Annotated in this window: 62 protein-coding genes, 1 tRNA gene and 1 other RNA gene (1 of these 64 running past the window's edge); 23 read left to right on the top strand and 41 right to left on the bottom strand. The window is 32.8% G+C overall.

All coding sequences use genetic code 11. The features are described 5' to 3' along the window. Positions 1 to 45 precede the first annotated feature (45 nt). Both LSO06_RS00005 and LSO06_RS00010 read left to right on the top strand, forming a co-directional pair. Complete coding sequence (locus LSO06_RS00005) at positions 46 to 675, top strand: hypothetical protein (protein ID WP_231760058.1); 630 nt, start codon at positions 46 to 48, stop codon at positions 673 to 675. 975 nt (positions 676 to 1,650) lie between these two features. Then, on the top strand, positions 1,651 to 2,121 hold the full coding sequence (locus LSO06_RS00010; RefSeq protein WP_231760059.1) for a hypothetical protein: 471 nt from the start codon (positions 1,651 to 1,653) through the stop codon (positions 2,119 to 2,121). Positions 2,122 to 2,323: 202 nt separating this feature from the next. On the opposite strand, the gene LSO06_RS00015 is transcribed toward LSO06_RS00010, so the two are convergent. From LSO06_RS00015 to LSO06_RS00025, 3 genes are all read right to left on the bottom strand, one after another. Then, entirely contained in the window at positions 2,324 to 2,935 is a 612-nt protein-coding gene (locus LSO06_RS00015) for a hypothetical protein (protein WP_231760060.1), read from the bottom strand. A gap of 249 nt (positions 2,936 to 3,184) precedes the next feature. Beyond that, positions 3,185 to 4,219, bottom strand: a complete 1,035-nt coding sequence (locus LSO06_RS00020) for a glycoside hydrolase family 3 N-terminal domain-containing protein (protein WP_231760061.1) — start codon at positions 4,217 to 4,219, stop codon at positions 3,185 to 3,187. After that, a complete protein-coding gene (locus LSO06_RS00025; protein ID WP_231760062.1) occupies positions 4,200 to 5,651 on the bottom strand; it encodes a UTP--glucose-1-phosphate uridylyltransferase in 1,452 nt (483 codons plus the stop codon). Before LSO06_RS00025 ends, LSO06_RS00020 begins: the two co-directional genes overlap by 20 nt. A gap of 141 nt (positions 5,652 to 5,792) precedes the next feature. Between LSO06_RS00025 and LSO06_RS00030 the strand changes: the two genes are divergently transcribed. Further along, positions 5,793 to 7,586, top strand: a complete 1,794-nt coding sequence (locus LSO06_RS00030) for a phosphoglucomutase (RefSeq protein WP_231760063.1) — start codon at positions 5,793 to 5,795, stop codon at positions 7,584 to 7,586. Between the two features lie 41 nt (positions 7,587 to 7,627). Here LSO06_RS00030 and trpS read toward each other — a convergent pair whose 3' ends face one another. From trpS to LSO06_RS00045, 3 genes are read right to left on the bottom strand one after another with little or no spacing between them, the layout of a single operon-like run. Continuing rightward, the gene (gene trpS / locus LSO06_RS00035; RefSeq protein ID WP_231760064.1) at positions 7,628 to 8,671 is read right to left on the bottom strand and encodes a tryptophan--tRNA ligase; all 1,044 of its coding nucleotides are present in this window, start codon (positions 8,669 to 8,671) and stop codon (positions 7,628 to 7,630) included. 2 nt (positions 8,672 to 8,673) lie between these two features. Further along, positions 8,674 to 9,762 (bottom strand): AI-2E family transporter, encoded by a 1,089-nt coding sequence (locus tag LSO06_RS00040; protein WP_231760065.1) that lies wholly within the window; start codon positions 9,760 to 9,762, stop codon positions 8,674 to 8,676. Between the two features lie 53 nt (positions 9,763 to 9,815). Then, positions 9,816 to 10,673 (bottom strand): HAD family hydrolase, encoded by an 858-nt coding sequence (locus LSO06_RS00045; RefSeq protein WP_231760066.1) that lies wholly within the window; start codon positions 10,671 to 10,673, stop codon positions 9,816 to 9,818. A 98-nt stretch (positions 10,674 to 10,771) separates the two neighbouring features. Here LSO06_RS00045 and cdaA point away from each other — a divergent pair, with 98 nt between their 5' ends. The 7 genes from cdaA to priA are packed head-to-tail and all read left to right on the top strand — an operon-like array spanning position 10,772 to position 17,046. Next, positions 10,772 to 11,548 (top strand): diadenylate cyclase CdaA, encoded by a 777-nt coding sequence (gene cdaA / locus LSO06_RS00050; RefSeq protein WP_370639776.1) that lies wholly within the window; start codon positions 10,772 to 10,774, stop codon positions 11,546 to 11,548. Further along, positions 11,545 to 12,540: a CdaR family protein gene (locus LSO06_RS00055; RefSeq protein WP_231760068.1), complete on the top strand. Its 996-nt coding sequence runs from the start codon at positions 11,545 to 11,547 to the stop codon at positions 12,538 to 12,540. The genes cdaA and LSO06_RS00055 overlap by 4 nt, the downstream gene beginning before the upstream one ends. A gap of 4 nt (positions 12,541 to 12,544) precedes the next feature. Continuing rightward, complete coding sequence (acpS, locus tag LSO06_RS00060) at positions 12,545 to 12,919, top strand: holo-ACP synthase (protein WP_231760069.1); 375 nt, start codon at positions 12,545 to 12,547, stop codon at positions 12,917 to 12,919. A 3-nt stretch (positions 12,920 to 12,922) separates the two neighbouring features. Then, positions 12,923 to 13,771 carry a DUF2225 domain-containing protein gene (locus LSO06_RS00065; protein WP_231760070.1) on the top strand — a complete coding sequence of 283 codons (849 nt, stop codon included), beginning with the start codon at positions 12,923 to 12,925 and terminating at the stop codon, positions 13,769 to 13,771. Beyond that, positions 13,772 to 14,521: a tRNA pseudouridine(38-40) synthase TruA gene (gene truA, locus LSO06_RS00070; RefSeq protein ID WP_231760071.1), complete on the top strand. Its 750-nt coding sequence runs from the start codon at positions 13,772 to 13,774 to the stop codon at positions 14,519 to 14,521. Continuing rightward, the gene (locus tag LSO06_RS00075) at positions 14,502 to 15,077 is read left to right on the top strand and encodes a uracil-DNA glycosylase family protein (RefSeq protein WP_231760072.1); all 576 of its coding nucleotides are present in this window, start codon (positions 14,502 to 14,504) and stop codon (positions 15,075 to 15,077) included. Before truA ends, LSO06_RS00075 begins: the two co-directional genes overlap by 20 nt. Next, positions 15,070 to 17,046, top strand: coding sequence for a replication restart helicase PriA (priA, locus tag LSO06_RS00080; protein ID WP_231760073.1), 1,977 nt, complete (start codon positions 15,070 to 15,072; stop codon positions 17,044 to 17,046). Before LSO06_RS00075 ends, priA begins: the two co-directional genes overlap by 8 nt. On the opposite strand, the gene udk is transcribed toward priA, so the two are convergent. Further along, entirely contained in the window at positions 17,043 to 17,663 is a 621-nt protein-coding gene (udk, locus tag LSO06_RS00085) for a uridine kinase (protein ID WP_231760074.1), read from the bottom strand. The genes priA and udk overlap by 4 nt on opposite strands. Next, positions 17,656 to 18,036 (bottom strand): rhodanese-like domain-containing protein, encoded by a 381-nt coding sequence (locus tag LSO06_RS00090; protein ID WP_370639777.1) that lies wholly within the window; start codon positions 18,034 to 18,036, stop codon positions 17,656 to 17,658. The genes udk and LSO06_RS00090 overlap by 8 nt, the downstream gene beginning before the upstream one ends. A gap of 150 nt (positions 18,037 to 18,186) precedes the next feature. Here LSO06_RS00090 and LSO06_RS00095 point away from each other — a divergent pair, with 150 nt between their 5' ends. Further along, positions 18,187 to 19,152 (top strand): YitT family protein, encoded by a 966-nt coding sequence (locus tag LSO06_RS00095; RefSeq protein ID WP_231760836.1) that lies wholly within the window; start codon positions 18,187 to 18,189, stop codon positions 19,150 to 19,152. Here LSO06_RS00095 and LSO06_RS00100 read toward each other — a convergent pair. The 6 genes from LSO06_RS00100 to ruvA form a co-directional block, all read right to left on the bottom strand. Further along, entirely contained in the window at positions 19,149 to 20,129 is a 981-nt protein-coding gene (locus tag LSO06_RS00100; RefSeq protein WP_231760076.1) for an RluA family pseudouridine synthase, read from the bottom strand. The two genes, LSO06_RS00095 and LSO06_RS00100, sit on opposite strands and share 4 nt — an antisense overlap. Beyond that, a complete protein-coding gene (locus LSO06_RS00105) occupies positions 20,130 to 20,633 on the bottom strand; it encodes a hypothetical protein (protein WP_231760077.1) in 504 nt (167 codons plus the stop codon). It lies immediately after the preceding gene. Between the two features lie 8 nt (positions 20,634 to 20,641). Then, positions 20,642 to 22,306: a diphosphate--fructose-6-phosphate 1-phosphotransferase gene (locus LSO06_RS00110; RefSeq protein WP_231760078.1), complete on the bottom strand. Its 1,665-nt coding sequence runs from the start codon at positions 22,304 to 22,306 to the stop codon at positions 20,642 to 20,644. Between the two features lie 63 nt (positions 22,307 to 22,369). Beyond that, positions 22,370 to 23,407, bottom strand: coding sequence for a tRNA preQ1(34) S-adenosylmethionine ribosyltransferase-isomerase QueA (gene queA / locus LSO06_RS00115; protein ID WP_231760079.1), 1,038 nt, complete (start codon positions 23,405 to 23,407; stop codon positions 22,370 to 22,372). 33 nt (positions 23,408 to 23,440) lie between these two features. Next, positions 23,441 to 24,466 (bottom strand): Holliday junction branch migration DNA helicase RuvB, encoded by a 1,026-nt coding sequence (gene ruvB, locus LSO06_RS00120; protein ID WP_231760080.1) that lies wholly within the window; start codon positions 24,464 to 24,466, stop codon positions 23,441 to 23,443. A gap of 41 nt (positions 24,467 to 24,507) precedes the next feature. Further along, positions 24,508 to 25,098, bottom strand: coding sequence for a Holliday junction branch migration protein RuvA (ruvA, locus tag LSO06_RS00125; protein WP_231760081.1), 591 nt, complete (start codon positions 25,096 to 25,098; stop codon positions 24,508 to 24,510). 84 nt (positions 25,099 to 25,182) lie between these two features. Here ruvA and LSO06_RS00130 point away from each other — a divergent pair, with 84 nt between their 5' ends. Continuing rightward, on the top strand, positions 25,183 to 26,310 hold the full coding sequence (locus LSO06_RS00130; RefSeq protein WP_231760082.1) for a PQQ-dependent sugar dehydrogenase: 1,128 nt from the start codon (positions 25,183 to 25,185) through the stop codon (positions 26,308 to 26,310). On the opposite strand, the gene ruvC is transcribed toward LSO06_RS00130, so the two are convergent. The 3 genes from ruvC to LSO06_RS00145 are packed head-to-tail and all read right to left on the bottom strand — an operon-like array spanning position 26,307 to position 28,445. Beyond that, positions 26,307 to 26,780, bottom strand: coding sequence for a crossover junction endodeoxyribonuclease RuvC (gene ruvC / locus LSO06_RS00135; RefSeq protein WP_231760083.1), 474 nt, complete (start codon positions 26,778 to 26,780; stop codon positions 26,307 to 26,309). The genes LSO06_RS00130 and ruvC overlap by 4 nt on opposite strands. Before the next feature lie 24 nt (positions 26,781 to 26,804). Next, positions 26,805 to 27,536 carry a YebC/PmpR family DNA-binding transcriptional regulator gene (locus tag LSO06_RS00140; protein WP_231760084.1) on the bottom strand — a complete coding sequence of 244 codons (732 nt, stop codon included), beginning with the start codon at positions 27,534 to 27,536 and terminating at the stop codon, positions 26,805 to 26,807. After that, positions 27,537 to 28,445: a bifunctional 5,10-methylenetetrahydrofolate dehydrogenase/5,10-methenyltetrahydrofolate cyclohydrolase gene (locus tag LSO06_RS00145; RefSeq protein ID WP_231760085.1), complete on the bottom strand. Its 909-nt coding sequence runs from the start codon at positions 28,443 to 28,445 to the stop codon at positions 27,537 to 27,539. 186 nt (positions 28,446 to 28,631) lie between these two features. On the opposite strand from LSO06_RS00145, the gene LSO06_RS00150 reads away from it, so the two are divergent. Both LSO06_RS00150 and LSO06_RS00155 read left to right on the top strand, forming a co-directional pair. Further along, positions 28,632 to 29,264, top strand: a complete 633-nt coding sequence (locus LSO06_RS00150; RefSeq protein ID WP_231760086.1) for a BB0027 family outer member beta-barrel protein — start codon at positions 28,632 to 28,634, stop codon at positions 29,262 to 29,264. A gap of 8 nt (positions 29,265 to 29,272) precedes the next feature. Further along, positions 29,273 to 30,301 carry a hypothetical protein gene (locus LSO06_RS00155; protein ID WP_231760087.1) on the top strand — a complete coding sequence of 343 codons (1,029 nt, stop codon included), beginning with the start codon at positions 29,273 to 29,275 and terminating at the stop codon, positions 30,299 to 30,301. On the opposite strand, the gene LSO06_RS00160 is transcribed toward LSO06_RS00155, so the two are convergent. Genes LSO06_RS00160 through LSO06_RS00170 form a run of 3 tightly spaced genes read right to left on the bottom strand, consistent with a single transcriptional unit; the run spans position 30,287 to position 32,329 of the window. Continuing rightward, complete coding sequence (locus tag LSO06_RS00160) at positions 30,287 to 30,721, bottom strand: DUF188 domain-containing protein (RefSeq protein WP_231760088.1); 435 nt, start codon at positions 30,719 to 30,721, stop codon at positions 30,287 to 30,289. The two genes, LSO06_RS00155 and LSO06_RS00160, sit on opposite strands and share 15 nt — an antisense overlap. Continuing rightward, on the bottom strand, positions 30,711 to 31,346 hold the full coding sequence (gene lepB / locus LSO06_RS00165) for a signal peptidase I (RefSeq protein WP_231760089.1): 636 nt from the start codon (positions 31,344 to 31,346) through the stop codon (positions 30,711 to 30,713). Before lepB ends, LSO06_RS00160 begins: the two co-directional genes overlap by 11 nt. 2 nt (positions 31,347 to 31,348) lie before the next feature. Next, positions 31,349 to 32,329, bottom strand: coding sequence for a S26 family signal peptidase (locus tag LSO06_RS00170; RefSeq protein ID WP_231760090.1), 981 nt, complete (start codon positions 32,327 to 32,329; stop codon positions 31,349 to 31,351). A 124-nt stretch (positions 32,330 to 32,453) separates the two neighbouring features. On the opposite strand from LSO06_RS00170, the gene LSO06_RS00175 reads away from it, so the two are divergent. Together LSO06_RS00175 and smpB are read left to right on the top strand one after the other, a co-directional pair. Further along, positions 32,454 to 33,917, top strand: a complete 1,464-nt coding sequence (locus tag LSO06_RS00175) for an SUMF1/EgtB/PvdO family nonheme iron enzyme (RefSeq protein WP_231760091.1) — start codon at positions 32,454 to 32,456, stop codon at positions 33,915 to 33,917. A gap of 2 nt (positions 33,918 to 33,919) precedes the next feature. Then, the gene (gene smpB / locus LSO06_RS00180; RefSeq protein WP_231760092.1) at positions 33,920 to 34,369 is read left to right on the top strand and encodes an SsrA-binding protein SmpB; all 450 of its coding nucleotides are present in this window, start codon (positions 33,920 to 33,922) and stop codon (positions 34,367 to 34,369) included. Between the two features lie 72 nt (positions 34,370 to 34,441). Here smpB and LSO06_RS00185 read toward each other — a convergent pair whose 3' ends face one another. From LSO06_RS00185 to LSO06_RS00210, 6 genes are all read right to left on the bottom strand, one after another. Next, positions 34,442 to 34,972, bottom strand: a complete 531-nt coding sequence (locus LSO06_RS00185; RefSeq protein WP_231760093.1) for a P13 family porin — start codon at positions 34,970 to 34,972, stop codon at positions 34,442 to 34,444. A 110-nt stretch (positions 34,973 to 35,082) separates the two neighbouring features. After that, positions 35,083 to 36,966, bottom strand: a complete 1,884-nt coding sequence (locus LSO06_RS00190) for a DNA topoisomerase IV subunit A (protein ID WP_231760094.1) — start codon at positions 36,964 to 36,966, stop codon at positions 35,083 to 35,085. Next, on the bottom strand, positions 36,966 to 38,762 hold the full coding sequence (locus tag LSO06_RS00195; protein WP_231760095.1) for a DNA topoisomerase IV subunit B: 1,797 nt from the start codon (positions 38,760 to 38,762) through the stop codon (positions 36,966 to 36,968). Before LSO06_RS00195 ends, LSO06_RS00190 begins: the two co-directional genes overlap by 1 nt. Then, positions 38,749 to 39,528: a lysophospholipid acyltransferase family protein gene (locus LSO06_RS00200; protein ID WP_231760837.1), complete on the bottom strand. Its 780-nt coding sequence runs from the start codon at positions 39,526 to 39,528 to the stop codon at positions 38,749 to 38,751. Before LSO06_RS00200 ends, LSO06_RS00195 begins: the two co-directional genes overlap by 14 nt. Positions 39,529 to 39,533: 5 nt before the next feature. After that, entirely contained in the window at positions 39,534 to 40,988 is a 1,455-nt protein-coding gene (locus LSO06_RS00205; protein ID WP_231760096.1) for a pallilysin-related adhesin, read from the bottom strand. A 44-nt stretch (positions 40,989 to 41,032) separates the two neighbouring features. Next, entirely contained in the window at positions 41,033 to 42,541 is a 1,509-nt protein-coding gene (locus LSO06_RS00210) for a peptidylprolyl isomerase (protein WP_231760097.1), read from the bottom strand. A 168-nt stretch (positions 42,542 to 42,709) separates the two neighbouring features. Between LSO06_RS00210 and LSO06_RS00215 the strand changes: the two genes are divergently transcribed. Continuing rightward, positions 42,710 to 43,552 carry a CheR family methyltransferase gene (locus tag LSO06_RS00215; protein WP_231760098.1) on the top strand — a complete coding sequence of 281 codons (843 nt, stop codon included), beginning with the start codon at positions 42,710 to 42,712 and terminating at the stop codon, positions 43,550 to 43,552. 12 nt (positions 43,553 to 43,564) lie between these two features. On the opposite strand, the gene LSO06_RS00220 is transcribed toward LSO06_RS00215, so the two are convergent. Genes LSO06_RS00220 through LSO06_RS00235 form a run of 4 tightly spaced genes read right to left on the bottom strand, consistent with a single transcriptional unit; the run spans position 43,565 to position 45,971 of the window. After that, positions 43,565 to 43,897, bottom strand: coding sequence for a PTS lactose/cellobiose transporter subunit IIA (locus tag LSO06_RS00220; RefSeq protein WP_231760099.1), 333 nt, complete (start codon positions 43,895 to 43,897; stop codon positions 43,565 to 43,567). Positions 43,898 to 43,906: 9 nt separating this feature from the next. Beyond that, the gene (phoU, locus tag LSO06_RS00225) at positions 43,907 to 44,578 is read right to left on the bottom strand and encodes a phosphate signaling complex protein PhoU (protein ID WP_231760100.1); all 672 of its coding nucleotides are present in this window, start codon (positions 44,576 to 44,578) and stop codon (positions 43,907 to 43,909) included. An 11-nt stretch (positions 44,579 to 44,589) separates the two neighbouring features. Further along, positions 44,590 to 45,549, bottom strand: a complete 960-nt coding sequence (locus LSO06_RS00230; protein WP_231760101.1) for a hypothetical protein — start codon at positions 45,547 to 45,549, stop codon at positions 44,590 to 44,592. 35 nt (positions 45,550 to 45,584) lie between these two features. Next, positions 45,585 to 45,971 (bottom strand): hypothetical protein, encoded by a 387-nt coding sequence (locus tag LSO06_RS00235; protein ID WP_231760102.1) that lies wholly within the window; start codon positions 45,969 to 45,971, stop codon positions 45,585 to 45,587. A gap of 75 nt (positions 45,972 to 46,046) precedes the next feature. Between LSO06_RS00235 and LSO06_RS00240 the strand changes: the two genes are divergently transcribed. Further along, entirely contained in the window at positions 46,047 to 46,592 is a 546-nt protein-coding gene (locus tag LSO06_RS00240) for a ribonuclease HII (protein WP_231760103.1), read from the top strand. 8 nt (positions 46,593 to 46,600) lie between these two features. Here LSO06_RS00240 and LSO06_RS00245 read toward each other — a convergent pair whose 3' ends face one another. Next, positions 46,601 to 46,957 (bottom strand): DUF3276 family protein, encoded by a 357-nt coding sequence (locus LSO06_RS00245; RefSeq protein ID WP_231760104.1) that lies wholly within the window; start codon positions 46,955 to 46,957, stop codon positions 46,601 to 46,603. Between the two features lie 180 nt (positions 46,958 to 47,137). Between LSO06_RS00245 and LSO06_RS00250 the strand changes: the two genes are divergently transcribed. Next, positions 47,138 to 47,209: transfer RNA gene (locus tag LSO06_RS00250), tRNA-Gly, on the top strand. 17 nt (positions 47,210 to 47,226) lie between these two features. Here LSO06_RS00250 and ssrA read toward each other — a convergent pair. After that, positions 47,227 to 47,589: a transfer-messenger RNA gene (gene ssrA / locus LSO06_RS00255) on the bottom strand. A 177-nt stretch (positions 47,590 to 47,766) separates the two neighbouring features. On the opposite strand from ssrA, the gene LSO06_RS00260 reads away from it, so the two are divergent. After that, positions 47,767 to 48,435, top strand: a complete 669-nt coding sequence (locus tag LSO06_RS00260; RefSeq protein WP_231760838.1) for a queuosine precursor transporter — start codon at positions 47,767 to 47,769, stop codon at positions 48,433 to 48,435. Positions 48,436 to 48,540: 105 nt separating this feature from the next. Here LSO06_RS00260 and LSO06_RS05785 read toward each other — a convergent pair whose 3' ends face one another. Further along, a complete protein-coding gene (locus tag LSO06_RS05785) occupies positions 48,541 to 48,672 on the bottom strand; it encodes a hypothetical protein (protein WP_255673283.1) in 132 nt (43 codons plus the stop codon). Positions 48,673 to 48,691: 19 nt separating this feature from the next. On the opposite strand from LSO06_RS05785, the gene LSO06_RS00265 reads away from it, so the two are divergent. Both LSO06_RS00265 and ung read left to right on the top strand, forming a co-directional pair. Beyond that, a complete protein-coding gene (locus LSO06_RS00265) occupies positions 48,692 to 49,162 on the top strand; it encodes a VUT family protein (RefSeq protein ID WP_231760839.1) in 471 nt (156 codons plus the stop codon). A 124-nt stretch (positions 49,163 to 49,286) separates the two neighbouring features. Next, entirely contained in the window at positions 49,287 to 49,958 is a 672-nt protein-coding gene (gene ung / locus LSO06_RS00270) for a uracil-DNA glycosylase (protein ID WP_231760105.1), read from the top strand. A gap of 66 nt (positions 49,959 to 50,024) precedes the next feature. On the opposite strand, the gene secG is transcribed toward ung, so the two are convergent. The 8 genes from secG to trxA form a co-directional block, all read right to left on the bottom strand. Continuing rightward, positions 50,025 to 50,381: a preprotein translocase subunit SecG gene (gene secG / locus LSO06_RS00275; protein WP_231760106.1), complete on the bottom strand. Its 357-nt coding sequence runs from the start codon at positions 50,379 to 50,381 to the stop codon at positions 50,025 to 50,027. Between the two features lie 10 nt (positions 50,382 to 50,391). Further along, positions 50,392 to 51,156, bottom strand: a complete 765-nt coding sequence (tpiA, locus tag LSO06_RS00280) for a triose-phosphate isomerase (RefSeq protein WP_231760107.1) — start codon at positions 51,154 to 51,156, stop codon at positions 50,392 to 50,394. A 2-nt stretch (positions 51,157 to 51,158) separates the two neighbouring features. Next, positions 51,159 to 52,337, bottom strand: coding sequence for a phosphoglycerate kinase (locus LSO06_RS00285; RefSeq protein ID WP_231760108.1), 1,179 nt, complete (start codon positions 52,335 to 52,337; stop codon positions 51,159 to 51,161). 24 nt (positions 52,338 to 52,361) lie between these two features. After that, positions 52,362 to 53,369 (bottom strand): type I glyceraldehyde-3-phosphate dehydrogenase, encoded by a 1,008-nt coding sequence (gene gap, locus LSO06_RS00290; protein WP_231760109.1) that lies wholly within the window; start codon positions 53,367 to 53,369, stop codon positions 52,362 to 52,364. A gap of 48 nt (positions 53,370 to 53,417) precedes the next feature. After that, positions 53,418 to 55,418 (bottom strand): tetratricopeptide repeat protein, encoded by a 2,001-nt coding sequence (locus tag LSO06_RS00295; protein WP_231760110.1) that lies wholly within the window; start codon positions 55,416 to 55,418, stop codon positions 53,418 to 53,420. After that, the gene (locus LSO06_RS00300) at positions 55,415 to 56,191 is read right to left on the bottom strand and encodes a hemolysin family protein (RefSeq protein WP_231760840.1); all 777 of its coding nucleotides are present in this window, start codon (positions 56,189 to 56,191) and stop codon (positions 55,415 to 55,417) included. Before LSO06_RS00300 ends, LSO06_RS00295 begins: the two co-directional genes overlap by 4 nt. Further along, positions 56,191 to 56,637, bottom strand: a complete 447-nt coding sequence (gene ybeY, locus LSO06_RS00305; RefSeq protein ID WP_231760841.1) for an rRNA maturation RNase YbeY — start codon at positions 56,635 to 56,637, stop codon at positions 56,191 to 56,193. Before ybeY ends, LSO06_RS00300 begins: the two co-directional genes overlap by 1 nt. An 87-nt stretch (positions 56,638 to 56,724) precedes the next feature. Continuing rightward, positions 56,725 to 57,078 carry a thioredoxin gene (gene trxA, locus LSO06_RS00310; protein ID WP_231760111.1) on the bottom strand — a complete coding sequence of 118 codons (354 nt, stop codon included), beginning with the start codon at positions 57,076 to 57,078 and terminating at the stop codon, positions 56,725 to 56,727. Positions 57,079 to 57,150: 72 nt separating this feature from the next. On the opposite strand from trxA, the gene LSO06_RS00315 reads away from it, so the two are divergent. Next, a protein-coding gene (locus tag LSO06_RS00315; RefSeq protein WP_231760112.1) for a 16S rRNA (uracil(1498)-N(3))-methyltransferase crosses the window boundary here: on the top strand, positions 57,151 to 57,671 show its 5' portion. The gene runs 202 nt beyond the window's last position; 521 of the gene's 723 nt are visible here — the first part of the coding sequence; the start codon lies at positions 57,151 to 57,153; the stop codon falls past the right edge of the window.

Below are 57,671 nucleotides of genomic sequence, written 5' to 3' on the forward strand. Positions count from 1 at the left end.
TAGTAGCTTTTTTATTGTATAATGATACGGTGAGGGATGTTGGGTATGAACGGGATTTGTGGTTTTGGGTCGGAATGCAAGATTATCTTGAATAAAATCAGAAATATCAGTAGTGTTTTCCCGCTTCTTGTTCTTATTTTTGGGTCTTGCAGGACTTATCAAATAGAATATGATAGATTTGCTCAAGTGTTGTACTCTAAGTATTACCTAGAGACAAAATATTCCACAAGTGGAGTGATTAAATCTTTGATCTCAATAAGATACAACAAACCTAAAAAGGAAAAAGAATACTCAATTTTAGTTAAATCTCAAGCCAGGAGCCCAAGAAAAGCTCAAGTAGACAAGGTAATCACAGATACGCACTTTGAAGCTGTGGGAAAATTAATATCTGAAGATACGAAAAATATCACGAAATATGATGAATCTTACAATCCTTATTTTCCATATGAGTCAACTACCGTTATAGAAAGAAGGGATATTGTGACAGCAATTTCCAAGTTTGTAATTCCAGAAGAAGAGTTTATGAAATTTATTAAAATGAAAAATCAATACGATGAAATGGCCGAGTTTAAAGTGTATACAGCCAGCAGCTATGCGATTGTGAAATTCAGCAAAAGTGAAATTCAAAAATTTTGGAGTGAATTTAATTTAAAGGTAAAAATGATTGCTAACTAAGGATGCAACAAAAATACAAACAAAAGCAAGGATTCCCGTTTCATACTTTTAGTTTATATATCCTCGTTCGGTAATGCCAAACCTTGATATCATTTAAAGCTGTTTAGCCATGTAATTTCCGAGCCAAAAAGCCCAAATTCTTCACAGAAAAGTGGAGGCACTACTTCATTCTTTACACAAAAAAACCCAAATTACAAGCAAAAGAAGCTATTTTTTGTTACACGTTGTTCTAACATAAAATAGAATTCCGCCGTGTGAAAATACTTTTTTAATCCATTATAGGGAGGATATTTTAAATTAAATACTAACCAGATAAAAACTCTCCAAACACAAAAGAGCCCCTGCATTAAACACTAGGTTAAACCTAAAATTCACCTAACAGATAGCATCATATTGCAATAAGTTTTTTTCAATTAACTAAATTAATCTCATGCTTTTAACCAATCTTCTTTAAAGTCAAACCCAACGCCACTTACTTTAAAACTATATGCATACACACCTTCAAAAAAGAAACCCCTTGGGGAAGGGGATTATTTAAAAGAATGTATGGTATGAAGTAAATATTGATAATAAATTCTTTTAATTTTAAAAAAGGAGAATATTTAATATCTAAATTATTAGTTCAATAATTCAATTATTTCCAGTTTTTCTAAATTATTTTACTGTTCTGTTCTTTCTATTCTTAGATGATATGTAAACAATTCTACATTATTTCTATCTAGCATAGGTTATGTAAACAGAAATAGTTAAATATGTTACAATAAAATCGCAGGCTATGAGAGAGCCTATAAATATTTATATCTTTAGGAGCACTTAGTGAGTCATTTTCGTCCTTTGCTTGTGGTTTTATGCGTTCTTTTCTTTCTGATTTTCTTCAATTCTTGTTACGTACCAGGAAAAGTTACAAGGTACTCTACGCCCAATTTCAATGATATAAGTCTAACTGAAATCATAACATTGGGAAAGGGAACGGTTATGCTTAAGGAGTTCAATTTCAACAATAGGTTTCCCTTTTATAAAAGACACGGAATTCCCTATACTCTTCAATTTGTAGCTCCTAGAAATTTCACTCACCTAGTAAGTTCCAAAGATGGCATTAAGAAGATCCATTTAAGAGGCGACACAAGGCTTTTATTTTTACTAGACTCAGGACATACTTTTTCTCTTCCAGCGTCTTCTATTACATCTCTACGCTCCACTATTTCTGAAATTGAATTTATATTTGGAATCAAAAAGTTAGTTACTCAAGTCCAACTAACTACACCTACAGGCATCATATCATATGCTAACCTTTATTACTTTGGTGGTGTTTTATACCTAGATTCTAACGTCTATGATTTTCCTAGCATTTACTTCAGTAAGTACGAAGTAGACAGGTTATCCAGCATACTTAACAAAAGTCGTTATTCTAATCTTTGGTACGATCTTGCGAGGGACTTACATTAAGCCAAGGTTATTGTATTATTCTTTATTTGATATACCTTCTTAAATAGAGGTTATAAAAAAAAGTCCCTACCCCTATATCTTGTTTTGGAGAGGATTAATAGGAGTGTTGGGGACTCTCGATAGAATGATTTCTATCCTACCTATAATGTTATTTTATTTTTTTAATTTTGTAAATATTTTTAAAGATTTTATTTTATAAACTTTAATTACCCGCTTTCTCTATTGCTCTTAAGAGATTCAATTCAGCTTTACTCATTCCAGATTTCCTCAACTTACCCTTTGCTCCTATGCTCATTTCCGGATCAAGTTTCCTATTTGATTCCTGCATTTCTTTAATCTCTATATCGCTAGGCTCATAATCAATCCACTTCCTCTCTATCCAACCTTTCTCCCATTCATAATATCCCTCATTATGGTTATTTCCGCTAATCTCGTCAAAGTGTCTTGAAAGTGCTGATACTACCTTTGCACCATAATAAAGCATCTTCTCAGTTTCTGTATCTGTTATAAATTTATCATAATCATAATTATTACCTGTTTGCATATTTACAATGTCTACTATGAGCTTAAAAGTATTTATGCAATTCATTGCTATATTTCCAAACGGGAGTTCTGGATCGCTTAAAGACTTAATATTAACTTCATATTTATTCTTTAAGCTTCTAGGTATCCTAAAGAAGTCAATAACGTACCCATTAACCCTAGCTTTATAATTTGCTTCATATTCTGCATCTCCAAAAAAAATACCCCCCTTTTTTACGTAATTATCACAAACCAATGCCATAGGGAAGGTTCTCTTATCTACTCGTTTCATCTTTTATCACCTCAAACCTAAATTATTTTCCTCTCTTTATTTCGTGTACATTATTATAATATATATCAAATAAGAATTAATACAATTATCTCCCTTTTATGCTTCCCTTTTGTATACTTTTCAAAAATTCTAGATATGTTTATTGTTTTTTTTATACTTTGTGGTAAACTGTAATCTATCTTTAACCTTTAACCATTTACAAAAAGTCTTGGGAAATGTTGTTTCACATGACTTTTTGTTTATTTTCTCTCACTCGTATCCCTCCGGGACTAGCACGATATCGACACCTGAGTCCAAAGATTTTCTAATTGCATCCTCTGTTTTGAAATTATTCACAATTGCTCCCATATCATACGCATCAGTTATTATGGTGCTACCAATGTTTAAATTGTACCTTATAATATCCACAATATCCCTTGACATGCTAGTTACATCTTTAGAAATTTTGGGGATGAACACATGACCAACCATAATAAACTTTGCTTCCTTGCCAAAAATAAATGGAACAAAATTATTTTTCATTAAAAAATTTTTGCTATACGGTAGCAAGGCTATCTCTTTATGAGTATCCACCCTGGTACCTCCAAGACCAGGGAAATGCTTAACAACTGCGGCAACTCCTTGTTTCTGCAGTGCTTCCACAAATGACTCCACCATAAGGCCAATATTGTAAGTTAAATGTCCAAAGGCCCTGTTAACTAAAGGAGTATCAGAAGCTGTTTTTGAATCGGCTACTGGTGCCATATTTACATTAATACCAAGTCGTCTAAGTTGTTTTCCAAGAATTTCTCCAACTTTATATGCAAGATGCACATCATTTGTCCTACCAACAGATTCCATAGAAGGAAAACTATATACACCTAGGCTTTTCTTCTCACTAACTCTATTAACCAACCCTCCTTCTTCATCCACAGCAATAAAAATATCAGAATCAATATGTTGCTTTAACGATTCAATTAACTCTTTGGTCTGCCTAGCATCTTTAAAATTTTCCCTGAATAAAATAATTCCTATTGGATTGATTTTTTTTATTTTTTTAAGTACACCTGTGTCAAGTTTTTGTACAACGCTGGGGTTTGAAACGTTCCTAATGCCAATGAATAGGTGACGCTTGCCTAACACGTTTTTAGAATCAGATTTTCCCAAAAATCTATCGATACTTACAAGATCAGATTTATCCTGCTCGAAATAATCATAATCTATCTCGGGAATAGCTCCCAAGAAATAAAAATTTAAAAAAACCGAGATTTTTATCAATAAAAACTTAAATATTCCATTTCTCATCTTTGAACACCAAACCATAATCATTTTTCAATAAATTATTAAGAGAACTATTTAAGCAAGCGGCAACATAAAAAATATTAAACGGTAACCTATCCTTCAAATAACCACTATTAACAAGCATATCACTAAATAACTTTGCAGGAAGAAATCTATCTCGCCTATTTACCTCAAAAATTAAGGGATTATCTACTAACTTTATTACTTCCCAAGTTATTTGCTCAATGGAAAAGTATTTACCTATCTCTTTATTTTGCTCAAGAACTCTACTGGGCATCTCTTCTATAATTCTATCAATATTTTTGACCAAGTATTCTAAATTAAAAAGACCCGTCGCACAATTGAACAAAATCTTATCCCCTCTATATTCAAATTTCTGAACGCATTCTTTAGAAATAGCTCCACCAATATCAACACATGTCAAATTATCATCTTTATCTACAATCAAAACCCCTCCTTTTGTATCTAGTGCTGTTTTAACGCTAAATTCAAACCCAGAAGAACTGTTTGTGATGGCCATTATCGCCAGAGCCTTTAAGTTAACAGTAAAACCAATATTATCAATATTCCCAATATATACAAATCTCTTCCCAAGTTCATAAAGCTTCAAATAAATATCTCTTAAAACTCTAAAATTTTGTCCATGCCCAGCAGGTAAAGCTAGTATAGTTTTTTCCCCTTTATTATCATAATCAAAATACACATATTGACCGTTATTCAATTTTTTATAACAATGAACCAACGGTTGAATAGCCGTAAGGATATCTTCTCTTCTAAAAGAGCAACAATTTAGGCTCTTAATCAACTCTTCATCAAAGATATTGTCTAAAAATTTAGAAATAAATGGATCTGTCTTAAAGCTGGTCATCTGAAAAATTGAAGGCTTAACGCTTACACTATAAGAATCCATATACCTCTTAGAAAGCATCAAAAGATGTCGAATTTTTAATGCTAGAAATGAAAATCCATAACTACCATCCTTATTAATATACGCAGGAGTTATTCCCTTGGGTAAATCTTTAAATTTTTTTTTAGCTTCAAGTATTTTATTTTCATACAAAAGATACAATTCTTTATTAAAATCACTATTTTTCAAAATATCAACATAACTAGTTGCAGATCCTCCATTCAAAAGGCCACATGAGAGGTAAGGATATAAGGCTAATCCTAACTTTTCTAATTCATCACCATTGAAAATATAAAAATCCTCCTCTGCCCTTAAAAATTCTGGAGGGTTATTAATATATTTTCTCAAATTATCCTCAACAAACCTCTTTTTAAACTTCAATTTAAAAATATTATCCGCAAGATTAAAAATACTTGCATGATTTTTATCCGGAAAACTCTTAAAAGACACATTTAAAGGCCCAAGCCTATGCATATTAAGGTCATCAAGCACTCTTTTGGAAAAATCTTTGTCTATCATCTCACACAAACTTAAAAATCCTTCTCTAATCCAAAATAAAAAATAATCACATGTTAGTGTATAATATAAGTATAATATATAATATTTCTATTTTATTATAGCTGCTGTGATCAAATTAGGTGTTACAGTGCATCGACTTAGGGGATTGGCATGTTGAGGGGGTATGAGCTAAACACGACGAATCTAAAACACTCCATCTCGGAAATGATACTCTCGCCCTCAGGATTTAGAAAGATATTTGCAAAATCAAAAGACGAAGATTCAACGGACTGTGAGATCGATGATGGCGACAAGGTACTAGTTTCAATAATAGCTTTCACTATATCAGATTATTTTAAAAAGAAAGCAAAAAAATACATTAATATAGGGCTAGACTCAAGAACAACTGGAAATATAATCTCTGAAGTAATAATAAAAACTCTAATACTGAGTGGAAATGATATTAAATTTTTCGGTATACTTCCAATACCAGAGATTTTGGCTTATACAAAGAATAGCAAAAACTCAAAAGGATTTATATACATTTCTGCTAGTCATAATCCTAGAGGATATAATGGACTTAAAATTGGTTTAGACGACGGAGGTGTGTTAAATTCAAAGGAAATAAATAAAATAATACACAAAATTAAATCAAATATTGAAAACGAAATTTTGATAGAAAAAATAATAAAACCCTTAAAAAATTTCAACACAAATGAAGCTAATTTAAAACAATACGAAAGAATTATCCAAGACAGGACTCAAAATAAAGCAAAATCTTACTGTGAATATAAGTCATTAATGTATGAAATAATATATTCAAATAAAAACGATAAAAAGAATATTGAAAATTTGAAAGAAAATATTAAAAAAAATCCTATAGGAATAATAGGGGAAATGAACGGTAGCTCTCGAGTCAACTCGATAGATGGAGACATCATTAGATCTTTTGGAGTAAAGTTGGAATTTTACAACACTCAAATGGGAGTTTTTAAACATGGAATGATTCCTGAAGGCAAGTCTTTACATATGTGTAGGCAAATATTAGAAAAGAAATTTAAAGAAGACGACTCTTTCCAGTTAGGGTATGTTCCTGATTGCGACGGAGACAGAGGAAATTTAGTATTCATTGATAAGATAAGCGAAAAATCAAAAATCATTGAAGCACAAAAAATATTTGCCTTATCAGTACTCTCAGAACTTAGCTATCTTTATCACATTGGAATTAAAAGCAACTTAGCGGTTGTAGTTAATGATGCAACTTCATTAAACATTGAAAAAATAGCAACTTTATTTAATGCAAAAGTTTACAGGGTTGAAGTTGGTGAATCCAATTTGACGGAAATGGCAGATATTTTACGAAGAAAAGGATTGACAGTTAAGATCTTAGGGGAAGGATCAAATGGTGGGAATATTACATATCCCTCAAAAGTACGGGATCCTCTAGCCACAGTTTTTAGCATAATCAAACTACTAAGAATAAAAGAACTTCACAAAGTATGGTGCAGCTTATCTAATAATAAATACGGGGAAAATTATAATCTAAATGACATATTAAAGACAATAAATTTTTATAGTAATGTAGAAACATCATCTCAAGATGCTATACTGAAGCTTAGAGTAAATAATCAAGAGACACTAAAAGCAAATTATGAAAAGCTATTAGAAAAAGAAATGAAAAACAGTAAACTTATTTCAGAATTATTAATAGATAATTTTACAGTGATCAATTACGAAGGCATTAAACAAAGTAAAACCCGTACGGGCGATTCTTCAGGAGGACTTAAAGTTTTACTTAACTCCTCTGCAAAAAAAGAGATAATCGCAAGTCTATGGATGAGGGGTTCAAAAACAGAACCGATATTTAGAGTGCTCAGCGAGATTAAATCTGAAAACCAAGACAGACTGATGGACCTTCTAAAGTTTAATAAAGATCTGATTCAGAACGCGTATTCAGCACTATAAACCATTACCAAAAGTTATGTGTCCAGGGGCCTGCATTTAGATCACTCCTTAGCTTTTTCTGCATTTCGCCTCACAATGTTCCAAGTTTTCGAAAGCCCCATTAATTTTTTAGCACCATTTATAACCTCCATTGCAACTTTTCTAGTCTTACTTGTACCCTCAAAAATCACCTCATCAACATATTTTTTTTTATCTTTAAAAAAAGCTCTTCTCTCCCTAATTGGCATTAAAAATTTATTTAAAGCCTCAAAAAGCCTTTCCTTAACTTCAACATCACCAATCTTGCCCCTTTTATATCTAGCTTTAAGTTCACAAAGCTCATCAACATTATTATTAAAAAAGTCATGATAAATAAAAACAGGATTATTTTCAACTTCCCCCGGTACATCTGCCCTTACTCTTTTTGGATCTGTGAACATAGACATAACTTTTTTACGTAACAAATTCTCATCATCGCTTAAAAATATTGCATTACCAAGACTCTTACTCATCTTATGCTTACCGTAAATTCCTACAAGAGATTGAGAGTCTGTAAAAATAGCTTCAGGAATTGGAAAAAAATTCTCCCCATAAAGAGAATTAAATCTTCTTGCAAGTTCTCTTGCAAGCTCAATGTGAGCCTCATTATCACGTCCGACTGGAACTAAATTGGCCTTAGCCATTAAAATATCGGCACTCATGAGTACCGGGTAACCTAAAAGTCCATAGGGAACCTCCGTAAACCCAGCAGCTAGACTCATATCCTTTATGCTAGGAATCCTCTGCAAACGATTTACCATAACAATCATTGAAAGTATTAAGTTAAGCTCTAGTAATTCTGGTATAGCCGATTGTAAATATATATGAGCTTTTTCTGGATTAATTCCACAAGCAAGATAATCCAAAACCATCTCCCTAACGTTAGAAGATATTTCATTAATACTATTTAAATCTGGTCTTGTTGTAAGAGTATGCAAATCGGCTATAATAACATAAGTCTCATATTCCTCTTGGTATTTTAATCTATTAACAATAGAACCGACATAATGCCCCAAATGGAGCATACCGGTAGGCCTATCCCCTGTAAGCATAACTTTCTTATGCAAACTTAACTCTCCTTACTACTGCTCAATTCATCATTAATGTCGCCCAGTATCTTTGAACCACTTAAAAACACAGAGAAAGGTTTTAAATAATCTATATTATCAACTATCACTTTTATAATCACGGTAAAAGGATAAGCTATTAAAAGCCCTACGATGCCCCAAAGCCAACCCCAAAAGAAAAGAAAACAAAGCAGCAAAAAAGGAGAAATATCAAGCCTATGCCCCTGCATTTTTGGCTCTAGAATATTTCCAATCAATACTTGAACGGAGGTATTGTATACGAATATATAAAGCACCAAATTTAAATTTGGATAGAACTGCACTAAAGCAGCTACCACAATAAAAAACACAGCCAAAATTGATCCTATGCTTGGAATAAAATTAAAAACAAATGTAAGCACTGCCCAAACTAGAGGGAAATCCTGTCCAAAAGAAGTCAATCCTATAAATACTAGAAAACCTGTTAAACAGCTAACAAAAACCTTTATTACTAAATATTTACTAATCTGATTATTTATTGTATCCAAAGCTTCAACAAACCTCTCCGAAGCGGAATACCCAAAAGCCTTTCTAACCTTTATGCCAAAAATATGTATTTCTGACAGTAGAAAATACAACAATAAAAACAATACTACCAAACTACTTGCAAACCCAATAATTTCATTAGATATTCGAGTTAAAAAAGGATAAACGTACCCAGAAAAATCTACAGAACCAATAATAGCACTATCTACTCTATACTTATCAAGGATATCCCTTATGATAAAGATCAACTGCTTTTGATAATAAGGCAATTGCTTGATCAAAACAGTAATACTGTAATAAACAAAATTAAAAACTAAATAAGAAAATAAAAAGAGAAAAAAGAAAATTACAAGAACTACTAAAACCCTCGGAATTAGCAATCTTTTAAGAAAAGTATAAATGGGATACACTAAAAACCCAAGAACTACAGCAATAGCTAAAGGCTTAAACACCGTCTGTGCTATTTTTAATACACTAATCAAAATCACAATCAGTACCACAGAATAAAAAACGGACTGGATTTTAAAAAATTTTAACCTATCCGCAGTATCTAAATTTAAAGCCAACTCACTTCTCCTTTAACTGTCTCCACAATATCCATTAAAAATTTCAAACTAATCTATATATTTAAATGAATTTTTTCCATTATCCAATTATATAATTTAGTTCCTTTACTATAATTAGCTTCAGCCACATCCCCCACCCTCTTTTCTCTGAGCAATCTCTTAGCCTTCTCATCATTCTCATAGTAAACTGTTAATGTATTCTCATAATGGTCCAAATTATTATTCAGTATTTCAAAAGCCGGAACGTCACTAAACCCATCCGCAATATAAAACATATTCTTAAAAGGAATCTCCCTCCTGCCTTTAGGAATCCTCTTATTGATCTTATCATAAGATCCCTTATTCAACTCAAAAATTACCCTTGTTTTTATTGTATGATCTACAAAATAGCATACACTACTTAAAATACTGTTTTCAGAAAATTTATTATCCAAATTCTCATAAAAAGGCATAAGGTATGTATCTATAAATTCGCAAGCCCAAACTTTAGTAATATAAGGAGCTACTCTACTCCCCAAAATCATCTGCCTAAATCCGCTTGAAACAATGTAAATATTTATCACAATACCAGATCCTTTCAAACTTTTATTGATTGTATCTATCTCTTCGAATAATTCAACTACACCTTCAAAAAACTTCAATTTTAAGCCCAATTTAAACAATACCTTATTATTTAAACCTTTAAAAATGCCTTCTCTGACATACGTTAAAAAATGAGACAAATATATCATCTCATTAGCGATAATGTTGTAGTTATTTTTATTATAAACAACAGATAAATTCTCAACTTCATTCCAAAACGAGCGCTCATCAACATCGTACTCATCAAAAAGTACCCGCTGCATATTACCATAAATCAAAGTATCATCAAAATCAAATATTAAGGCTACTGTTTTTCCTTTCTTATTCATAAAACAAAAATAAATTTAAATTCAAACTGACTTGTATTAAAATATATATGTAACTGTGAATATATTCAATATATAAACGAAAAACAAATTAAATAGAAATGTTTATGATAGATATGATTAATATGATTCAAGTAAAAGATATTCTCTTTAGAATATTAGACCTAGGTCTGATCAGTATTTTAATTTATTATGTTTATAAAAATGTGGTTAATTCTTATTCCATCCACTTACTTAAAGGAATGATCATAATTGCATCTGTTGGGATTATTTCTTATTATCTTAATTTACACACTATAAACTGGCTATTAAGCTATATAGCAAGTATCTTGCCTATTGCAATGCTTATTCTGTTTAACAAAGAAATAAAAAAGATTATAATGCAAATTGGGAATTTTAACCTATCTTTTAAGCTTGCAAACCGAAAAGAAGAAACTACTAAAATTGTTTCCGAGATAATAAAAGCAATCAAGCATTTATCGGAACAAAAGTCTGGTAGCCTAATCTGCGTTGAAAAAAAGATACAGCTAGAACAACTAATAAATAAAGGGGTAAAATTAGACTCCATCGTCTCTAACGAAATATTAATATCAATTTTTGGCTATGAAACACCTCTGCACGATGGAGCTGTCATTATTAGCAATAACAAAATCGTTTATGCTGGCTCCTTTCTGCCCCTTTCTAATATTGAATCTATTAGCAAAACTTTTGGAACAAGACACAGAGCGGGTCTTGGAATTTCCGAAAACTCAGATGCAATAACAATAATTACTTCTGAAGAAACTGGATCCATTTCGCTCACAAGTAACGGAAAACTAGAGTATAATTTAAGCTTAAACGAAGTTAGGAAGAAATTAAATCTTGCATTAATAGAATGAACATAGGCAAAAAAATTAGAAACATAACGAAGTTTTTGTTTGAAGACTGGCAAAATAAATCTATTTCTATTTTAATAGCTATTGTTATGTTTACAGCGTTTTACTTGAACAACATAGAATCAATCACAATAGAAAAAGAGATCAAGATTTTACTAAAAGATGAAATTACACTTGGAAAGGTTCCTGATTACACTAAAATACTACTTACGGCAAAAGTTAACAAAGAGAATTTAAAATACCTGGACCTTGACCGCATAATCTTATTAGTTGAGGCTACCAATATAAAAGAGGCAGGAGAATATGAACTTCCAATTAAGGTCAAAAATCTTAATGCTATTCCCGTTGCTGAGTACAAACTTTCAAGGAACACAATTTCACTAAATCTAGATAAAAAAATCTCAAAATTAGTAAAAATTGAACCTAAATTTACACTACTTGAAAAGGAAAGCAAAGGAGAATATTTTATTGCCAAGTATAATATCTCACCTGAAAGATTAAGAATATATGGACCTGAAAAGGCGATAGAAACAATTAATACAATTAAAACTGAAATAAAAGAATTTGACACGAGAACCATATTTATCTCGGAGCATCTTGAAGTATTATCTCCAAATCCACTCATCACACTCGAGAAAAGTCATGTAATGGTTACTATTACACTAAGCAAAAAATACACACATACAACAATAAAAAATCCTGATTTGATTTTCAATAATGTCAAAAGTGGATTAGAAATAAAAAATAAGGATAAAATTCTAAATCCAGAGAACGAAATGTTTATTAAAATAAGAAGTAGGCTATCTGAAAAAATAATTAAGATGCACATAGATAATAAAAACATTAGTTTTAATCTGGATTTAGGCCATATTCAAACTCCAGGAATTTACAACATTAATACAGACATAATATTTAAAAATAATGCACATGGTATAGAGGTATATGAACAAGAACCTAAAACGATAAGGCTAGAGGTAATTCCAAGCGAACAATAAAATTATGAAATCAATAGGATGTGATATAATACAAGTTAAAAGGCTTAACAGTCTATTGGAAAATAAAAGGAAATTAGAGAGGTTCTTTACGAAAGGGGAGATTGAAAGTTTAGAAATGAAAGGGAAAGGGATTTTAGAAAGTCTAGCTGGTAAGTTTGCAGCAAAAGAAGCTTTAATTAAATCTTTAAGTCCTCTGATAAAGAATAAAATAAGGTACTCTCTTAAAGATATGGAGGTCGTTAAGTTGCCGGCTGGGAATGTCGCATTCCAGTTGCATAATGATATTGCAAGCTTGATAAACAAAATGAGCCTAAAATTATATTTAACCATATCACATGAAAGGGAGTATGCTATTGCTTTTGTAATGGTAGAAGATTGATTTATGAACAAAATATCATATTTTACAAAATGCGAAACCGAATGCCCTTTGTGTAACTGTAAGTTTAGAAGAGAAGATCTCCTGACAGGAAGCGGCCGTTTGATATCTGGGGAGTTGAAGGTTGACTTAAAAAGAGAATATGTAAAGAATGAAAAATATGGAGACGTTTTCCCTAGGATATATTCAATAACGGTGTGCCCTGGTTGTTATCTGGCTGCTTTCCCAACTGAATTTAACACAATAGCAACCTTTGGTCCTCAAATAAGGCAACGGTTGATAAGCTGTGAACAAAAACGAAAAGGAATAAAGTCACTCTTTGATGACAATCTAAACTTTGGCCAGCCAAGAGGACTTAGAGAAGGTGCTGCTAGTTATATACTTGCTATGATGTGCTATGAGCATATCGATAAGAGTCATAATCCAACTCTAAATCAGGCAAAGTGTGCAATAAGAGCAGCTTGGGTCTTTGAGGACCTTCACAAGGAAAATTCAAATCAAAATTATAACTATTTGCAAAAAATATTTTATTACAAGGCGGCTTATCTTTACAAATTAACAATTGAAAAAGAACAAGATAACTCAGAACCGATTTCTACTGAGGCCGTATTCGGTCCTGACACCGATAAAAATTATGGATATGACAGTGCTTTGTACTTATCGGGTTTGCTGGAATACTTTTATGGCAATAAAGACAATAAGGAATACAGATACAATCAATTAGTTGAAATTAAGACTGTGCTCTCTAAAATAGCTGGAATGGGGAAATCATCGAAAGAAAAACCCTCAATACTCTTAGACAAAATAAAAGAGGTTTATTTTAAAATTTCAAAAGAAATAAAAACTTTAAAATAAATGAAGAAGATATTTGCCGAAATAGCATATGATGGATCTTTGTATCACGGATTTCAAATTCAACCTAAAAGCCCTACAATACAGGGCGAGCTTGAAAAAGCTTTAGAGAAAATAAGTAAGACAAAGATCAGGATTCACTCATCAGGCAGAACTGACAAAGGGGTTCACGCAAGAGGCCAAGTAATATCCTTTTATATAAACATAAATATTGCCCCAAAAAATTTAAAGATGGCTCTAAACTCTCTTTTAAGAAATGATATTAGGATCATAAAATTAAAATATACAAAGGATGAATTTCAACCCAGGTTTAATGCCAAGAAGAGAAAATACAGCTATTACATTCTCAATGACGAGAATCATTACCCCTGGGAAGCATATCAAGCTTATTATGTAAAGAAAAAATTAAATATCAATAGATTAAATGAAATGTCTGAAATGTTGATTGGAACACATGACTTTACTACATTTTCATGCATAAGAGATCAAACAAATTCAAAACTGAAAAAAATTTATTTTGCTAGGTTTAAGAAAAAAAATAAGTTTGTTATATTTGAGATAATAGGCTCTTCTTTTTTATGGAAAATGGTAAGATCAATAACAGGAACAATACTTGATATAGAAATAAAAAACGAACCTGTTTGTACCTTTATGCAAATTCTAAACTCAAAAAATAGAAAATTTGCGAGAAAAACAGCACCTGCAAAGGCGTTATTTCTGGATAAGGTTTATTATGAAAAACAAATTAATTAAAAAATTAATACTTTTAAGGATGCTTGAGAATAACATATCGGGTAATTTCTATGGGCATAAAGAAAACGAGCTTAAGAAGATCAAAAGCAAGATAGCAAAATGCAGAAACATAAAAATATTAAACCAGACAGAACAAGTAGATATAAAAGAAAAGCCAAAATTGGCAAAATCAATAGAACACAATCAAAACAAAAATGACAAAAAAGATCTACTAATAATATATATAGACAAAAAATATTTAAACAAAGGTACAAGTGAAATGGTCAAAAAATGGTGTGATAGTATTAGAATATTGAACTATAAAATAATAGATAATGTTAACACTCTAAACAGTGAGCTTAATAGACAACCTAAAGCAATCCTCTCTTGCGAAGAAGTGGAATTTTTTTTAAATCAAAACTTAAGAATTCAAATTGTAAGGGGCTTTGAGCTCAGATTTAAAGAAATTCCACTTGTATTCACATATCTCCCTATTAATCAAATCAAAAACCCAAAACTGAAGAAAGAAATCTGGCAAGACTTAAAAATAATAAAAGGCATAATAAAATATGGATGATAGTCTAGAGAATAACTTTTATTATGAAGTCGCTTTTAACATCCCAATCAATAGACTTTTTCTTTACAAGCATAATTTCAAATTAGAAATAGGAACAAGAATAATAACAAACTTTAATAGAAGAGAAACACTTGGAATCATAATCAAAAGATATTCTAAAGATGAGCTTAATACAAATTTTACATTTGAAATAAAAGACATAATAAAAGTCATTGATGAAAATCCACCAATAACAGAACACAACATCAACCTCGCTAACTGGATTAGTAGAAAAACATTTTCTGGGTTTGGAGAAGCTTTGTTTTGTGGACTCCCTAAAAGCCCAAACTCAAATAAAGTAATAAAAAATAATGACAATAAAAACTCTAGTTCAACGATATCCATTCAATTAAATGAAGAACAAAATAGCATTTATCAAGAAATTATCGAATCAAAAACACAAAATACATTTTACTTATTCGGAGTGCCTGGATCTGGGAAAACAGAAATATTTATCAAATTGTGCGAACACTATTTGGAACAAGAAAAACAAATAATTTTTTTAATACCCGAAATCTCTTTGGGTTATCAAATAATTCAAAGAATAAAATCCAATTTAGGTACAAATAAGATTTACGAATATAATTCAAAAGTATCAAATTCAAAAAAAGTTTCAACATGGAATAAAGTCAAAAATGGAGAAAGTTTGATTATAATCGGAGTTAAAAGCGCATTAATGCTACCTTTTAAAAACTTGGGTTTAATAATAATGGATGAGGAACATGAACACACATATAAATCTGAAAATACTCCAAGATTTCATTCAAGGCACATAGGTTTTTTCTTACAAGGTGTCTTTGATTCCAAATTTGTAATGGGAAGCGCTACTCCCTCGCTTGAAGCATACATGGCCATGGAAAATAATCAAATAAAAAAAATGATGCTAGAAAACAAATTTTTTGATAAAACAGCTGAAGAACTTACTATAGTAGACATGAAAAAAGAGCGTCAGATTATATCTTCAGAATTACTTTACAGCATACAAAAAAGCTTAATCAACAAAAGGCAAATTTTAATATTTTTCAATAAAAGAGGATACTCAAAAACACTTGAATGCAACATTTGCGGGCACATAATTTGTTGTCCAAACTGTTCTTTTAACCTAACATATCATAAAAATGAAAACAAACTCATCTGCCACTATTGCAAACATAAGACAAAGATAGTAAAAAATTGTCCTGGTTGCAATGCAGAAAACATCACATATAAAACATATGGAATTCAATTTGTCGAAAGGGAATTAAAAAATTTTTTACCAAACGCACGAATAGCAAGAACAGACTCTGATCTTAATAAAAAAGACATTATCAATGCAATCACTGATTTTGAAAATGGAAGATTAGATATTTTAATTGGAACACAGATTATTGCAAAAGGATTTAATTTTAAACAAATACAAACACTGGGCATTATTAACGCCGATGTTGGTATGGGGCTTCCTGACTTTAGAAGTGGTGAGAGAATGTTTGCAATAATTTCACAAGTACTAGGAAGAGCTGCAAGATTTCAAAGCGACAATACAATTATTATTCAAACAAAAAATCCCGACTATTACGCTATAAAATATGCCTATGAGGGTAGGTATGAAGCTTTTTATAAAGAAGAGATAAAAATACGCAAAGAACTTAATTATCCCCCCTTTAAAAAAATAGTCAGAATAATCACTAGAAGCCATAAAAAAGAAGCTGCGAAACATAAATGCCTAGAATTCTTTGAAATATCTAAAGAATTTCTAAATGAAGAAATTGAATACCTTGGCCCATCAAAAGCCCCTATGTCAAAAATATCAAAATACTACAGGTATAATATATTGTACCTATCAAAATCCTTTAATCTACTGGAGAAATTAATACGAAACACAAAAGAAAAAACAAAATCGACAAAAGACACTTATATCGAAATAGATTACTATCCAATCTCCCTAATTTAAAAAAAATCTGAGTTATCCTTTCCAAGAGCTCTTAAGAATGATGAGAGCACATAAAGCGCCCTATCATTATGCCCTCCTTCAGGAATAATAAGATCAGCATACTCCTTAGTAGGCTCAATAAACCTATAATACCCTGCTCTGGTAGTATTTAAATACTGTTCAATAACCGATTCAAGTGTACGACCTCTCCTAGACATATCCCTCTCCAGCCTTCTGATAAACCTAATATCATTAGGTGTATCAATGTATATTTTTAAATCTATCAGACTTCGCACTCTCTCTTCAACAAAAATCATAATGCCCTCAACAATAACAACAGGAGTCGGAAATATCTCCACGGACTCCGGTTTTCGCCTATGATTGATAAAATCGTAAAGAGGCATATTAATCGGTTCATTATGTTTTAACTTCCTCAACTGTTCATAAAACAAATTATTGTCGAACGCATCCGGATGGTCAAAATTAACATCCAAAAACTCATATTCATAATCACCAACACTCTTATAATAATTATCTTGAGATATCAAAACAAATTCGGGAATAACTTCGCTAATTTTATTAACGACCGTAGTCTTACCACTACCAGACCCACCAGTTATTCCAATAATCTTAACCATTGACCTCTTCTTGCAATTTAGGCATATTCTTCAAAGTTCCTGCAACAAATATATTTTTAAATCCTACACTTCTTAAAATCTTTTCAGCCTCAAAACACTTATTAAAACTTCTACCATAAATCACTATCTGATCATCAACACTACCCAATTTATCTTTCCTAGCAAATAAATTGTTAAAAGGAATATTAACCGCCCTTGCATAATGATATCTGTTATATTCCTTAGCAGATCTAATATCTAATATCGTAGCTCCCTCTCTAACCCTCTCTAACAAAGCCAAACCAGACCTCTTCATTTTCAAGACAATAAAAACCCAAATGTAGAAAACAAGAAAAACCATTAAGAGTGCAAACTTCACATAATTCACTGGCATACTGCTTATGAAACAATAATATCAAAAAAAAAGAAACAATTTCAATAAAATAAAATTGTTTTTTTAATAAAATTAATATAAAGTTCAAATGAATTAATCATTTTTGTATCGAAAGAGTAACTCGTGAGTCGGAATGAAGAGAGAAAGAGCATGAAGAAAAGAAGAAAGAGATGGAAGAGAATAAAACAAAAGACAAGATTTATTGTGCGCAGAGTATTTAGGAGACAACTTAAAAATATTTTAAAAGATCCTGAGCTAATACTGATTAGTACATTACAAATAACAATTGGTTCTCTCTTAATGGCAATATCTACAAATATTTTATACATACCCCATGGGCTCTTGAGCGGAGGCATTGCTGGGGTTGCTCTGATGCTTCATTATATCCTAGATTTCAACTTAGGATTTACGATATTTATCCTAAATATTCCATTATTCATTCTCGGGATCAAATTTTTAAACGTAACCTTTGTGATTCAAAGCTGGATTGCAATGGCTTTGTATTCTGTTATGGTAAACTACTCACAATTTTTACAAGGTAAGATGCATCTTGATGACATGATGCTTGTATCAATTTTAGCAGGTCTCATATCAGGTCTTGGACTTGGTTTAATCTTCAGAGCAAAGGGGTCATCAGGTGGTTCAGACATAATCTCTATGATCATTAAAGAAAAATATTCAATTAGTATTGGAACTACAAACTTTCTTGTTAACCTTGCTGTATTGGTGGTTGCGGCTTTATTTTTTAATGTCGAGATTGCTCTTTACACCTTAATCGCTTCTTTTGTAACATCTGTCATGACAGACAAGGCAAGCATAGGCTTTGGCAATCAAAAAGCGATATTTATTATCTCAGATAAGGGAAAAGAAATATCTTATCTGATTACTAATAAATTAAAAGTAGCAGCTACATTAATTGAAGGACAAGGTGCTTGGGCGGGAAACGATAAGACTATAGTTTTCATAGTGGTTCCCACAATACGCATGGCAAGAATTAAATATATTTCTCAGAAAGTCGATCCCAATTGCTTCATCACGGTACTTAATACAAACGAAATAACGGGTGGCAAAAAAATTATTGAATCAAGTTCAACCAAACAAGATGTTGGAACCTAAAATCTCTCTAAAAATTCAACAAAATTAGCAATAAGCGCATCCAGCTCTTCTTCTGTATAAAAATTTGATAAGAAATCAATAAACCTCTGAGGAAACTCTGAGATAAATTTTTTTAAAAAACCCTCTTTAAGATTAATCTCAAGCTTGAAAGAATGAAGCATTAAAGATAAATATCTAAAATCCCTATCTACCTTACCATAAGCACTATCCCCCAGTATTGGATGATTTAAATACTTCATATGGACCCTTATTTGATGCGTGCGTCCTGTCTTGGGTCTTAAAGCTAATAAAGAATAATTACCCATGTTAGTCAATACCTTATATTCCGTCAATGCCCTTTTGCCTGAATTGCTATGTACGCTAAACTTTTTCCTATCATTTTTATCTCTATCTATAAAAGTCTCAATAATACCGAAAGAATTTTTAGGAGCTCCCTTTACAATTGCAATGTAGACTTTCTTAACAACTCTTTCCTTAAACTGTGTAGACAAAAAATTTAAAGTTGCCAAATTTTTAGCACAAATTAATACTCCAGACGTGTCTTTATCTAACCTATGTACAATTCCAGGCCTAACTTTATCCTCTTTAAAACTATCCCCTAAACCTGAAACATGATACAAAAGAAAATTTACAACAGTATTTTCCAACCCAGTTATGCAAGGATGACTTAAAATACCTTGGGGTTTATTCACAACAATAACATTTTCATCTTCATAAATAATGCCAATAGGCAATTTCAAAGGTCTTACATATTTTCTTAAATCAACTTCTTCATTAAATTCTATTAATATTCTATCCCCCACAAAAACAGGTTTTGATAACTTTATCGCAACAAAAACACCACATCTGTTTCTAAAGGCAACTACCTCTCTTTTTTTAATTTGACTTCTAGTAAAAATACAAAATCTTTCAGATAAATAAATATCAAGTCTCTGACAATCCTCCCCTACAACAAACTCCTCCTGAAGCTTTTCCATTCAATAAATCAACCAATCAACCAAAGCGATTATTAAAGCCACCGACAGACCAGCTGAAGCTGAGATCATATACTTTTTAAAGGTCTCGTCTTTTGAAAGTTTAAAACCACCGGAGAAAGGGTATGGAAGATATTTTGACTCCATATCACTATTAAAATAGTAAGACAAGTCAAAAAAAAACAAACTTACTAGTAAGGATATAGGAAAAGTGCCAACACTTATCGCTGAAAATCTAAAAACCTTCTTACCCCAATTAGACTCAATAGACTTTTCTACATTTAAAGCCTCATTTTCTTGAATATCTTTGTAAAGAAAATCATCCTCTCCTTTATCCTGAAGTTTGACAAAACCTTCATTCTCAATGAGAACATCATTTCCGCTGAAAAAAATATTATCTCCCAGCGAAAATTTTTGCCTTAAGTCAAAATCAAGTTTAAGATGGCCAAAAGAATTGGAATAGAGTGCACAAACATTAAAAAGTAAAATCAAAAATCCAATAAACATAAAATATTCTAATTCGTTGACTCTAATTTTAATGTCAAAGTTATCTCATCAACAAGGTCAGAGGAACCAAAGTACTGAATAGGCCCTGGAAACATATACAAATTATTAATCGCCCATTCTTCTCGCTTCCTAGCAAACTCATTAAAAGGAGCTCCGTTAAGATCAACAAGAGCTTTCCTAATAACAGGCTTTGCAACACCATATCTTTCTTCCATGTTCATCATCATTGTTAAAGGAACCCCCCCCGGCTTCCATTCTGTGGTGTCTTTATCTAAGTGTTTTACACTAGACATATAACCTGTTAAACCATTTAAAACAAGTAAAGCAGCATTATATCCTAAACTGTAGCAATAATTACTATCGAAATTTGAAGGAACAGCACTTCTGCCTTCATAACCAAAGAAATGATCAACAGGAGTAAATTTACCGTCATATTCCCCTTGCTTCCTTAACTCCTCTAGCTTAACATGAACCATTTCAATAAATAATTTCTCAGTAGGTACCCTTGATACATTAAAATTACCATGAGGATCTCTTTCTAGAACAGAATTCACAAGTTCAATTTGAATGAATAAAGGCAAGGACAAATAAACTTCTCTCATGTATCCATTAAGCTTACCAATAAAAATTTCTCTTATAGCCTCAACATTCAACCCCTTAAATTCGTTTTCATTCCTATCAAATATGCTACATAAATTAATCATCAAAGATTTCACTTCAGGGATAAACTCAATAACACCCTCGGGTACTATAACCACACCAAAATCATATCCTTTCAAAGAACGCTTTACTACAACAGAAGTTATTTCACCAACTAGATCCGATAAGGTCTTATTTTTAACTAAGACTTCCTCAGATATAATACATACGTTAGGCTGAGTCTTTAATGCACACTCAAGAGCAACATGAGACGCACTTCTTCCCATAAGTTTAACAAAATGCCAATATTTCCTAGTTGACATAGCATCACGACACAAATTGCCTATCAATTCAGAATAAGTTTTAGTAGCAGAATCAAATCCAAATGAAACTTGAATATGTTCATTTTTAAGATCAGCATCTATTGTTTTCGGGACACCAATAACTTGAATATTATGATTCTTTTTCTTAAAAAATTCTGCCAACAAGGCTGCATTAGTATTTGAATCATCACCGCCAATAACAATAATTGCATTAAGATTATTTTTAAGAGAAACTGCCAAAACTTGTTCATACTGGGCCTCTGTCTCTATTTTAGTTCGCCCAGAAGATATAATGTCAAAACCTCCAGTATTTCTATAAGAATCCATCAAATCACCAGTAATCTCGACTTTCTTATCTTCCAATAAACCTGAAGGACCTCCTTTAAATCCAAAGATTTTTGAATCTAAATTTGCTTTCTTTATTGCATCAAAAATACCAGCAACAACATTATGCCCTCCAGGAGCGGGTCCACCTGAAAGAATTATCCCCACATTTAAAACCTTTGAAAAGTCTATATTTGAAGATCCCTGAGTAAAACTCACAACCGGAAGCCCATAAGTATTTTTAAAAACCTCTCTTAAAGCCTCCCTATCCTGAAGACCTTCAGTTTTCTCACCAAACACTACACTAACATCTTTAAAATCATGTTCCAAAATTTTAGGCAACCTTGGTATATACTTGTACCTCTCCTCTTGCAAAGATGACACCATACCTATCCCTCCTTTAATTGACCCAATCGTTTCTTAAATACTAAAATAATTAAGAATTAATATCTATATGTGATTTAAAAATAAAGTAGCATCACCATAAGAGAAAAATTTATAATTCATCTTAACGGCTTCTTTATAAGAATTCAATACAAAGTCTTTACCACCAAATGAAGAAACTAACATCAAGAGAGTTGATTCTGGTGTATGAAAATTTGTAAAAAGCATATCAACACACTTAAAGTCATACCCCTTCCCTGGATAAATAAAAAGGTCTGTTTTCTGTTCACCTCGCATAAATTCACTGCTACCTTCATAAGCTGATTCTAGTGCCCTAAGAGTGGTGGTTCCAACGGCTAGGATCTTTTTACCTAAAGTCATTGCTTTCTTAAGTCTCATTGCAACAGAATCTTTTATAAAAAACCTCTCAAAATGCATCTTATGTTCTTCTATTCTCTTTGTTCTTACGGGAAGAAAAGTCCCAAGCCCAACATGAAGTGTAATAAAATCATATTCAATGTTATTCTTGTCTAACAAAGAAAAAAATTCCCTGCTAAAATGCAGTCCCGCTGTAGCTGAGGCGGATGAGCCTATAAACTTAGAATAAATTGTTCGATAACGTTCCTCGTCTTCTTTTTCATAATTTCTCTTAATATAGGGTGGCAAAGGAATAAGTCCATATTGCTCGAAGTAAGATTCATCCACACATTCATTAAATTTAATAGTAAATTTATTATCTGACTTTGAAATTACCTGAGCCAACAAATTTTGAGGAAATTGATAAACTTTTCCAGTATTTTGCCTCCTAGATTTGGAAACTAGACATGTAAATACATCATCTGTTATTCTGTCTAGAATCAAAAATTCAACACTGCCCCCATTCTCTGTCTTGCCATATATTCTTGATTTCCTAACTCTTGAATCATTAAATACTAAAAATATATTGCTATCAATATATTTAAACATATCGTTAACAGAACGACCATGGTAGATTTTACGCCCACTGGGATCTAAAACCATCAACCTTGATGCTCCCCTTTTTCCACTTGGATGCTGTGCTATTAAGCTAGACGGCAAATTAAAATAAAATTCCTTGGTGTCCATTTTTTCTCATGATTCAAGTCATTATGTCCATCTTTATCTAAATTTAAAATGTCCATCTTTATCTAAAGATAAATGTGAATACGCAAAGTCAGTAGCCTTGCGCCCCCTACTAGTCCTCTCAATTAAACCTCTTAAAATAAGATAAGGTTCATAAAAATCTTCAAGAGAATCAGCCGTTTCACCAACCGAAATCGCTAAAGTCTCAACACCAACAGGCCCGCCTTTAAATTTCAGTATTAGATTTTTTAAAATATTTCTATCTTGTTCATCAAGCCCTTGTTCATCAATTTTTAGCATTTCAAGCCCAGAGCTAACGACACGTTCTGTAATCAAATTATACCCATTAACTTGCGCAAAGTCTCTCATTCGTCTCAAGATTCTATTTGCCACACGAGGCGTTCCCCTTGAGCTTCTTGCTAAAAGATATGAGGCCCTGTCTTCCAGCCTAACATTTAAAATAACAGCATTCCTTTTTATTATCTTTACAAGTTCTTCTTCATTATAAAGATCAAATCTAGATACAATTCCAAATCTCGCATAAAGAGGCGATGCCACCTTTCCTGGTTTTGTAGTAGCTCCAATTAAAGTGAATCTAGGAATAGGGATTCTTACCGTCCTTGCAGCAGGACCCTGCCCAATGACCCAATCTATCTCGTAATCTTCCATTGCAATGTAGAGCATCTCTTCTATTACAGGCTTAAGCCTGTGTATCTCATCAATAAATAAAACACTCTTTTCATCAAGAGTTGTCAAAATACCTACAATATCTTTTGGTTTATCAAGAGCTGGTGCTGAAGTCACCTTTATTGTAGTGTTCATTTCAAAGGCAATAATACTAGCAAGGGTAGTCTTGCCCAGCCCCGGAGGGCCACTTAAAAAAACATGGTCAAGCGCCTCATTTCTCTCTCTAGATGCTTTTATAAAAATATTTAAGTTTTCCTTGATGTGAGATTGCCCCGAAAAATCTCTAAGGGACTTTGGTCGAAGTTCACTCTCATTTCTGTCATACAGAAAATTTTTGTCAGAACTTAAAAAACTAGATCCCTCTCCCAAATCCATCTACAATCACCCTCTCTTTACCAAATATTTACCAAACAAAATTAACTCGAAAGTCTTTTTAAGGTTTCTCTGAATAAAAATTGCTCCTGGTCATCTTCTCCCAGCATTAAAAATTCATCCGTAGCCATGACCTCCTTTATTCCAGTCAAAACAAGTTTTCTATCAAAACCCATATTAACAATTGACTGTTCAAGATCTTTAAATTTAAACGTATCTGAACCTAACCCGTCTGTCTTAACAAGTTTCCCCCTAAGCTTTAAAAATATCTTACCCGCTGTTTTATTGCCAATCCCTTTAACCTTAGAAATAAGCTTAACATCTTCCCTTTCAATTGCATCTCTAAACTCACTGTATTTAATACCCGACAGTATCCTTAAAGCTGCTCTTGGCCCTATTCCTTCAACACCAATAAGTTCCTCAAAAATCGCTCTCTCTTCCGCATTTGCAAACCCAAAAAGCTTAATCTCATTTTCTCTTAAGTAAAGATAAGTTAATAATTCAACATCTTCTAGCAAATCAAAATCCATCATACAGAAATGACTAACTAAAATCTCAAATTCAAAGGAAAGCGCTGCAATAACGACACTGGTTGCTCCTTTTTCTACAACCTTACCGCAAATTTTGTTTATCATAGGCTAAATTATAATACATAAAAAACTCAAATTTATCTTATTTCTACTCAATAATTAATATAAAATAAGGCAAGGGGTCGTAGTATGAAAAACAAATTTACCACCAACTACTCTATTTGCGTCACATTATTTTTGTTAAGTCTACAACTAAGTCTGGAGGCAAAGCCTCTCAAACTAAAAGTTCCAAATGGATTTCAAGTTGAAGTCTTTATGGATAATATTGAAAAACCTAGAGGGCTTACAAGTGATGACGAGGGGAATATTTTCATAGGATCTTCAAGTAATTTTGCCTATCTAATCACAAAAAATAAAAAAATTTATACAATTGCTTCAAATCTTAAAAACCCAATAGGTATTTCTTATTTTAACAACAAATTGTACATTTCTTCGGTAAACAAGATTTATGTTGTTCAAGATGTAGTAAAGGAAATGACTAAAACTGTCTCTACCAATCAACTACATAAATGGAAAATAGAAGAATTCGCTGCATTGCCAGTTACAAATTCAAAAATACATGCTGGCAGATATATTAAGGTAGACAAGAAAAACAAAAAATTGATAGTCAATATTGGTTCTCCCAACAATGCCAGCATTCCTAAGGAGGAACACGAGGCGGTATTACTAGAAATTGATCTTGCGACTAAAGAAAAAAGTACAGTAGCCTATGGCGTTAGAAATTCAGTAGGGTTTGATTTCCATCCAACTAATAATCACATCTACTTCAGTGATAATGGAAGAGATCACCTAGGAGATAATCTACCGCCAGACGAGATTAATCTAGTATCTAAGCATGGAGAGCATTTTGGATTTCCATATATGTTTGGTAAAAACGGAAAGGATCCTTCCTTTTACCTTAAGGCCCCCAAAAACATTAGTTTCACACCTGCTATTTACGAGCTACCAGCTCACGTAGCACCTCTTGGAATACATTTTTACAGGGGAAACACATTCCCAAACGAGTATAAAAACAAGTTATTCATAGCTGAGCATGGATCTTGGAATAGAACAACTCCTGTTGGGTACAGGATAACAACACTAGACATTAATCCGAGTATGAAAACTGCAACAAATTACAAGATATTCCTAGACGGTCTCTTATCATCTGACGGCTCTAAAATAGGAAGACCTGTTGATATTATAACTTATTGGGATGGATCAATCTTGTTCTCAGATGACTTTGGGAACAAAATTTATAAGATACAGTACAACTAACTATAATTGCCATGACAAATCGCAAGCGCAAGTGCATCACTGCTGTGATCACTAGTAAACATAAAGTCAGAACTCCTCCCAAGTAAAATACGAATCATATATTTTACTTGCTCCTTTTTAAGCCCACCAAACCCGGAAATCGCATTCTTAACCTGTATTGGCGTATATGAGTAAAAATCTATGTCTTTTAAGACAAGAGTTAAAATGATGGCCCCCCTTGCCTCGGCAACTGCCATTGCCGTCTTCTTATTTTTAGCAAAATAGATATCCTCAACACTTGCAACATCAGGGCTAAACTTATCAATAACAAGATCAAGCTCTGTAAAAATTAACTTTATCCTATCCTTTAAAGACATAAAAGAACTGGTTACAATCGTCCCATCCTGTATATACACATACCGGCTTCCCTTTTTATCTAAAACCCCCCAGCCAACATTAGCAAGACCAGGGTCAATACCCAATATTCTCATTAGAATTTAAAAATTAAGCTGTAATTACTCAAGATTATCAAAAACCTCCAAATTATGAACAACTTCCTGCACATCATCAAAATCTTCCAATTTTTCAACAAGAGCAAGAATTTTATCTACTTGATCCTTACCCAAAGAAACCTTATTTTCAGGAATAAAGGCAATCTCTGACATCTCTTCTTCAAACTTAGTTTTTAAAATAGATAAAACTGTTTCAAAATTCTCATCACTTGTTATTACCTCTAATTCAGAACCTTCGCTCGAAATATCTTCTGCACCTGCTTCTAATGCAAGCTCCATTATCTCATCTTCAGAATATTTATCTAGGCTATAAGATATTAAACCTTTCCTGTGAAACATATAAGACACGGAACCAGGAGCCCCAAGAGAACCACCTCCCTTTGTAAGAACGCTTCTCACATCACTTGCAGTTCTATTTTTATTATCAGTTAGACACATAATCATCAAAGCCACACCATGAGGAGCATAAGCTTCATAGGTAAGTTCAATATATTCATTGCCTGCATTATCCCCAATGCCTTTCTTAATTGCTTTTTCAATATTATCTTTAGGCATATTAGACACTCTAGCCTTATTAATAGCAACTCTTAACCTAGGATTAGAGTCAACCTCACCACCACCCATCTTAGCAGCAATACTTATCTCCCTAATCAATTTAGTAAAGATTTTATTTCTCCTAGCGTCAAGTGCACCCTTCTTCCTCTTTATAGTCGACCATTTGCTATGACCAGACATTTAAACCTCCACCAATTTTTCTAATTTTTCCAAAACATCAAACCTACTATGTCTAACCAAATGTGCCTTAATGGTATTAAACATTAGCATAAGAACCGTAACAGGACCAATACCGCCCCTTACAGGAGTAATAAATTTAACATGCCCCCTAATTGCTTCAAAATCTACATCTCCAGCTAAAACAGTATCTCCTCCCTCTACCTCTAATTCGGAAATACCAATATCTATAACATAAGGATTACCAGATATCATGTTCAATCCAACTAACTTAGGCTTACCAACGGCAGAAATAATAATATCTGCTTGCCTCACATAAACATCCAAATAAGTACTCTTACTATGGCACACAATTACAGTAGCATTATAGGGCTTGCAAGAAAGCAAAATGGAAATAGGTCTTCCAACAAGAGCACTTCTTCCAATCACAACGACAGTCCTGCCAGAAGTTCCCACCTTCTGATCAAATAAAACTTTAAGAACAGCAAGAGCCGTGCAAGGAACAAATCCTTTTCTGTCACCCAAAACCAATTTACCCAAATTAATAGCAGAAAGTCCATCTACATCCTTTGTATGCACTATCTTATTTAAAACAGTACCTACATTTATTTCACCAAAAAGAGGTAGCTGAACAATAATCCCATCAGTATCTTCATTCAAATTTTCAGTCTCAATCAATTTCAAAATATTCTCTTGCTCTGCATTACTAGATAACTTAATAACACAAAAATTAATGCCAATCTCTTTTGATACTCTTTCTTTAATAGACACATAAAGTCTACTTGCAGGATTATCATTTGCCAAAATAACTTTCAAGGAAATCCTATTTACTAGATCATATTCTGCTAAAAACTTTTTCAATAACGAGTAGTATCTTTCCGCAAAAAGTTTACCATCAAAAATGTTGGTCAAACCAAACCCCCTATTATGATTAAGTCAAATATCACAAATCATACCCAATACTTATGCTTATATTGTAAATATAAACAAAATACTGTAAATGTAAATAAAAATCAATTTGAAAAAGAATTATTTGTAATAAAACATCTTTTTAAATTATAATGGTTGTAGCTAGCGATTTTTGAAGAATGGGGAATGATGGAAAGAAATCTTTTAGTTTGCTTAATCTGGCTGTTGTTGAATTCAAATGTGCCAAGGGTCGAAGCTTATTCAGTTGATAGGAATGGAAATTCTGTTCTTGGGGTGGATTTGAGCTTGGGGGTTCCTCTTTTTTATAATGATTTACTGAAGATCTATCCTTCTAATTTGTATCCTGGAGGGATTGGAGCTCTTAAATATCAATACCATATACTGAGTAGCCTGTCTGTAGGTCTTGAGCTTAGGTATTTGTTCAATTTTGACATTAATCAAACATTTAATTTACTCAATCCAGACTCTGGCATAGGCAAAACGCTTGGCATAGTTCCTATTACATTTTTAGTAAACTATGTCTTTGACATTGGCGAACTTTTTCAAGTGCCCATATTTTCAAATATAGGGTTTTCCCTAAACTCTTACGGAGATAAAAGTGATAACATCTCAAATTTAAGGACCTTTGATGCAATGCCTATAATTTCAATTGGTTGTGGGGTTCTGTGGAACTCCAACCACAAATGGGCTCTAGGTTTTACAACCTCATGGTGGTCGATGTTTGAATTTGGCAGATCCGCTAAAGCAGGACACTTTTTGCTAGTTTCTCTTTCAGTGATAGTAAATGTAAATAAATTGTAGGGTTGAATATGAACAGTAAAGATTTTAAAAAATTCATTTTGATAATATTGATATCACTCGTTGGCTCATGTTCAAGTGAATCTATCTTTTCTCAACTTAGTAAGCTACAAAAGATAAGCAGTGATAATAATACGTTAGACAGTTCAAGTCCGAGTGGTGTTTCACTGGTTAATGGTACTTTATATATTGCGGCCATGCACTTGTTTAAAAAAGAAAATGGAAGTATTGAAAAAGTAAATTTTAGTGATTCTTATGAGTTTGTAATTGATCTCGTTAATATTTCAGGAAAAACATATCTGTTAGCACAAAGCAAGAAAGGTAAGTTGGAGCTCTATCTCCTTGAAAATGACAACTGGAAGCTTGTTTTTCAAAAAAATTTAAATGCTATCAAATTCTTAAAATCCATAGACACAACTGGAGTCAAATCAGCTTATCTCCTAGCATCGGAAGAAAATGGAAATCAAATTATTCTAGACATTAACGGAAATAACAAAACACCTGAAGGTACATACAAGGATGACAAATTTTATCAAATATCAAACAAACATAAATCAATCACAGGAAGATTTGCAAAAATTTGGAAACTAGACGGTGGTAACCCTACACAGGTTAATTCAACAAATGAAATAATGCCTATAGTAGATACAAATATACGTGGTTTTGACGAGACCTTGGTCATGACTGGCGGTGGCTATGATACATCAGACAATAAGCTTAAAGTGTACTCAAGTACGAATAATTATCAAGAGCCAGTTTTTAGCCGAGAAGACATAGGGGGATTTGTTGCATATTTTGCAAGAGAAGTTAATGGAACAATACTTATTGGCAGCAATAATGGATTTGTTGAACTTGTTAAAGACGAAAACACATTCGCCCTGCAATCACCTTCCCAATCCGTATCACAAGGTTCCTACAATGCCTCACAATTGAGCAAAACAAAGCTTAACAACATTATACCCATAAACGGAAAAATTTACATACTGACTCAGGGAAAGGGCCTATGGAAGATTGAAAACAGTGAACTAACTAAAGAATAAGCGGTGGAAATTCATCGTAAAATTTGAATACCTGGCCTTGCTAGTCTCATAACTGAGATATTTCTTTACCCTAATAAAACCCAAATTGTTATTCATGTTGGATCTGAAGTGTAGGTAGTTTATGTTGTTTGTATTAAAAATACAACCTTCATCATTGATGACTCTAATTTCTAAATCAAGTAAATGCTTAGCAAGCAATACGTCTCTCGTGATTACAATGCTATTCTTGTCAACTAATCCCAAAATGCAAGAATCGACATCACCTACAACCCTAAAATCAACATTTTTAGCTCCTTTTAAATTTAAAGATTTATTTGAAACTAAAATAAGTCCTATGCTCCTTTTAAAGACAAAACTCTGCAAAAATCTTATCACTCTTGAATTACAAGAGTCAGCATCAACAAAAATTTTATCTAACAATCTTGTAATCCATTATCTTTAATACTAAAGAAGATTCTATTTTGTCCTTCCTAATAGGACCAAATACTCTGGAATCATTCAAAATTTTTAAATTCTCATTTAAGAGAAAAAACTCATTTTTCTTTAAAGTAAAGCATTTAATTGGCTCATTAGATTTAAAAAAATCATTTAACTTATAATTACCTATTAAGGTGCCATTTAAATAGAAAGAACCATCGCCACCTCTGTTAACCAATACATCAAAACCTTTAACATAAACTACATCTCCACAAGTAGAAACTATTCTTGATACACTGTACTTTTTTGTATGAAAAATTTTATCCAAACAAAATAAATCTCTGAAAAAATCTAATACAACACTACCCTCTAGAGCTAAATCTTCATAAAGCACAATATCATTGATCCTGAAGGGCACAAAAAAAGACCTTACATATTTTGAAACAAAAATTAAATTATGATTCTTAGTTATTAAAGGAAGCATTTCTTCACCTTGAAAATTAAAAATTTGCATAACAAATTTTGTATTAATATAGTTTAAAATCAAAAAAAGCAATATAAGATTAAGAAAAATTTTTCTTCGCTTTTTTCTCAGAAGCCTTTGTTCAAAAGTCAAACATGCAGCCATTTTTAAAGAAAACCCATCCTAGAGAAAGGAAAATGCAAGAAAAAAGTCCTACCAAGTATCTTATTTTTGTTTATGACCCCAAAAAATCTACCATCATGAGAATTATCTCTATTATCCCCAATGGGCAACACATATCCATAAGGCACATACAAACCATAATCTCTTATTATTGCTTTTTCCATGTAATAATCAACATATGGCATGAAAGCCACTAAATAACTATACTCTAATCTCTCAACTTCAAATCTATCAACAACCCTCACATTAAAAAACGAAAAATCGGGCGTGCTCTCTAGATTTAAACTTAGCTGCCTTAATGCAATAAACATAGCAAGTTCATCATAAACCTTATAATCTTCTTCTTCAACAAGTTTTTTTGAAGCAAAATCATATCCCAAAGAAGCTTTATACAATTTTTCTTCTATAAAATTCTCTTCTCCTTCTTTCTTAACAAACAATTTTCCATTTCGGAATCTTATAACTTTACCATCAGCAAATAATGCCCTTTTTACAAAAAACCTAACACTAGGATTTCCATCTTCATCTCTGTCAAGATCAATAAAGGAGAAAGTCAACATAAAAATTATTCTCTGAAAAATATCAAAAAAAATTCCCTTTGACTTATATTCTATATTTTCAAAAATAACAATATCTGTCTCTCCTGGTTCCCTAATTCCATTCATTTTACCCATTCCAGGTAAAAATTCAGGACCATAAGAAAACTTATCTACAAATAAAAAATCTCCTACCTTAAGAGTATCTTCCATGGATCCTGTTGGGATTCTAAATCCTTGCAAAAAATACTGATTTATTGCCAAAACAAAAATCACAGCACCTAAAAACTCAAACAGAAAATTAACCAAAGAGCCTCGCTTCCTAGCCTTTAGCCTATAAAGGTACTTCTTTTTTTTCCTATAGGTTAGATATCTCTCAATAGACTTCACTAAAAAGTGAGCCAACTTATCTAATTTTCCTAGATACATAAATTATGCCCTCAGTAATAAAATATACATAAAATCAAAATTTATTAAAATACTTAAAACAAGCATTTAAAGACAAAGCAACTTAAAGTTGACCTTATCTTCATACTTCCCTATAATTACACATGTGATTCAGAAAGAAGACAAAGTGGATGATGAGGCTTTTAAAGTAAAGTTAAAACCGATATTAGGCATGGTGCCTGAGGTTTATGTTTTATTAATATTACTGACCCTGCTTTTATCACTAATCTTTATTTTTTTAGTAAATCCTAAGCTAAAGAACCCTGGAGCCTATCTGAGTGTAAAGACCAATATTGACAATGCACATGTTTACCTAGATGAAAAATACCTTGGAAGAACTCCACTAAATAAATACACAAATGCTGCCAGAGGAACCTTAAGAATCAAAAGAATGGGATTTGATACTTATGAAAAACAAATTGAGATAAAAAACAAGTTTTTCACAAGCTATAAATTTAATATCAGTTTAGATTTAAGAGATCCTGACAAAATTATGCAGCAAAGACAAAAAGAACTCTCCGTTATGACAAAGCTTAAAAACACTAGTGACAATATACAACCAATACCCATATTCTCACTGATTTTAAACGATTTGAAAGACAGGCCAGAATACATTAAAAAATTTTTAAGGATTTCTATCCCGTATCTAAATTCAAGTGCAGTGTTTAAAGACTTTCTTGTAGCATACAGATCAGTTTACTTGGTAGATGACAAAAGCAATGAGGAGATGTGGAAATCTTTACAACAAAACTTTAATCTAGAAGACAGGGCCGCTATTTGGTTTTTTGAAAATCTAGACAATGAACAGCAAAGACAAATATCTGATGAAAAATGGTTTATGGCAATAGTAGAAAAATTAAAAGATGAAAATAAAATACTGACATCTGAAAATAAGAGTGTAGATCTAACTTTAAGGGGCTTTAAAAAGGTAGCTTCAGGCACTATTGAAAGCGCTCAAAGTTATAAATTACATACCCGAAATATTACAATCAAAACTACATATAAATTAAAAGAATTTTTAATACAGAATCAAAATATTACTAAAGCTGAATATCAGATGTTCTTAAACAAAAATCCTAGATGGTCATTCAACAATAAAGATAATTTAATAAAAGAAGAACTGGTAGATGACAGATATCTTAAGAATTTTGAGCAGATGCCCTTTAATGAAGATATTACTAACATACCTTACAATGCAGCTTTAGAATATGCTAGATGGTATTCTTCAAATCTACCAAAAGGATTTACAGCAAGACTCCCTTTACCTCAAGAGTGGGAGCTGTATCAAAGAGAAGAATCAAAATCAATCGATAGTTTAAATGTCAATGAAATATCTGAAAAAGTTGGATTTTGGAATCTAATGCAAAACTCAAACTTTAATGATCTCTTATTATTTAGAGATGAGAATCAAAATAACATATATTCCACACACTTTGATTCACTAATAACCGAAGTTAGAACATATAATTACAATGACAGCTCAGTACTTAGGCCTTCAACAAGAGCTTCTTTTTTTAAAAATTGGAGTTCACCAAATATTGGATTTAGATTAATTATTGAAAAGGAATAGAGATGGCCTTATTATTGCTTGAAAACAAAAAAGCAAAATTCAACTACTTCGTTGAAGATAAAATAACCTGCGGTCTTGTATTAAGAGGAACTGAGGTCAAGTCTATTAAACTTAAAAAAGTTTCATTTAATGATAGTTTTGCCACTATTAGAAAAGATGAAATGTGGCTTGAAAATTTACATATATCTAAGTATAAGGAAGGCAACATCTTTAATCATGAGGAGATAAGAAGCAGAAAACTACTTCTTAAAAAGAAAGAAATACAAAAACTAAAAAAATTCAAAGAAAAAGAAGGATATACTTTAGTTCCCATTGCAATTTATCTAAAACACTCACTGATTAAAGTAGAACTAGGAGTATGCAAAGGAAAAAAATTATTCGACAAAAGAGAAGTCTTAAAACAGAAAAGCATCAAAAAGGAGCTAAGTCGAGAAATTAAACAATACAGGTAATCTAGCTGCCAATGAACACAAAAGACCAGAGCAGCTATGAAAACCACTCCAATCTAACTAAATAAACTTAAACTAATAGTTTTTTGTAAAAGAAATCCCAAACCCAGGCACGTTACTGTCATTCATGGCAACACCAAGTCCAGGCTGGAACCCTCCTAAAGCGGCCACCAAGCTTTGCTTAAGCCTTGCATTATAGCTAGAAGCATGCGTAAACGGAAGAACAATTTCAACAAGCCTTGTTATAGCAAAAGTCACTCCCCCTACTGCTATTAAAGATACCCCAAGGACCGGCCACTCCTTCTCCTTCCCTTCCTCAAGCTTACTCACACCACCAATAGAATACACGCCATAAGCCAACAACCCAGCACCAATAGCATCAAACGCCAAAACAGACAAGCCACCAAGAATATCTCCCTGAGCAAAAGACCCTATCCCAAATCCCAAAAATAGATTCAGAAAAAACGGAATCAAAGGATCCTTCTTAGACGTCTCATAAATTAACAACTTACTCACTGAATCACCACCAGTCTTTTCATCCCCAGTCTGCGCAAAACCGGCAAAAGTACAAAAAGAAAACAAAACCACAATCAACATTCTCTTCATCAAATAACCTCCTTCATTGTGCTATAAATATACTATATTATCAATATACTATCAACAGCACAAAGCAAATCTATTAATGAAGCAACGGTAACAAAAAGATGCAAAAATTACTACCTAAACTTAACCTTTTTAAGCTTGCTGCTTGAAATTTTCTTACCCACAGAAGTCCTTGATTTAGTCACAAACTCATCAATACTGATCGCTTTAACAACACCTTCACTAGTGGCAAATTCTACAACTTCTGGATTTAAAGCAAAAGCTACAAATTCGTCTCCGTCATCCAAAAACTTGTAAATCTTATCTGTAACAAACTTATCTACTCTAAATCTCTTAACATAATGCAAGTTTTCAGATTTATTAAGATAAATAATAGAAAATACCTGCTCTTTTGAACTATTTATATCATAAACTAAAGCACTTACATTATTTTTATCGATAAAAGTCTTATCCTCAATATTTTTTATGATATAAGATTTTTTCTTAAATACTAATATTTTGTCATAATAACTAGCATTACCAATAAATTCACCATCAATAAGACTGGTCCCAACAAAACCAGATTTCAAATTTAAATAAACTTTCATATTCTTAGTAGCTATTTCCCTAACATTTTTTGACTGAATAAGAGATATCTCCGTCTTCCTTTTGTAAAGTTTAGAATACTTTGCAAGAAGCTTATCAATAAAATCTATTGAATATCCTCTAATCGCCCTAATGCTACTCTCCACGCTCTTTAATTCCTTACTGAAAGCTTTAATATCTTTATTATTCTTATCAATATCAAAAATACTTATTTTCCGAATAGGAATTTTAAGTAAATTTTCAATATCACCCAAAACAATCTCTCTGTAAAAACTGTCTCTATATTTTAAGATATTATCTAAAATAATACCCACAACATCAGATTCTTTAGAAACAGTCTCAAGTACCTTATAAATTCTCTTCTCAATAAATATTTGCTCTAGGGTTTTATAAAAAATTTTTTCAAGTATTTTACTTCTCTGTAATTCAAGCTCAGTCTTTAAAACCTTTTGCAAATGCTCCGCATGAAATTTGATAATGTCTGTAATGGTATAAGTAACAGGATACCTATCGCTGAGCAAAAGCAAATTAACAGAAATAGATATCTGACAATTTGTATAATGATACAGTTTTTCAATAACTTCATTCGCGTATACTCCCCTTGGGAGAGTTAACTCAATCTCCACACGCTCCGTGGTAAAGTCGTTAATACTTGTCACCTTAATATAATTCTTTCGGATAGCTTTTTCAATCGAAGCTATTATGCTCTCAGTAGTCTCACCAAATGGCAATTCCTTTATTAAAATGGTCCTATTATCCTCTGTAGCCTCGATTTTAGCACGAACCAAAACTTTTCCATTCCCATCCGCATACTCATTAACATCAACTATTCCACCCGTAGGAAAATCCGGATAAAGTTCATAAGACTCGCCTAGTAGTTCACTCCTTACAGCATTCAAAATTTCATTAAAATTGTGTGGTAAAATTTTCGCAGCCATACCAACTGCAATTCCCTCACTCCCCTGAATAAGCACTACTGGAATTTTTGCAGGAAAAATCAAAGGTTCATTATTACGTCCATCATAAGAAGGCTCATAAGATGTTATCTCCTTGCTATAAAGCACATCAAACGCTAAAGGAGTTAATCGACATTCAATGTAACGGGACGCAGATGCGGGATCACCAGTTAAAAGATTGCCAAAATTCCCCTGCTTCTCAATAAATAAATCCTTGTTCGCCATATTAACAAGGGCCTCATAAATGGAAGTATCTCCGTGAGGATGATACTTCATTGTATTTCCAACAACATTTGCAACCTTGTGAAAATTGCTATCATGCATCTCAAAAAGAGAATGTATAATTCTCCTCTGCACAGGCTTAAATCCGTCAATAACACTTGCAATTGCGCGATCCTTAATGACGTATGATGAATATTGCAAAAAATTATCTCTGAGTAGTGTTCTAATGTCCATTAAATCAAATTCTCCATAATAAAGCGACGCCTATCAGGAGTATTTTGTCCCATATAAAACCCCAACTTCTCTTTTATGTCCTTAATATTGAAAAGATCAACCTTTGTAAGTTTAATATTAGAAACATCAATAAAACCCCTAAACTCACTTGGAGAAATTTCTCCAAGTCCCTTAAATCTTGTTACCTCAGGATTATTAACCTCAAGCATAGCCTTTTGTTTCTCTTCCTCAGAATAACAATAAACAGTAGTTTTTTTATTCCTTACCCTGAAAAGTGGAGTTTCTAATATGTACATATGCCCATTTAAAACCAAATCTTCAAAATAAGTTAGGAAAAATGTTAAAAGTAAATTTCTAATATGAAACCCGTCAAAATCAGCATCCGTAGCGATCACCACCTTGTTATATCTTAAATTTTCAACCGATTCTTCAATACCAAGAGCTACCATCATGTTGTAAAGCTCCTCATTCTTATATATTTCAGATTTACTCTTCTCAAACATGTTTTGGGGCTTACCTCTAAGAGAAAATATAGCCTGAGTGTACACATCCCTACAAGACACCATGGAACCTGTAGCAGAATCTCCTTCCGTTAGGAATATCATGGTAACCTCAGATTGAATACTCTTTTCATTAAAGTGAAATTTACAATCTTTAAGCTTGGGAATCTTAAAAGATATTTTCTTTGCTCTCTCCTTTGCTTCCTTCCTTACACTACTTAATTCTTTTCTAAGGCGTTCATTGTCAACCACCTTGCTCTCAATTGCCTTTGCTAAAGTTTTATTTTTATAAAGAATCTCTGAAATTATTCTTTGCACTTCTTTAGCGACATTACCTCTAGTTTCAATATTGCCAAGTTTATTTTTAGTCTGACTTTCAAATATTGGATCTTTTATCTTAACAGAGAGAGTAGCCACCAGCCCCTCTCTAATATCGGTAGATGAATACGTCTTCTTAAGAAAATCATTAATGGCTCTAGCAAAACCTTCTCTAAAGCCTGTCTGATGTGTCCCTCCATCGCTAGTATACTGCCCATTTACAAATGAGAAATATGTCTCCCCATAATTACTTGTATGAGAAAAGGCAAATTCTAAAGTCTTACTAGAATAGTAAACAAAATCATAAAGTAGATCTTCATTTTTAATTTCAGAGTTTATAAAATCTAGGAGCCCCTTTTTAGACTCAAAAATTTGATCATTATAATTAATTTTAAGGCCCTTATTTAAGCAGGCATAATGAAAAAATCTTCTATTTAGAAAATCCTCACTATACTTGTACTTGCCAAAAATTTCCGTATCTGCTAAAAACTCAATATAAGTACCATTTCTCTCATCAGAGTTTCCCTCTGAAGTCTTCATCAAATTTCCCTTAGAAAAAAGAGCCTCAAAGAATTTACCATCCCTTATTGACCTTACCAAAAATCTTGAACTTAAAGCGTTAACAGCTTTAGTGCCAACTCCATTAAGTCCCACAGAAAATTGAAATACATCATCATTATATTTAGCACCAGTATTGATAATAGAAACACTCTCTACAACTTTTCCAAGAGGAATACCTCGCCCATAATCTCTGACTCCAATAACATTATTTTCTTTTCTTATAAATATTTCCTTACCATAACCCACAATAAATTCATCAATAGAATTGTCGATTATTTCTTTAATTAAAATATAAATACCATCGTCAATATTAGACCCATCCCCAAGCCTCCCTATGTACATCCCAGACCGCAACCTAATATGCTCAAGGGAAGACAAGGTAACAATTTTACTCTCATCGTAGCTATTTGTCTTCATCTAAATCCCTGTTAATGCCATATTGCACCTTCATTTTTTCCAATTTTTTAACTATTTTATCCCGCACAATAACATGAAGATTCTCTTTCTCATCGTTTTTTAAACTACAAACATCTATTGGAGAATGAACATGCACATACACAGATAATCCTGAATTAAATATAAAATTTTTAAGAAAAACCTTATGCGTATTAAGAAGAGTAACGGGTATAATCGGAGAGTTTGTCCTCAGAGCTAGATTCATAGCGCCTCTCTTAAATTTCCCCACTTCACCGCCTCTACTTCTAGTCCCTTCAGGAAAAATTCCAATAAATCTTCCCTCTTTAATAACCTTAATAGCCATCCTTTGGGCATTAGCAGAAGACTTTAGACTATTCCTCTGCACGGGAATGGCCCCTATGCAAACTAACATCAGATTAAGAAAGGGAATAGTAAAAAGTGACCTCTTAGCAACCACTACAAAGGGCTGCACAAATATGTAAATTAAAAAAATTGCATCCATTGCAGCAACATGATTTCCCATAATCACCGCACTACCTCCCCTGCTAGATAAACAATCATCACTGTCTCTTGTAACAACGACCTTAATATCAGAAAGCCATAAGGTAATATTGATCCCGAATCTCATTAACACAAAACTAAGTTTTACAAAATAATTCTCAAATTTAAAAATTCTAAAAATTAAATACACCGGAAATGAAACAGTAAAAATGAAAAAAAAGAAAAGAGCATTAGCATAGGTAAGAACATTCCTTAATACTCTTATAAGAATTAATCTAATTTTTCTATCCTCTCAAGCTTCAACCTCTGTCCCTTAAGCAAGCTTACTTCATCTTTCAAAATTTTAACAGGATTAAGAATAATCGTAGAAAATTTTTGCTTCTCAACTACCCTCTCGTTATATTCAACGACAAAAGATTCTCTCATCCTAACATCATCCATACTGACCTCATACTCAAGAATTAAATCATTCTTTAAACTAAAAACACTAAAAATTCCATAATAAACATTATCTTCAATAACATAAGTAAGGTTAGGATAAGAAAAATCATAAATAATATTCTTATACACATAATTGCCATTTGGAATAAAAAGATTCTCTCCCTCCCTATCCTCTCCCAAAACAGAGTCATCAAATCTTTTAAAAACACCCGAGAATCCATACTTATCATAAGCATCTGTCCCAGTATCAACCTTTACCTCAATAATATCACCATCAATGATTTTTATCCAAAAATTGTAAACTATTAAGTCTGAAAAAACAGATTTTGTACTAATGTTGAGAGTATTGTAAGCCGGCTTTGATATGTATTCAATATTTGCTATTTCTTGATAATTTTTCTTAAAAATACTAATCTCGTTGGAATGTCTGTTAAACAACAAAAACAGAGTATCGTCAAGACTTGACTTTTCCAATGTTTGATATGTATCACTTTCATACCAAACGCCATATAAAAATTTATAAACACCCTCTTTAGTCAAATCTTTTAGGGTTTTATACACATTACTGTCCATTCGTCTAATATTTTCACTTGCAGACAAAGGATAATAACTTCTATGAGAGTGAGAATATTTATACATTTCAACTCGACTAACTATTATATCCTCACCCTGTTTATTGTATTTTTCTAAAGAAATAGAATAACTTTCCCTAGATTGCTTATCATCGTAAGCTGAGGACCTATCATACTTATTTATAATAATGCTTCCATTCACTTTATTAAAAAATACAGGTCTGTACGATGAAACATCATTAGCAACCGCCTTCTGAAAAACATATAAAACAGTCTCTTCATTTAAAAATCCTTGCACAACTATATCAAAATCATAATCACCAGTAATATCCTCAAGATACATGTTATAAGATTTCCTAGAATCAATATCTACTTGCTCTTTAAAAAGAACTATTGCCTTATGCGTTTTCGGATCGAATCCAATAATAAACAGATAAGATTTAAGATCTGAAAAAGACTGTGCCAAAACCACTTGTTCAAAGTAAACATCCAAATTTAGATTTTCCTGTTGAACCGAAAGGATTTTATAACCCTTAAGGTCAATAAGCGACCCAAAAACATCTTCTCCATTACTTACATTTGAAACGCTAATATCAGAATATTTGACTCCGCTACCTCCCCCTACCTCTTTGTTAAAGACAATAAAGCCCTCATTGTCCCTAACACAGGACAACAAAACAAAGAAAAAAAGTAAAACTAGTTTAAAACACATATCATATATTTCATCTGTAAACTCAATTCTACTAACTACTGGGTTTAATTAAAATTCTGCAAAGCAAAAAACGCCTCACTAAAATTTTCTTCAAAGTCATTCTTATTCAACATAGAATCTACCACTAACCTACTACCTGCCTGATAAAGATTATCAAAAATAACATCTTCTTTAAGTACATGATTAGATTCAACAGAATAACTACCTCTTGGGTTTAAGGAAAACACATAAACCTTACGGTCTGCTAAAAAAGGTTTAGACCAACTATTTTCTTTTAAAGAAAAGATGATATCATAAAAATCCTTACTGTTTTTAAACCCAGACAACTCCTCTCCTAAAGTGCTAGGATAAATACTCATATTGTAAGCAAGATTGACAATATCTTTTTTTAATGCCAATTTTTGGCTTCTAAGAGTTTTTTGTACCCCATCGGTACCCATCTCAATAACAACACCATCAAGCTTATTTTCAAGAAAAGACTCAATAACGCTTGGTTCATAAGTCTCTACATATTTTCTAGCCACACTAATATCATGTTCCGAATTTTTATCAAAATCATGTACATTACTCAATACCTTGTAAATCTCATAACCACCCCCCTCCTTGCTTTTAATAGGCTTGGAAAGCTCATTTACTTTCAAAGAAAAAACCAACCCCACGTCTTCCTTTCTCTCAAAGGCAAGATCAAAATCAAAATAATACTTCCTAGAAGAAACAACTCCCTTAAAATTAGCGATATCTTCAGAGTAAACCTTAGCTACCTCATCAAAAGGCGTATTCTTGGACAACTTTTCATAAGCATCATTCGCTTCCCCTAAATTTTTAAAACGAATGAACGCAACCTCAATACTTTTAAACAAAGTTAAAGCTCCCTCAGCATAGGAAATTAATTCATCTCGTGGAAAATCCTGATATGAAAGCGCAAGATATGAAATATTCCTCCTAACTTTAGCCATATCTTTAATTGCATCAGGAAGAGAATTTGCAAATATCAAGCTACTATTCAATAAAATCTGTATGTTAGAAGAGAGTAAATCTTCCACCATTTCACTCTGGATCTTAAACTTCTGATAATCAGAAACTTTATCGTACCTCTTAGGACTAAAATTACCAGTAGAGTCCAGATACGCAGGAGAATTCATCAATTTCTTATTTAACATATCCTTTGAAACATAAAAGCTATTAGCTTTTGCTAAATCAAGAAAAGCAATATCCTCCACATGCTTGGAAAAAGCTAAGTTCCAAATAGCGTATTCCATATCAGAATTATTTTTATTTTGCATTAATCTAGAATAAAGATTCGAATAATGATTAACATATTTAGCAAGTCTATTGTTCTTTTCATAATAAATTGGCTGCCCCTTATAAGACCCAAATCTCAGTCCAGATGAATCAGTACTCTCAACCAAAACCGGAATTAGGGGCGCAATAATGAACCCAAACACAATCAATATAAGCGCTAAAAGGCCCCAAACACCAACCCTCTTATCGTTAGAATCAAAAGAATCAACCCCAGACACATCTCTTTTCATCCGTTTCACTCTCTTGTGCATAAAAACAACCTTCAAAATTTCAATAAAAATAATATTTCAAATACCAAAGTAGCATAATTAAAGCATTATTTCAATTGAAATATTTAGATTAAGAACTACCCTTAGAGTGGAGGGCAGGGCGCTTGCTAGTTTGATGCTCTTTGAAGGTCCGACAGTGCACAGAGAATGATGAAAGATGACGGTTTTAATATTCATATAAGACCAAACGAGCTTGGTAGGCTCATAAAGATAATCTACGATAATTTTGGAATTAATCTTAGTGAAAAGAAGAAGTTACTAATTGAGAGTCGCCTTTCGTCGACGATTAGGGCAAAAAGTTTTGACAGCTTCACAGAGTATATTGACTACTTAGAAAGTGGTGCAAGTCAAATGCCCTTAGTAGAATTGGTGGATAAAATATCGACAAATCATACTTATTTTTTCAGAGAACCTAATCATTTCGAATTCCTTGAAAGGAAACTTTTACCAAAAATGATTAGTCAGATGGCAAAGTCGGGAGAGAAGGAAATTCGCATATGGTCAGCTGGTTGTTCAAGTGGAGAAGAACCGTACACAGTTGCAATGATAATAAATGAGCATATAAACAATAATAAAATTTATTTAAAGGCAAAAATCTTGGCAACCGATATTTCAGTTACCGTATTAAAAGAAGCTAGCCAAGGAATTTATCCAGGAGACCGCGTGAAAACCCTTCCTAAGCATTTAAAATTTAAATACTTGAATCAACTTAAAGGTGACAAGTTTGAGGTCAAGGACACACTTAAAACAATGGTTCAATTTAAAAAATTAAACCTAATGGATGAATACTTTCCATTCAGAAAGAAATTTGATTTAATTTTTTGTAGAAATGTAATGATTTACTTTGATGAAGAAACTAGGGATCTGCTTGCTGAAAAATTTAGCAAACATCTAAAAGACGACTGTTGTCTACTTATCGGTCACTCTGAAACAATCAGGGGAAATAAAAACTTTGAGTATGTTATGCCAGCCACATATAGGAAAATAAATTAATACAAGGCATATCTATTTACCTTGTATCCTTTTATGTAGACAAATGAGCTCTTCGATAAGGTTTTTCTCGCTCAATAAACCCGTGATGCAGTTTTGAATGTTAAATACAGTCAATGACAAACACACATTTTGCATAAATTTACCATCACTCATGAATTCTGCTTGCAAAGCATTAATATCGGTAATTAAAGTCTCAATTTCGCCAAGCTCGTATTCAATATCGTCAAAGTTTCCTTTCTTAACCTCTCTTAACAGTTCGTAAAGTCTATGTCTTACACTACCAGACTTATCTAAAATCAACACAAACTTATCACCAATATATTTATTCAATTCATCACTTAACATATAGCCTCTCTAGGTCAAATTCACTTTTTCTCCTACCTTAACAAAATAAAGCAACTCACCTATTGTAGCAACATGGTCTCCAACTCTTTCTAGAAAGCTATTTAAAAACAAGATATTTAGAAGATAATCCAAATTTTCCGGATTATTTTTCATAGCATCAATTACAACTGTCTTTTGCTTGGAAAATAATTTATCTATAATGTTGTCGTACTTTACTATTTTAAGTATTTTAGTAAAATCCCCATCAAAGTAAGCATCAAAAATATTTGAAAGCATATCCTTTGCTGTATCTGCCATTTCTCTTAAAGGCTTAAGATAAAGACTAGCAGTGCAAAAATCTGCCGCATTAGATTCCAAGAGAAGTACGACCTTTACAATTTTAGTAGAATGGTCTGCGATTCGCTCAAGGGAACTTATTATTTTAATAATCGCTAAAATCTCCCTAAGTTCAGTAGCCACAGGATGTTCAGTAGCAATAATTCTTCCACATAAGTCCTCAATATCATACTGATAGTCGTCTATTATTTTCTCATCCTCATTAATGATCTTCTTAGCCAAATTTTTGTCCCTAGATTCCAAAGCTATTAAAGAATCTTCTATTATTTTAAGAACACATTCTTTCATATCCCAAAGATAATCTTTTATCACTTCAAGTTGTTTAGTAAGCTTTCGTCTAATCATACCAAATCCTCCTAAAAAAACCTTTTTAAAAACAAATATCCCAACCTAGACATCTCATAATAATTACTAAAGGGATAATCATCAATAACCCTCTTATAGTAATCAATTGCTTTCAGAAAATCTCTATACTTGCTCTCAGTCTCATATAGCCTACCCAATAAATAATTGTATCTATCCGGAAAACTAGCGCTTACATATTTTGGGAAATACAGAGAACTCAAATTTAAAAAAAATTCATACTCACCGCTCAGTAACAAAAACTCAAGAATATCAAGATAAACATCTTCACTAAAATCAATATTATTCTCTATTAAGAACCTAACATCCCTTAATACATTCTCTACCTTATTTAACTTAATTCCAAGACTGATAAGATGCAAAAAAATTTGATTAAAGTGCTTATCTCTTAAACGTAAGTAATTTTCATAAGAATTTAAGTAGTCCCCATTCTTATAATAAAGATCAGCTTTCAATAAAGTGTACTCACTCTCATTAAAACTATAGCTATTGAGCAACTTAATTGCACCCTTATAATCATTAATGTAAGATAAATTTAAAGCTCTTCTGATAACCTCTCTAGAACTTAAACCAACATTACCATCCTTTAATTCATCGCTTTCATTATCTTGCGCCTTATCTTCAAGCCTGTTAGGTACTCTTTGCTCAATTTTTAAAATCACATTTTTAGTAAATTCCCTAGAATCTCTTAAGTTTTGATAACTAAAAGTTAAAACAATAGCCCCAACTTTATTTGAAGTTTGAAAAGTAAAAGTAGCTCCATCCTGATAAGATTCTCCTAAAAGTCTAATAAAAGAGCCATTCTTAGGATTTTTAATATAAATCCAAGCCTCATCTTTAAAAAAAAAATTAAACTTTGAATTAGTTTTTACTAAAAATTCTCTCTCTTCACTACTAAAATCAAGTTCATAAGCACCATGGCCACTCCTAGCAAGCAGGGATACTGCACTCATAACTAAAAATAAAACACTGAAACAATTTCCTTTATTCACTTATAATTTTCCAAAATTCTGTCAACTACTGTCTCATTTTGCTTTTCCAAATCAATATTAAATAAATTTTCAGGTTGTATCCAGAACTCCTTAAGAAGTTCCTCATTAATTGTCTGATGCTCAGTTAATTCATCTTCCAATTCACTACCAGGCAGATGGGGTTTGGGAAAGAAAAAATCATTCATGTTGAGATTGGAATTTAAATCAAAATAAAAATCCTCCGCATTGATTAATTTTAACTTTTTATTTAAATCCTCTTCTGTGTTCTTACGAGCAACTCTGATAATGTTACTAGAGTAAAGATAGGTAATAAAAGCAACAGCAATAGATAAAAATATTAATATTAAAAAATATTTTTGAAAATAAAACTTCTTTCTTCTCATAAAATTCCCTCTATTACTCAGTAAATTATATATTAAAATATTACACTTTCTCTATTTAAGATAATATAATTGATTATGATTTGTGGAATCGATGAAGTTGGGAGAGGATGCATTTTTGGCCCCGTCTTAAGCGCGGCAGTTATTTTTAAAGGGCAGCCTGATTTTTTAAATGAACTGGACGATTCAAAAAAGCTTAAAAAAGAAAAAAGGGAATACTTATCTTCATTAATACTTAAAAATGCACATTATGCCTTTGCAGAGGTACCTAACCATATCATTGACAAAATTAATATTCACAATGCATCGCTTCTTGCCATGAAACTCGCATATGAAAACCTAAATATACAATGCGATTTAGTCCTTGTAGATGGAAAATTTATTCCAACAATAAAAGCCAAAAGAGTCAGGGCAATAATCAAGGGAGACTCTATTATTAATGAAATAAAAGCAGCCTCCATTATCGCAAAAGTACAAAGAGACAAGTTGATGGACGAATACGATAAAATTTATCCTCTCTATTACCTGAAAAACAACAAAGGATACCCAACGCAGAACCACAAAGATGCAATAAAGAAACATGGAATCCTAAGCCTTCACAGAAAAAGTTTTAAACTTACCTGAATATTCTTTTAATAATCTCTATTTCTAGACCTTCTTGAAAAGTGGTAATCTTTGTCAAAATCGTCACTTCTGAAACCTTCATTATGGGCATCAAAATCATCGCGCTGCGCATCCCCTGCAACATAATTCCCAGAAATCTTCTTCTTAATTACAGAAATTGCTCTTAATAAGCTTGCTTCAAATTCTTTAATATTTTCCTCATAAATAAAAACTGAATGTCTTTCAAAATCTCCGCTAGCATTCCTTTTACTTTCAACAATATTTAAAAAATAATCACCCTTCCTATTTTCTTTAACATTAAAGAAATAAGTTCTCTCAGAATTTGTAAATAATTTATCGGAATATATTTCCCCTCGCTCTCCCATTAATTCCTCCACTCAAAAAACACCAATTATCATATTGGCTTTCATAAAAGCTAACCTAATTGTACTTATTAAGAAAAAAAAATACTAGATAAACTTAATAATAAATTAGTTGTCATAAAACTTATTTTAAATTAATTGACATAAAACTAATTTTTTTATAGAATCGGACCTGGTATTCGTGCGTCCTTCGTATAATGGCTATTACCTTAGCCTTCCAAGCTAATGATATCGGTTCGATTCCGATAGGACGCTTACTGCACAGCATTCCGACATGGAGATGGCGGGACTCGAACCCGCGTCCTAAAAGTAATACCACAAGTGTCTACAAGCTTAGCCAGTGTTTTGATGAGTAAAGAGACGGAGACTCTGGCGGAACCGTCAAGTTACTTCCAAGTTTAAAAGTCCCTAAAAACGCAACTTGAAGCATTCCTAGGCGAGCTTCGATGTCTTTAAAGAGTGTAAGCCGAACCTCAAAGCAAAATTCAACAAAACTCTCTGCTAACCTAAGCAGCCATTACAAGATTTGAACTTGCAAAGTTATTATTTTTTGCATTTATTAAAGAAGTTTTAAGAGATTCACTCTGCCTGCAACTCATACTACCAAACCTTTTAGTCAAATCCAAAACATCCCCATTTATCACTCCGATGGAAATTATAATATAAACGCACTAAAAAAGCAAAATAATTTATTTGAAAAACAACATCTAAAGTTTTACAATTGATTGTGTAACGAACGAAATAACGAGGGTGTCTTGAATAACGAATTTGTGTGGTTTATTATTTGGAGTAACGAGTTTGTGTGGTTTATTATGTTGCTTTGCACTTATTCGATCTTAATTACAGTATACAGATTCTTTGGAAAAAAAGGTTTATTTGTGTGGGTGGCGTCCTCTGTAGCCATCGCAAACATTCAAGTTTTAAAACAAATTACTTTGTTTGGTTTAAATGCTACACTTGGCAATATTATTTATGCATCGACCTATGTTGCAACCGATATTTTATCGGAATTTTACGGACGCCAGGTTTCAAAAAAAGCAGTTTACATGGGTTTTATAAGTTTCATAGCTTTTGCTCTCATCACGAATATTCAACTTTATTTTTCACCAAGCAAACTTGATGTACATTTCAACAGCTTACAAAGCATCTTCTCTTCAATCCCAATTTTATTAGTTGCATCAATAACCGCATACATACTATCTCAGTTAAACGACGTCCACTTGTATCAATTCATTAAAAATAAATTTCCAAAATTTCTCTTCGTAAGAAGCAATGGATCGACACTGGTAAGTGAATTAATAGATACAATCGTATTTGTGGGTATTGCAACGTATTTCAAAATATTTCCAAAAGAGGCTTTCTTTGATATAGCACTTTCTACGTATTTAATTAAAGCACTTGCTGGTTTTTTAGGAACACCATTTATTTACGCATCAAAATTCATTTCACAGCAAAAAAAACAACACGACTGCAGTTGTTAACTTAACTATTGGCTTATGATTTGCTACAATTAACGGGTGTATGGCGGACCTGTTTTTATGGGCATTTTTGCTTTTATCTGTATATCTGTACCTGACGGTGTTTTACTATCTATTCGGAAAATCGGGTCTTTTTTGTTTTGTTGCCATTACTACAATACTTTCAAAGATTCTTATACTTAAAAAGGTAGTCATATTCGAACAAACTGTCAATTTAACAACAATAACATTTTTATCCATCCTTTTTTCTCTTAATTTAATCACAGAAAAATACAATGCAAAAACAGCCGTAAAATGCACAACGCTGGGTCTGCTTATAAATATAACTTTTGTATTAATGATAAATTTTACTTTGGCTTTTCAACACAATTTATTCGACACCTCAAACATACATCTTAAACTATTGTTCTATGACACTGCATATACAACAACAACTGTTATTGGCACATACATTATATACATATGCCAGAATGTGAATATATACATGTATGCTGTTATGAAACAGAAAAACCTAAAAATCAAATGGCTGAAACATAACCTCAATAGATTGATCACCTCGTTGATAGCCTATGCTCTTATTAAATTTTCCGTTTATGCAGTTTCACAGTTGTATCGTTACCAAGATATTGATTTTAATATAGAAGGCTCTAGGATTTTTATCCTGGCAATAATGGTAATAGATTCTATTATTTATCATTTTTTGACTTCTCTTAAAGCACAAGAAACTTAATTTATTCATTAATTTGTCCATCCTTAAATTATTTTTCCTATTTGGATAAAAAGTCTAGCCTAAATAGGAAAAATAAAATCGAAGTAGTACCCCTAAAAATAAATTTTTTTATATAATATTGAGAATGGAAGTAAAAATCGAGAAATCTTGGCAGGAAGTATTAAAAAACGAATTTAACAAAGAATATTTTAAGAAACTTGTGAGTTTCATAAAAAATGAATACAAAACGAAAAATGGTAAAATATTTCCTCCCCCAAGTCTTATATTTAATGCATTCAATTCTTTGCCATTTAAAAACATAAAGGTTGTCGTCCTTGGACAAGACCCATATCATGGAAAAGGACAAGCTAACGGATTGGCATTTTCTGTCAATTCAGGCATTAAAATACCTCCATCGCTACAAAACATTTTCAAAGAAATAGAAAGCAATCTAAAAATAAAAACTACTGCAAACGGGGATTTAAAAAGATGGGCAATCCAAGGTGTTTTTTTATTAAACTCAATACTAACAGTAGAAGAAGGAATTCCATCATCACACAAAGAAATAGGGTGGGAAATTTTTACAAACGAGGTAATAAGAATTATTTCAACAAATCTGAACAACATCGTATTCATGCTGTGGGGTAACTTCGCAAGGGGAAAAAGGAACTTAATTGACACATCAAAACACCTAATCCTTGAAACAAGCCACCCATCTCCTTACTCAGCGAACAACGGATTCCTAGGCTCAAACCACTTCGGCAAAACCCTGGAATACCTTAAAAAAAACCACAAAACTCCAATAAACTTTCAATGAAAATGAGAAGACAAACAATGAGATACAAACAATTAACACATGACTACACCCATTTGGTAAATGCCGTCAGCTCTTTTCCTTCAAGGCCTTTTCACCACCACTATCCCCTTCATCATCTCTTGCCTCATCATTCCAAAACTGTGAACCCTTCTCATTTATCTTAACTTCCTTTAACAAACTGTCATCTACTCTTTTCGTATTAACAAAAGACAATGCAACAACGAATATAAAAAAAAGCGCAATAAAAAACCCCGTGATTTTTATCGCAACGTTTGAGGATTTAGCTCCAAAAATAGAAGAACTTCCACCACCAAACACTCCCCCAATACCATCACCCTGCTCATCCTGAAATAACACCAACAGGATAATCATAAAAGAAGTTACAATAAAAAAAACAAACATCAAAAATCGAAACAATTCCAAAGTAATCCCCCTACTCAGCTACTTTATTAACTATGCCCAAAAAAGAATCAGCCTTCAAAGACGCCCCGCCAATTAACGCCCCATCAATATCACTTTCCTCCATAAGACCTCTTATATTCCCCACATTAACAGAACCACCATACTGGATGATAATATTATCAGCAACCGCCCTCGAATATAATCTCTCGATTTCAAGTCTAATTGCCCTGTGAACTTCCTGCGCTTCTTCTTTTGTTGCTGTTTTACCAGTTCCAATAGCCCACACAGGCTCATAAGCCAAAACTATCCTTCCAATCTCAGATTCAGGCACAGAAGACAGCCCTTTCCTAACCTGACTCAAGACAACATCCAAAGTTTTGTGATCTTCCCTTTCTTTAAGGGTCTCTCCAACACAAAGAATTAAGTATTTAAACGGATGCCTGAGTCCAGTAAGAACCTTTTTATTTACTACCTCATCCGTTTCTCCCAAATAAGTCCTACATTCAGAATGCCCAAGTATTACGCAATCGACCCCAAACTCTAACAACATAGAAGGCGAAACCTCACTAGTTCTAGCCCCAATATCTTCATAAGACATGTTCTGGGCCCCAAGAAGAATATTAGTTCCCCTAGTAACACTACAAACTTTACAAAGAGATGTAAACGGAGGCGCTATCATAACCAAAATATCATCCCTAAAATTCCGAACACCATCCACAACCTGTTTAGAAACATCTAAAGCCTCCAAGCTCGTATAGTGCATCTTCCAGTTTCCTGCCAAAAATATCTTTCTCATACTCACTTCTCCAATACCCTTATACCTGGCAAAATTCTCCCCTCAAGATACTCAAGAGAAGCTCCCCCACCCGTTGAGACATGAGTTATCTTACCTGCCAAATTAAATTTATTCACAGCCGCTACCGAATCTCCTCCGCCAACAACCGTAACCCCAAGGCAACTTGCTACAAAATTAGCAACTCTGGCTGTTCCCTTAGAAAAAGAGTCAAACTCAAAAACCCCAAGGGGTCCATTCCAAATCACAGTCCTTGCACCACCCAGAACTCCTTCAATTTCTCCTAAAGTTTTATCACCAATATCCATGCCTATCTTACCATCAGGTATATCAACAGAATCAACATACTCAGGAATAGAGTCCGCCTTAAATTCACTCGAGACCACATGGTCAAGTGGCAAAATAATCCTTACATTCAAATCACTCGCCTTCTTTAAAAAAGAAGCGGCCACATCAATACACCCATCTTCTAGGAGAGATTTTCCAATAGAATGCCCTCCTACTTTCAGAAAAGTGTAAGCCATACCACCTCCAATTACCATTACATTGGATCTCGGTAAAAGAGACTCCAATACCCCAATCTTTGAAGAGACCTTCGAACCTCCTATTATTGAAACAAATGGACTCTCCGGGTTTTTCAAAATTTTACCCAAAAACTTATCTTCTCTTTCCATTAAAAACCCACCAACAGCCGGTAAATAATCTGCAACCCCCGCCGTGGAAGCATGAGCCCTGTGAGCAGTCCCAAAAGCATCATTTACAAAAACATCCCCATTCCGAGACAATTTCTCAGCAAACACACTATCGTTTTGTTCCTCTTCCTTATAAAACCTTACATTTTCAAGTAAAACAACATCCCCATCTTTCATAAGAGAAATAGCATCAAACACATCATCGCCTATACAGTCAGAAAGAATCTTAACATCCTCTCCCAACAATTCTGATAATCTCCTAGCAACAGGGCCTAGAGAATATCTGAGGTCTCTGACCCCATCCGGCCTGCCTAAATGACTCATAAGAACAACCCTAGCCCCATGGGCCTTAAGATACTCTAAAGTAGGAAGGACTGCCCTAATTCTAGTATCATCACTAATATTCCCCTCTCTTAAAGGCACATTAAAGTCACACCTAACCAAAGCTCGCTTACCCAAAAAGTTAAAATCTTTTATAGTCTTTATTGCCATCAATTACCCCACAATCCTTTGTTCTTACTTAACCAATCTTTGTGCAAGATCAACCACTCTTGTAGAATATCCAAACTCATTGTCATACCATGAAAGCACTTTAACAAAACCATTCATCAGAACCATTGTCTCAAGACCGTCAACTATTGAAGAATGAGAATTTCCCTTAATATCTGAAGAAACTATAGGATCATCCGTATATCCCAAAATACCACTGAGTTCCTTAGTTTCAGAAGCTCTCTTAAGAGTCGAATTTATTTCCTCTTTCGTAACATCCTTTTTCTTAAGTTGCACTGTAAGATCGACAATTGATCCCGTTGGAACAGGAACTCTCATTGAAGTACCATTAAGCTTCCCCTTAAGTTCAGGCAAAACAAGCCCAACAGCCTTAGCAGCACCTGTTGAAGTAGGAATAATAGACAGCGCCCCCGCTCTTGCTCGTCTGAGATCAGAATGTGGAAGGTCAAGAATCTTTTGGTCGTTCGTATAAGCATGAACAGTGGTCATAAGACCTTGCTCAATTCCAAAAGCTTCATGAAGTACCTTAGCAAGAGGAGCAAGACAGTTTGTTGTACATGAAGCATTAGAAACAGCCTTCAAATCAGAATTAATGTCATGATCATTCACGCCCAACACAATAGTCTTAATATCATCCTTAGCAGGAACTGTCAAAATCACCTTCTTAGCTCCAGCATGCTCCACATGATCGATATATCCACCCCTATCACTCGTTGCTGTTGAGAAAACACCCGTTGATTCAATTACAACATCAACTCCAAGTCTTCCCCAAGGAAGATTCTTAGGGTCTCTCTCAGCAATAATCCTTATCTCCTTTCCGTCCACCACAATTGCCTTCTCCCTAGCCTCAACCTTCTTGTTGTATACGCCAAAAGTTGAATCATACTTTAAAAGGTGAGCAAGTGTTCTAGGATCTGTTAAATCATTTATAGCAACAATCTCGATCCCCCTTTCAAAAGCAATTTTGAAAACATTTCTACCTATGCGCCCAAAACCATTAACAGCCAACTTCATACAATCCTCCATATTTTTTTATCACTACTAGAATTATTAAATCATAAATTAATTAATAGCAAGTGTCAAATTACTTTTTATAAAAATCGTATACCCCTCTTGAATATAATCTCTTAAAAGGGAAGAAGACTTCAAAACTCCCCTAGAAATATAATCACTCACCTCTTCGACCAAAATTTCACCAAGAATATCCGCCTTGTTATAACTGATAAAGCTAGAACCATCGTTGTCATACCTTAAAGCTCCTTCTTTGAGAACCAAAAATACATCACCTTTCTTAACATCGTTCACATATCCTAAATTAATAAGAGCATCTTCCTTCCTGATTTTAAGTATCTTCCCCCTTCTAGGCAAATAAGCATTAAAATCCCTAGAGAAGGTGCTTAAAACCTCACTTAAGTAAAGAACTCCCCCTGAATTATAGTTAAAAGTACCGACCTTAACACCCGTTCTACCTGAATAAACTCCAACTTCCAGCCTAACCGAATTCTTAAAAACATCCACATCAAGATCAAAAATCAAAAATAAATCAAGATTACTGCTCCTTGCATAAGAAAACCCTTCAGAAAAGCTACTTATTAAATAATCTTTATTTTTACTATAATCAAAGTTATAATTCACCACCTCTATGCTTAAATTGCGTTCCATTATTCTCTCAGCATATCTTAAAATTAGTTCATTTGCTCCAAAGACTTTATTCTCATTCTGTGTGAAAATACCCACCTTATAAACCGTTCTCTCGTCATAAAGCTTATTTAAATCACCAATACTCCTATAGCCATACCTAAAAGACAAAGAACTTCTAACATCAAATGAGACCATGTCAAAAAAATCTAAGATTTTAGGATCTAAAACATTCCTCTGCTTTGCTAAATAATAAAGCTCCTCATAAGCCATCACATCCAATTTCAGCAATTTATAGATTTTTGCAAGCAAAAATCTAGCGCTATCATTATCAGGACAAATATCAACAGCATTTTTTACATTAAATACTGCCTCGTCTAAATTTAAATTCTTAAAGGCCCTAAATCCCTCTTTTTCGTACTTCCTAGAAACTTCAGCATTAATATCATTATCCTGAATAAAACCTCTAAAGTTGGATACAAAAAAACTCTCTTCTAAAGCAATGTTATAAAACCCTAAATCCTTTTTCATGCCTCTGGCTTTTTCTAAGTTTAAAATAGCTTTATCAACTTCTCCAAGTTTTAAATAAGAATAACCAAGCAGGTAATAAAGTTCATCAACATTTTTATCAACAAGTATTGCCCTCTGAAGAGCATCTACTGAATCTTCATATTTAGACTGATACAAATAAATAAGGGCAAGCAAACGATAAGCGTCAACAAACCCAAAATCTTTATAAGTGGTTCCTATCAACATCAAATAATTTTGAGCATATTTCTCCGCAATTCCTAAGTTTTGAGTACTAACATAAAATTCTGCTACTCTTTTATGAAAATCTGGAAATGAATTAAAATTGCCCCTGATCTTATTAATCAAATGCTGCGCCTTATCTCTCATATCTAATTTCTCATAAATATTCATAAGGCGCTCAAAGGCGCTGTAACTTGTCTGGCCATACTCAAGGATTGTAAGATAATAATTGGCAGCTGCTACAAGCAATCCTTCTTCCTCAAATATCGAAGCAAGCCCCACCAGGGCATCAATATTATTCTTTTGCCTAGAAAGAACTTCTGTATAGAATTTTTTAGCCTTTTCCGTTTTTTTATTCTTAAGTAGTATGTTAGCATAAAGGATTTTATACTCAGTGTCGCCATCTGACATTCTGTAAGCTTTTTCTACAAAAAATTGAGCCTGATTATATATTTTCAACCGATAATAAATTTCCGCAATAAGCTTATACGCCTCATAATAATCAGGATTTATCTTGATTGCCTCAAGAAGCTCATCAATTGCATCGTAATTTTTTTGCACAAGGTAATACTCTTGTGCCCTTTGGTAATATTCAATCGCAGTCACAGAGCCTATTAAGTTTCCAACATTTAAACTTAAAATCAAAAAAATACAAAAAAATCGACTCAAACTCACAACGCTTCCTTCTGAGAAATCTTTATCACCTTAATGTTTCTCTGGTGCATATTTTTAATAGTAAATGTCAAGTTATTGTACTCCATTTTTTCATTCTTTAAGGGAATTCTTCCAAACAAGTCATACACAAATCCACCAAGAGTGTCAAAATCTCCATCTGGAAGCTTTAATCCAAGTTTTTCATTCAAATCTTCTATCAAAACCCTAGCAGTGCAAAGATAACTACCATCATCAAGAGGGACTATCTCGTCGATTTCATTATCAAATTCATCTTGGATGTCTCCAACTATTTCCTCAAGAATATCCTCAAGAGTAACAAGGCCTGAAACCCCCCCGTATTCATCAACAACAATAGCAATATGAACATGATTCTCCTGAAATTCTTTTAAAAGAGAATCAATTTTCTTACTCTCTGGTACAAACATTACCTTACGCATAACGTCTTTTAAATCAATTTCATAGAAATCCTTCTTACACATATGAAAGAGGATATCCTTAGTATGAATTACTCCAATAATATCATCGATCGTTTCCTTGTAAACGGGAAACCTCGAGTGATTACTAGATGTTACAACTTTCAAAATTTCATCCTTACTTCCAAAATAATCAACAAAAACTACGCTTATCCTTGGAATCATAATTTCCTTAACAATGGTCCCCTTAAGAGAACTAAAGTTATTTATCGAAGCAGGTTCCAACCTCGACCTTCCTTCATTATCCTCATCGGCACGTCTTCTTCTTTTATTCTTAATTAAACTAAAAAAATTGAACATCAAAACACCCTTCTGGTTTCTCTTAAGACCTGCTCCTGAATAACCAACATCTCTTCCTTTTGAAAATCATTCGTCTTGTGATCATATCCCATTAAATGCAGAATTCCGTGTATAGTAACCCTCTGAAGCTCATCATACATCTCAACACCAAATTCAAAAGCACTAAACCTCAGATACTCAAGGGATATTATAAGATCGCCCTTTATAGCATGATTCAGTTGCCCATTTCCCTCAAAATAATTGAAAGAAAGAACATCGGTGGGCTCAAACCTCTGCCTAAATTCACCATTTAACCTTTGGATATAAGCATTACTACAAAGAACAACAGCAAGCTCGAACCTCTTAACGCGAAGAAAACCCAAAACAGATGAAACGAAGCCACGATAAATGTCCAAATACTCAAACTCAACATCCTCTGCCCATAAATCCAAATCTTCCTCTACCAACTCACTACACCCTAGCACAATTATAACTTAAAAAGATACCATACAAACAGACGAAGTTTTAATTTTATAATTAACACCACTTAGAAATTAAATTTTAAAAAAATCCTTAATCGTATCCTCAAAAGTGTCCTTTTGTAGATACCCCACAGAAACTTTTGGCTTTCCCTCAACAGGAATAAACATGATAGTAGGAAGGCTCTGAACTCCAAGCGCCATAGAAACTTCTTGCTCCCTATCAGTATCTACCTTATAAAAATCAATGCTATCCCCATACTCTCTTGAAAGCTCATCATAAACTGGGGCAAGCATCTTACACGGACCACACCAATCAGCATAAAAATCGATTATCGCAGGCCTGCTTCCCCTAAAAATCAATTCCTTGTCATTCTCATAATCAAAAACCTTATCAATAAATTCCTGTTTAGTCAAAGTAACCACCATATCTTCTCCTGACTTAATTTACTTTTAATTATAGCATAAATACAATATGATTAATAAAAGAGTAGACACGAAATGAACTTAATACTAATAGGCTCACAAGACTTCAAAAATGGGATTCTTCTTGATGATTTTAGAGTAAAACACATTACCGAAATATTAAATCTTGAAGACAATGGAAAATTTAAATTTGGAATCATTGAAGAAGAGTGGATTTATTGTTGCACATACAAGAAAGACACAAAACTTTTTTTTAAAGAAAGTCATAAAATAGCAAAGTCAAATAAGTTAAAGAAAATAAAAGTAATGCTTGGTTTGGTACGTCCAATCACAGCAAAAAGAATAATTAAAGACCTTGCCAGTATTGGAGTCTCTGAAATTATTTTTTTTAACGCTTTACTTAGTGAGAAATCTTACTCATACTCCAAACTGTTTAAAGAAAAAAAATATGAAAAATACTTAATAGAAGGTGCTATGCAAGGTGGCATTACCTATATACCAAAAGTAAAAATTCTTAACAATATAAAAGACGCTTTAAGCGCCATAGAATACGAAGGCTCTGGGTACACAAAGGTATTGCTTGAAAAAGAAAGCAA

It is taken from the genome of Borrelia sp. RT5S (assembly GCF_021165755.1).
Lineage (GTDB): Bacteria > Spirochaetota > Spirochaetia > Borreliales > Borreliaceae > Borrelia.

Bases quoted from the DNA above. Each gene is read 5' to 3' on its own strand.
- LSO06_RS00185 (WP_231760093.1), bottom strand. From the start codon at position 34,972: ATGAAGAGAATGTTGATTGTGGTTTTGTTTTCTTTTTGTACTTTTGCC.
- priA (WP_231760073.1), top strand. From the start codon at position 15,070: ATGGATGATAGTCTAGAGAATAACTTTTATTATGAAGTCGCTTTTAAC.
- ruvC (WP_231760083.1), bottom strand. From the start codon at position 26,780: ATGAGAATATTGGGTATTGACCCTGGTCTTGCTAATGTTGGCTGGGGG.
- LSO06_RS00010 (WP_231760059.1), top strand. From the start codon at position 1,651: ATGCTTAAGGAGTTCAATTTCAACAATAGGTTTCCCTTTTATAAAAGA.
- LSO06_RS00015 (WP_231760060.1), bottom strand. From the start codon at position 2,935: ATGAAACGAGTAGATAAGAGAACCTTCCCTATGGCATTGGTTTGTGAT.
- LSO06_RS00030 (WP_231760063.1), top strand. From the start codon at position 5,793: ATGTTGAGGGGGTATGAGCTAAACACGACGAATCTAAAACACTCCATC.
- LSO06_RS00240 (WP_231760103.1), top strand. From the start codon at position 46,047: ATGATTTGTGGAATCGATGAAGTTGGGAGAGGATGCATTTTTGGCCCC.
- LSO06_RS00005 (WP_231760058.1), top strand. From the start codon at position 46: ATGAACGGGATTTGTGGTTTTGGGTCGGAATGCAAGATTATCTTGAAT.
- phoU (WP_231760100.1), bottom strand. From the start codon at position 44,578: ATGATTAGACGAAAGCTTACTAAACAACTTGAAGTGATAAAAGATTAT.
- LSO06_RS00245 (WP_231760104.1), bottom strand. From the start codon at position 46,957: ATGGGAGAGCGAGGGGAAATATATTCCGATAAATTATTTACAAATTCT.
- queA (WP_231760079.1), bottom strand. From the start codon at position 23,407: ATGGACACCAAGGAATTTTATTTTAATTTGCCGTCTAGCTTAATAGCA.
- trxA (WP_231760111.1), bottom strand. From the start codon at position 57,078: ATGGTGGTTACTTTGACTAAACAGGAATTTATTGATAAGGTTTTTGAT.
- LSO06_RS00155 (WP_231760087.1), top strand. From the start codon at position 29,273: ATGAACAGTAAAGATTTTAAAAAATTCATTTTGATAATATTGATATCA.
- LSO06_RS00140 (WP_231760084.1), bottom strand. From the start codon at position 27,536: ATGTCTGGTCATAGCAAATGGTCGACTATAAAGAGGAAGAAGGGTGCA.
- LSO06_RS00075 (WP_231760072.1), top strand. From the start codon at position 14,502: ATGAAAAACAAATTAATTAAAAAATTAATACTTTTAAGGATGCTTGAG.
- LSO06_RS00285 (WP_231760108.1), bottom strand. From the start codon at position 52,337: ATGGCAATAAAGACTATAAAAGATTTTAACTTTTTGGGTAAGCGAGCT.
- LSO06_RS00195 (WP_231760095.1), bottom strand. From the start codon at position 38,762: ATGAAGACAAATAGCTACGATGAGAGTAAAATTGTTACCTTGTCTTCC.
- acpS (WP_231760069.1), top strand. From the start codon at position 12,545: ATGAAATCAATAGGATGTGATATAATACAAGTTAAAAGGCTTAACAGT.
- lepB (WP_231760089.1), bottom strand. From the start codon at position 31,346: ATGGCTGCATGTTTGACTTTTGAACAAAGGCTTCTGAGAAAAAAGCGA.
- LSO06_RS00205 (WP_231760096.1), bottom strand. From the start codon at position 40,988: ATGTGTTTTAAACTAGTTTTACTTTTTTTCTTTGTTTTGTTGTCCTGT.
- tpiA (WP_231760107.1), bottom strand. From the start codon at position 51,156: ATGAGAAAGATATTTTTGGCAGGAAACTGGAAGATGCACTATACGAGC.
- LSO06_RS05785 (WP_255673283.1), bottom strand. From the start codon at position 48,672: ATGGATAAAAATGTTATTGTTGTTAAATTGACAGTTTGTTCGAATATG.
- LSO06_RS00095 (WP_231760836.1), top strand. From the start codon at position 18,187: ATGAAGAAAAGAAGAAAGAGATGGAAGAGAATAAAACAAAAGACAAGA.
- ung (WP_231760105.1), top strand. From the start codon at position 49,287: ATGGAAGTAAAAATCGAGAAATCTTGGCAGGAAGTATTAAAAAACGAA.
- LSO06_RS00215 (WP_231760098.1), top strand. From the start codon at position 42,710: ATGAAAGATGACGGTTTTAATATTCATATAAGACCAAACGAGCTTGGT.
- LSO06_RS00300 (WP_231760840.1), bottom strand. From the start codon at position 56,191: ATGTTCAATTTTTTTAGTTTAATTAAGAATAAAAGAAGAAGACGTGCC.
- ruvA (WP_231760081.1), bottom strand. From the start codon at position 25,098: ATGATAAACAAAATTTGCGGTAAGGTTGTAGAAAAAGGAGCAACCAGT.
- smpB (WP_231760092.1), top strand. From the start codon at position 33,920: ATGGCCTTATTATTGCTTGAAAACAAAAAAGCAAAATTCAACTACTTC.
- LSO06_RS00130 (WP_231760082.1), top strand. From the start codon at position 25,183: ATGAAAAACAAATTTACCACCAACTACTCTATTTGCGTCACATTATTT.
- LSO06_RS00150 (WP_231760086.1), top strand. From the start codon at position 28,632: ATGGAAAGAAATCTTTTAGTTTGCTTAATCTGGCTGTTGTTGAATTCA.
- LSO06_RS00260 (WP_231760838.1), top strand. From the start codon at position 47,767: ATGTTGCTTTGCACTTATTCGATCTTAATTACAGTATACAGATTCTTT.
- gap (WP_231760109.1), bottom strand. From the start codon at position 53,369: ATGAAGTTGGCTGTTAATGGTTTTGGGCGCATAGGTAGAAATGTTTTC.
- LSO06_RS00190 (WP_231760094.1), bottom strand. From the start codon at position 36,966: ATGGACATTAGAACACTACTCAGAGATAATTTTTTGCAATATTCATCA.
- ruvB (WP_231760080.1), bottom strand. From the start codon at position 24,466: ATGGATTTGGGAGAGGGATCTAGTTTTTTAAGTTCTGACAAAAATTTT.
- LSO06_RS00210 (WP_231760097.1), bottom strand. From the start codon at position 42,541: ATGCACAAGAGAGTGAAACGGATGAAAAGAGATGTGTCTGGGGTTGAT.
- LSO06_RS00230 (WP_231760101.1), bottom strand. From the start codon at position 45,549: ATGAGTGCAGTATCCCTGCTTGCTAGGAGTGGCCATGGTGCTTATGAA.
- truA (WP_231760071.1), top strand. From the start codon at position 13,772: ATGAAGAAGATATTTGCCGAAATAGCATATGATGGATCTTTGTATCAC.
- LSO06_RS00105 (WP_231760077.1), bottom strand. From the start codon at position 20,633: ATGTTTATTGGATTTTTGATTTTACTTTTTAATGTTTGTGCACTCTAT.
- LSO06_RS00045 (WP_231760066.1), bottom strand. From the start codon at position 10,673: ATGAATAAGAAAGGAAAAACAGTAGCCTTAATATTTGATTTTGATGAT.
- LSO06_RS00090 (WP_370639777.1), bottom strand. From the start codon at position 18,036: ATGCCAGTGAATTATGTGAAGTTTGCACTCTTAATGGTTTTTCTTGTT.
- LSO06_RS00100 (WP_231760076.1), bottom strand. From the start codon at position 20,129: ATGGAAAAGCTTCAGGAGGAGTTTGTTGTAGGGGAGGATTGTCAGAGA.
- LSO06_RS00170 (WP_231760090.1), bottom strand. From the start codon at position 32,329: ATGTATCTAGGAAAATTAGATAAGTTGGCTCACTTTTTAGTGAAGTCT.
- udk (WP_231760074.1), bottom strand. From the start codon at position 17,663: ATGGTTAAGATTATTGGAATAACTGGTGGGTCTGGTAGTGGTAAGACT.
- cdaA (WP_370639776.1), top strand. From the start codon at position 10,772: ATGTTTATGATAGATATGATTAATATGATTCAAGTAAAAGATATTCTC.
- LSO06_RS00220 (WP_231760099.1), bottom strand. From the start codon at position 43,897: ATGTTAAGTGATGAATTGAATAAATATATTGGTGATAAGTTTGTGTTG.
- LSO06_RS00055 (WP_231760068.1), top strand. From the start codon at position 11,545: ATGAACATAGGCAAAAAAATTAGAAACATAACGAAGTTTTTGTTTGAA.
- LSO06_RS00235 (WP_231760102.1), bottom strand. From the start codon at position 45,971: ATGAGAAGAAAGAAGTTTTATTTTCAAAAATATTTTTTAATATTAATA.
- LSO06_RS00110 (WP_231760078.1), bottom strand. From the start codon at position 22,306: ATGGTGTCATCTTTGCAAGAGGAGAGGTACAAGTATATACCAAGGTTG.
- LSO06_RS00020 (WP_231760061.1), bottom strand. From the start codon at position 4,219: ATGAGAAATGGAATATTTAAGTTTTTATTGATAAAAATCTCGGTTTTT.
- LSO06_RS00065 (WP_231760070.1), top strand. From the start codon at position 12,923: ATGAACAAAATATCATATTTTACAAAATGCGAAACCGAATGCCCTTTG.